The organism is Microlunatus flavus (assembly GCF_900110855.1).
Classification (GTDB): Bacteria; Actinomycetota; Actinomycetes; order Propionibacteriales; family Propionibacteriaceae; genus Microlunatus; species Microlunatus flavus.
The window spans coordinates 399233-455379 of sequence record NZ_FOFA01000003.1 but is presented as its reverse complement, the minus strand read 5'-3'; the positions used below and the strand labels follow the sequence as shown (position 1 = coordinate 455379).

Here is a 56147-nt window from a genome sequence, read left to right as displayed (position 1 = left end):
GTCGAGCCGGCCGCGGCGATGGCGCCGGTCGGGGCGTACGTCAGCCCCTTGAGCGTCAGCGCGGACCGCTGCAGGTAGCCGCGCCAGGGGTGGTCGGGGAACCGTCCCCGCGCCAGCCAGTGCTGCCAGTGGTGGGCCGTCCAGACGACCTTCTGGTAGGCCTCCTCGTACGTCGTCGGCGGCACCGCGCCGCCCCAGGAGAGGCACACGAAGCGGGTGTCGCCCTGCTTGAGCAGCGTCCGGGCGCTCGCCTGCCCGCCCTCGAAGCCGATCTTGAGGTCGCTGGTGAGGGTGACCGGCGGCGCGTCGGCGCCGTCGGTCGCGGTGCCCGAGTAGTAGCTGTCGCCGTTGTACTCCCAGCGCGCGTGGTCGCGGCCGTAGCCGAAGACCGGTTCGCAGTCCATGACCGTCTGCACCTCGCCCGAGACGCAGCGGATGGTGCGCACGAGCATGTGCTCGGCCTCGTAGTCGTTGGGGGTGCGCCGGTAGGTGCGCGACCGGTCGCCCTCGTGGTGCCAGGGCCCGATGACGAGGGCGTCGCGGACGATGATCCAGCCCGTCGGGGTTCCCCAGCTCGTCTCGATGATCATCGTGCCGGGCAGGTAGCGCATCTCGGCCGGGACGAGCACGTCGTCGGGGGCGACCCGGAACGCTCCGGCCCCCCGCCCGAGGATCCGCCCGAACACGCTCGGCGCGTCGAAGCGCGGCACGCACATCCACTCGATCGCCCCGTTGGGCGAGAGCAGGGCCGAGACCTCGCCGTCGCTCAGGAACCCGTAGTCGCCGATCGGCGTGGACCGGACGACCGCTCCCGGGCTGCCGAGCTGCTCGTGGTCACCTCGCGGCCGCGGGCGGCCCCCGCTCGTGTTCGCCATGGGGGAAGCATCCCGGTTCCATGATCACGTGACAAGGGCACCCCCGACGAGGGTCAGCCGGGGTCGGGCAGCTCGAGCGTCACCGGCCCGCGGCGCACGTTGTCCTCCGAGGTCCAGCTGACGATGACGCGCTGACCCCGGTCGTAGCGGCTGAGCCAGACGCTCATGGACTGGCCCGGCGCCAGCGTCGGGAGCACCTCGGACACGACGCTCTCGACCTGCCCCGGCAGCGCTCGGGGCGGCCAGGTCTCGATGCCCTCGGTGAAGGGCACCACGCTCACCAGCCCGCCGTTGCCACGGCCCACGTTCACCAGGGACCAGGTCTGGTCCTCGACGTGCTCCAGGGCGAACGCCGCGTCCGGGACACGCGCCTCGGCGTGTCGCCGTCGGCGGTCGGTGACGACCGCCAGCTGTCCACCCGCGAAACCCAAGCCGCTCGCCAGCACGGCGACGAGCAGGACGAGCCCCCACTCCACGCGCCCCCCTTGTGGCTCCAGCCGGGGAGGAAGCCTGCCCGGCAAGAGATGTAGTGGAGGAACAGTAGGAGCGCGAGACCCCGGTGACGAGGGTCGTCCCGGGGTCTCGGTGAATCTTCAACAACTGCTCAGACGACCCTTACCTGGCGGGTCGTCCGGCAGCCTCCTGCGGACGCCTGCTCAGGCGGACAGCCGGCGGCTGATGCCGATGACCCGGGTGACCAGGTGGTCGAGCGCGGTGTTGGTGACCTCGCCGACGGGGATGTCGTTGCCGCCGCCGGTGACGTGGCTGACGCCGTACGGGTTGCCGTCGACGAACTTGCTGCCGTCGGTGTAGCCCGGGGTCACGAGGATGCCGCCGAAGTGGATGATCGTCTGGTACAGCGCCATGAGGGTCGTCTCCTGGCCGCCGTGCAGCGTCTGGCTGGAGGTGAAGCCGGCGTAGACCTTGTCGGCGAGCTGGCCCTGGGCCCACTGGGCGCCGAGGCTGTCGATGAAGACCTTGAGGCGGCCGGCGATGTTGCCGTAGCGCGTCGGCGAGCCGAAGAGGACCACGTCGGCCCACACGATGTCGTCGGCGGTCGGGCGCTGGGGCTCGCCGGCGACGGCCTCGTCGTTGTCGCGGCCCACGGAGCGCAGCCGCACCTCGGCGCCCTGCGCCTCGGCGGACTGGGCGAGCCGGGCGGCCATCGTCGCGACGGTGCCGGTCTGGGAGTAGTAGATGATCGTGACCTTGGTGGTCATGGCGCCTCCTCGGGAGTAGTTGACGGCTCAACCATATCGGACACGGCGCTATTCCGCAGCCGCGACCGGCCCTGCCACGCGTGTCGCCAAAGTCGCCGACCCCGACGCCAGGCCGCGCGGCGGCGTGCGGGCCAGCCGGTCCTCCTCGCCCGGCCCCGCTGGTTCGTGTGCACCCGTCCCCGAGGCCTGCGCGGTCCTAGGTTTGGGGCCGTGCAGGTGCACCAGGCCCTCGTCGTCGGCGCGACCAGCGAGATCGGCGCGGCCGTGGCGACCGAGCTGTCGGCCAGGACCGACCGGATCACCCTCTGGGGCCGCGACGCCGAGCGGCTCCGCGCGGCGGCCGCCGGCTGCCGCTCGGCCCACGTGAGGACCCGCGAGGTCGACGTGAGCGACGACGCGGCGATGGCCACCGGCCTGGCCGCGCTCCGGGAGGACGGCCCGCTCGGCGTCGCGGTGTGGACGCCAGGCCTGTTCGACTGGGCCGACGGCCAGGACTCCGACCCGGCACGCTGGCGCGCCCTGGCCGAGGTCAACCTCACCGCGCCCGCCGTCTTCACGAGCCTGGTGCTGCCCGACCTCGTGGCCGCGGCCCCGTCCGCGCTGGTCTACCTCGGCTCGGGCGCCGGGCACGTCGCGTACCCCCACAACGCCGCGTACGTCGCCACCAAGCACGGGCTGACCGGCCTGGCGCGGGCGACCTACCTCGACGTGCGGGCCCACGGGGTCAAGGTGAGCCTGGTGTCGCCCGGCATGGTCGCCGCGGGCGGCTCGCTGCTGGCCCCGATGACCGACGAGCAGCGCGCGGCGCTGCTGCGGCCCGAGGACGTGGCGGCCGCCGTGGCCTTCGTCGTCGACTTCCCCGACCGCGGCTGCCCGACCGAGATCCACCTGCAGCCGCACCGGCTGCCCTGAGGGCCGCGGACGGGGCGAGCGGGGTAGGACAGAGGCGTGAGCATCAGCCTCGACCTGTCCGGCCGCACCGCCCTCGTCACGGGCTCGACGGGAGGCATCGGCCTCGCCATCGCGCACGGGCTCGGCCGCGCGGGCGCGCAGGTGCTGGTGAACGGGCGCGGCGCGGCACGGGTGGAGGAGGCCGTCGACCGGCTGGCGAAGGAGGTGCCGGAGGGCCGGTTCACCGGTGTGGCGGCCGACGTGACCGACGCGGACGCGGTCGAGCGGCTGGTCGCCGCCCACCCCGAGGTCGACGTCCTCGTGAACAACCTCGGCGTGTTCGGGGCGACCCCGGCGCTCGAGATCGACGACGACGAGTGGCGGCGCTACTTCGACGTGAACGTGCTGAGCGCCGTCCGCCTGACCCGCGCCTACCTGCCGCGCATGCAGGAGGCCGGCTGGGGCCGCGTCCTCAACATCGCCAGCGACTCGGCGGTCGTGATCCCGGCCGAGATGATCCACTACGGGACGAGCAAGGCGGCGCTGCTCGCCGCGTCGCGAGGGTTCGCGAAGGCCGCGGCGGGCACCGGCGTGACGGTCAACGCGGTCATCGCGGGACCCACCCACACCGGCGGGGTCGAGGACTTCGTCCACTCCCTCGTCGACCCCGGCCTCGGCTGGGAGGAGGCGCAGCGCGAGTTCATGCGAACCCACCGCCCGCAGTCGCTGCTGCAGCGCCTGATCGAGCCCGAGGAGATCGCCAACCTCGTCGTCTACCTCGCCTCCGACCTCGCCTCCGCCACCACGGGCGGCGCGCTCCGGGTCGACGGCGGCTACGTCGACTCGATCCTGCCGTGACCGTGGCGACGGGCCGCACGGCAGGATGCGGGCCATGAGCGAGCCGCAGCCGGAGGAGCACGCGCAGGCGCAGGGGCAGCCGGGTTGGCCGGCGCTCCCGGTCGTGGACTGGCAGGACACCCGCGACACGCTGCACCTGTGGACGCAGGTCGTCGGCAAGACCGCCCTCGCCCTCGCACCCCCGCTGAACCACTGGTGGGGCGTGACCCTCCGTCTCACCGCCTCCGGCCTGGCGACCCCGCTGCTGCCTCTCGACGGGCGCGGCCTCGAGGTCGCGATCGACCTGGTCGACCACGAGCTGCGCCTGGCCACCACGGACGGCCGGCGGCGCACGATGCGGCTGGAGCCGCGCAGCGTCGCGGACTTCTACGCCGAGTACCGCACCCACCTCGCCGACCTCGACGTCGACGTGCGCCTGGACCCGGTGCCCGTGGAGATCGCCGAGGTGACGCCGTTCGCGCAGGACACCGGGCACGCCTCGTACGACGCCGCCGCGGTGCGGTCGTTCTTCACCTCGCTCGTCTCGGCGGCCTCGGTGCTGGGGACGTTCCGCGCGGAGTTCCGCGGCAAGGCGAGCCCGGTGCACTTCTTCTGGGGCGCTTTCGACCTCGCCGTGACCCGCTTCTCGGGCCGGCCCGCTCCCGAGCACCCGGGCGGCGTCCCGAACTGCCCGGACCGGGTGATGCGCGAGGCGTACGACGCCGAGCTCGCGAGCTGCGGCTACTGGCCCGGCGGCCGCGACGAGGGCGCGTTCTACGCGTACGCCTACCCCGAGCCCGCCGGCTACGCCGACACCGTCCTCGCGACGCCGGACGCCGCGTACGACGGCGGCCTCGGCGAGTTCGTGCTCCCCTACGCGAGCGTGCGGGCCGCCGCCGACCCCGCGGCGACGCTGCTCGGGTTCCTGCGCGAGACCCACGCCGCCGCGGCCGGACTCGCGGGCTGGCCTCCCACCGCGTGAGCGCGGCCGCGTCTCACCGGCGCCCGGCCCGTCCGAGGAGCCTCCATACGATCGGTCCATGGCGCGGCTAACTTCTCCGGGCGCGGCCGTCGCCTCCCGCCGTGCTGCTGCCCCGAGGGGTGCGCTCCCCCGCCGCGACGACCTCGCGCTCGTCCTGCAGGGCCTGTGGTTCCGGCGCTGGGTGTCGCTGGCCGTGCTCGTGGTCGCCTCGCTGGTCGTCGGCGCTGCGGTGACCGGGCCGCTGTTCCTGCGCGCCGCCGGTGAGTCGGTGCTGCGCGACACCCTCGCCCAGGCCCTGCCGTCGGGTCGCGGCGTGGCCGACCACTACAGCGGCCCGGTCTCCGACGACCCCGTCCAGCGCGTCCTCGACCGGGACCAGGACAAGCTGGGCGAACGCCCCACCCTCGCCCGCCTGCTCACCGACCCGGTGGCCTCGCTGGAGACCCCTGTGCTGGTGGGAGCGGCCGGCGCGACGCCGGAGCCGGTCTCGCTGGTCTGGCGCGACGGCGTGTGCGCCCACGTCCGCATGGTCGGCGGAACCTGCGCGCAGTCGCCGGGCAGCGTCATGGCGACCGCGTCCACCGCCGGGCTCGAGGGCTGGACGGCGGGCGAGCGGCTGCGGGTCGGGACGCAGGACCTGGTGCTCGCCGGCACCTACGTGCCCCTCGACGTGGCCGGCGACTACTGGGCCGGGCACCCCTACTTCGTCGCGTACGCCGGGCCGGGCGGCCCCGCGTACCTCGGCCCGGACGCCTCGGGGCTGGACGCGCTGATCGGCCCGCGCAGCTCCGTCGAGGACCAGGGCCCCGACGCCTCGACCGAGGCCACCGTCGACCGGCACCTCGACCTCGACGCGATCCGGGTCACCGACCTGCCCGCGCTCACGGCCGAGGTGCTGACCTGGACGAGCCTGGACGGGAGCGGCGTCACCGGCGACACGGCCGCCACCGTGGTGCTGCAGCAGGCGGCCGCCGTCGTGGCCGCGCTGCGGCTGCCGGTCCTGGTCGTCGAGGCCCAGCTGCTGGTCCTGTGCTGGCTGGTGCTGTTCCTCGTCGTCGCGAACGCCGCCGAGGCGCGCGGCCCGGAGGTGGCGCTCGCCAAGCTGCGCGGGGTCCCCACCTCGACGACGGTCGCGATCGGCCTGCTGGACACGGTGCTGCTCGTGGTGGTCGCGGTGCCGCTGGGCTTCGGCCTGGCGTGGGGCTGGACGACCGCGCTCGCCCGGGCCCAGCTCGCCCCGGGCGTGCCCGTCGTCCTCACCGCGGCGACGGGCTGGGCGGCGGCCGGCGCGGGTGCGGGAGCCGCGGTCGCCGCCGTGCTCGCCACGTCCCGCACGCTGCGCCGCCCGGTCGTGGAGCAGTGGCGCCGCGCGACCCGCCGCGTCGCCGCCCGCTCGTGGGTCGTCGACGTCGTGGTGGTCGCGGTGGCCGTCGCCGGCCTCGTGGGCCTGCTCCGCCCGTCCGCCGCGTCCGGCCTCGGCGGAGCCGGAGGACCAGGTGCCCTCGCCCTCGTCGCCCCCAGCCTGGTCATCCTGGCCGCGGCCCTCGTCGGCTCGCGGGTGCTGCCCGGGCTGTGCCGGGCGGCGTACGGACCGACGCGGCGCCGCGGCCGGGTCGCGGCGCTCCTCGCCGTGCGCCAGCTGGGCCGACGCCCCGGCACGCTGCGGCTCGCGCTGCTGCTGACCGTCGCCTTCGGGCTCGTCGTGTTCGGCGTCGACGCCTGGTCGGTGGCCCGCGCGAACGCGCACGACCGGGCCTGGACGGAGGTCGGTGCCGCCGAGGTCCTGAGCGTCGGCGTCCCTCCGGGCACCGACCTGGCCGACGTGGTCGACCGCGTCGACCCCGGCGGGACGCAGCTGACCGCCGTCAGCACCGCCACCGACTTCACCCGCCTGCCGCCGGCCCTGCTGACCGCGGTGGAGCCGGACCGGTTCGCCCGGATCGCCTACTGGCGCTCCGACCTCGGACCGGCCCCGCTCGCCGAGCTCGCCGCCGGCCTCCGCGTCCCCGCCGCGCCGCCGGTGCTGCTCGAGGGCGACCGCCTGCGCGTCTCGGTGGACGTCACCGCGATGAACGCGCCGCAGCCGCTGCTGCTCGTGGCCGACGTCGTGCAGCCCAGCGCCCTCGGCGGAACCACCCCGGTCGTCCTGGGACCCATCGGCCCCGGTCGTCGCACGCTCGAGGCCGACCTGCCCTGCGCCGCGAAGACCTGCCGGCTGGCGGGCCTCGAGCTGCGGCGCGACCAGGGCTTGTTCGCCTTCCGCGGCAGCCTCACCCTCACGGGCCTGGAGGTGCGTGGCAGCGACGGCTGGCAGGACCTGCCGGCCGCGCTCGGCACCGACGGCGGGTGGCGGCCCGCCACCATCGGCGCCGGCGCCGCGACGTCCGGACCGGGCGGTACGACGCTCGCCGTCGAGGCCGGCCTGGCCGACGGGCCGTCCTGGCAGGTCGCGGACCATCCCGCGTCGCTGCCCGCCCTGGTCGGCGCCGGCCTGCCGACGGACAGCCGCAGCCGCAGCGCGGGCTTCGGCGCCAACGCGCTGCCGCTCGCTCCCGTGACGGTGGTCCCCTCGCTGCCCGGCGGCGGCGACCGGGGCGTCCTCGTCGACCGGACGAGCGCGTTGCGCGCGTCGGAGGGCTCGGTCTACCGCGACATCGAGACCGTGTGGGTGGCCCGGGGTGCGACGTCCAGCGCGTCGGCGCGGCTGACCGACGCCGGCGTCACCGTGCTCGCGACCACGTCGGCCTCGGAGCTGGCGCAGGTCTACGGGCGCCAGGGACCGGCGCTGGCCCTCCTGCTGTTCCTCGCCGGGTCCGGCCTGGCCGCCGTCCTCGCGGGCGGCGGTGCGGCGCTCACCCTGCACCTCAACGGGCGCCGGCGGACGTACGAGCTCGCGGCGATGGCCGCCCTCGGGCTGCGGCGCCGCACCCTGCTGGCGTCCCTCTTCCTCGAGCAGGGCGTCCTCGTGCTGTTCGGCCTGGTGGTCGGGACGGCGGCCGGGATCGCCGCCGCGACGCTCGCTCTGCCGGTCGTGCCGGAGTTCTCGGACGCACCGACCGCCCCGCCGCTGCGCTACGACCTCCAGGTCGGGCCGGTGCTGCTGAGCCTGGCCGTGGGTGTCGTCGTGCTCGCGCTGGCCGTCGTGGCCAGCTCCACCAGCCTCGTGCGGGCCGCCCACGTCGACCAGCTCCGCGAGGCACCCGCGTGAGCGCGGGACCGGTCGTGCGCTGCGAGGGCGTCACGCACGTCTACCCCGACACCGACGGCACCGAGGTCGTCGCCCTCGACGCGGTGGACCTCGAGGTCGCCCCGGGCCAGGCGGTCGCGCTCGTCGGCCCGTCCGGGTCCGGCAAGTCGACCCTCCTCACCGTCCTGGCCGGGCTCGTCCGCCCGACCGCCGGCCGCGTGAGCGTCGCCGGCACCGACCTGGGCGGCCTCACCGAACGGGCGCTGCTCGGCGTGCGGGCGCGCTCCCTCGGCATCGTGCTGCAGACCCCGGGGCGCAACCTGCTCCCGTACGCGTCCGCCCGGCGCAACGTGACCTTCGCGCAGCGGTCCGCGGGCGGGACCCGCGCCGAGCGGGGCCGGGAGGTCGACGGGCTGCTCGAGGCGGTGGGGCTGCTGCCGTGGGCGGGCACCGCGGCCCGGCACCTGTCCGGCGGCCAGCAGCAGCGCCTCGCCCTGGCCGTCGCCCTGGCCGGGGACCCGCCGCTGCTGCTCGCCGACGAACCGACCAGCCAGCTGGACCGCGCCACGGGCGAGGTGGTGCTGGAGCTGATGGTGCGGGCCCGCGAGGAGCGCGGGACCGCCCTCGTCGTCGTCACCCACGACCGCGAGGTCAGCCGGCGCCTGGACGTCGAGCACACCATCCACGACGGCCGGCTGACGAGCGGACCGGACCGTGGCTGACGGGCGGAGGGCGGTCGAGCTGTCCGCCCGCGACCTGCACGTGAGCCGCGGTGGGGTCGAGGTGCTGCGCGGCGTCGACCTGACCCTCCGCGGCGGCGAGCGGGTGGCGCTGACCGGGCCGTCCGGCTCCGGCAAGACGGTCCTGCTCACGGTGCTCGCGGGGTTCGCGGTGCCGGAGCGCGGCGCGGTCCTGCTCGACGGCCGCCCGCTCGTCGACCACGGACGCGGACTGCGGCCGCGGCTCGGAGTGGTGTTCCAGGGCTACGGGCTCGTCGCGCTGCTCACGGCGGCGGAGAACGTCGAGCTGCCCCTGCTCGCCGCCGGGTTGCCGACGGCGCAGGCCCGTGGGCGGGCCCGGGAGGCCCTGGACGCGGTCGGCCTCGGCGAACGTTCCGAGCACCTCGTCGAGGAGCTCTCCGGCGGCCAGCAGCAGCGCGCGGCCGTCGCCCGCGCGCTGGCGCTGCGTCCCGACGTGCTGCTCGCGGACGAACCGACCGCCGAGCAGGACGTCGCCCACCGGGCGGGCACGCTCGACGCGATCCTCGCCACGGCACGCACGGGCACGGCCGTCGTCCTCGCCACCCACGACCCCGACGTCGCCGCCCGCTGCGACAGCCGCGTCCACCTCGAGGCGGGTCTGCTTCGCCCCGCCTGACGTCCCTGCCGCTCCGCGGCCGCGGTTCGACCGCGAGAGAGGGCTACGCGCCAGGGTCGCCGGAGGGCAGCGGGACGGGGTCGGCGGACGGGGTGCCGAGCTGGGGCGTGCCGTCCGCCGCGAAGGTGATCGGCTGCGCGTAGACCTCGCGGTCGGCCCCGCAGCTGCCCTCGGGGTTGGTCACCGCGTGGTAGAGGATCCAGGTCTGCCGGCCGTCGGGCGAGGTGAAGAAGTTGTTGTGCCCGGTGCCGTAGAGCCCGCTCTCCTCGACCGGGGCGAAGACCGGCGCGGGCGACTTCGTCCAGGAACCGGCGTCGAGCAGGTCGGCCCCGGCGTCGGCGGTGAGCATCCCCAGCGCGTACTGCGGGGTCCAGCAGCCCGAGCCGGAGTAGGTGACGAACACCTTGCCGTCCCGCACCAGCACCGCCGGGCCCTCGTTGACGAGCACCCCGACCGAACCGGCGTGGGTCTCCCAGTCGAGCTCCGGCCGGGACAGCCGCAGGACCTTCCCCTGCACCGCCGTCGGGCTCGAGAGGCGGGCGAGGTAGAGGTCCTGCTCGCCGTTGGTGGCGCCCGGCCAGCCCGACCAGACGACGTACGAGGCGTCGCCGACCGCGAAGACGGTGGCGTCGATGGCCCACCGGTCCCCCGGCAGCCGCAGCCTGCCCTCGAACGTGTACGGCCCGGTGACGCTGTCGGCGGAGTAGACGTACGTCCGATGATTGACGTTGTCGCCGTCGTCGGCGGCCACGTAGACGTACCAGCGCCCGTCGATCTCGTGCACCTCAGGCGCCCACCACTCGCAGCAGGGCGAGCCGTCGCTGCCGCCGGCGATGATCTGCTGCTCCGGGGCCGTCGAGAGCGTGGCGAGCGAGCTCGCGCTGCGCATCGCCACCCCGTGGCCGTCGGTGGTCGAGAACACCTGGTGGTACTGGCCCTCGACCACGGTCACGAACGGGTCGGCACCTTGGCCGAGCACGGGGTTGTCCAGCATGGCGGCTCCTGCCGTCGTCGAGGAGGTGGAGGGGGACGCGCCGGGACCGCCCGACGCGCAGGCGGCGCCGAGCAGCAGCACGCCGAGCAGGACCGTCACCAGCCCCGGGAACCGCCCCGCCCGGCGCGCCGACGTCATCCCTTGAGCCCGCTGCGCGCGACGCCCTCGACGATGTTGCGCTGAGCGAGGATGAACAGCACGATCGCGGGGACGCTCGCGATCACGGCCCCCGCCATGACCACGGGGTAGTTGATCGTGAAGGCGCCCTGCAGGATCGACAGCCCGGCGGGCAGCGTCAGGTTCGACGGGCTGAACAGCACGAACACCGGCCAGAGGAAGTCGTTGTAGTTCGTGAGGAACGACAGGACCAGCAGCGTCGACAGGCCGGGCTTGGACAGCGGCAGGACGACGCGCACGAACGTCTGCCAGCGGTTCGCGCCGTCGATCTCGGCCGCCTCCTCGAGCTCCATGGGCAGGCTCGAGAAGAACTGCCGCAGGAAGAAGACCCCGAAGGCGCCGCCCGCGCTGGGCACGATGACCGCCCAGAGCGTGTCGAGCCAGCCCAGCGAGTTGACGATCAGGTAGTTCGGGATGAGGAAGACGAAGCCCGGGACGAAGAGCGTCGCGATGATCATGGCGAAGACGATCTTCTTGCCCGGGAAGTCGAGCCGGGCCAGCGCGTACGCGGCCAGGGCGGCGGTCGCCGTGACGATCACCGAGTTGGCCACGCCCGCGAGCAGGCTGTTGACGAACCACCGGATCACCGGCGTCTGGCTGCCCGTGTCGACCAGCGGCCGGTAGCCGTCGGCCGTCGCCGGGTGCGGGAACAGCTGCGGCGGGATCGAGGTGGCGCCGTCGGGCGTCTTGAACGACGTCAGGAACATCCACAGCAGCGGGCCGACGAAGACCGCCGTGAGGACGACCAGCAGCACCACGAACGTCACCCGGCTGAGCGGCGAGCTGCGCGGGCCGTGCCCGTGCCGCTGCGGCTCGAGGTTGTCGTCCGACCCCTGGGCGGTGGTCGAGGACGCGGGGAGGGCGGCGGTGCTCACGATTCGTCCTGTCGGTCACGGAAGACGCGGAAGATGATCAGGCTCAAGATCAGCAGCGCGACCGCCAGGACGTAGCTCATGGCCGCCGCCGCGCCCATCCGGAAGCTGCCGAGGCCCTCGGTGGCGATGTAGCCGATGACGGTGCGCGTCGAAGTGCCCGGCGCGCCGTGGGTCAGCAGCAGCTGCTGGCCGAACATGTTCGCCGAGGCCAGGATCGTCGTGGTGACCACGAACACGAGCACGGGCCGCAGGCCCGGCAGGGTGACGTTCCAGAACTGCTGGCCCCGGTTGGCGCCGTCCATCTCGGCCGCCTCGTAGAGCTCGCGGGGGATGTCGGTGAGGCCGGCGAGGTAGATCGTCGCGTTGAAGCCCAGCGTCCACCAGACCGTCATCCCGACGAGGCTGACCCACACCCACGGCAGGTCCGTGGTCCACGGGATGCTGCTGCCGAGGAGGTAGTTCACGACCCCGACATTCGGGTCGAGGAGGTAGCGGAAGAGCAGCCCGATGACCGCCACGCCCAGCACGTACGGCAGGAAGAAGACGGCGCGGAAGAACGTCCGCCCGGGGAACTTCCGGTTGAGCAGCACCGCGATGCCGAGCGGCAGGACGACCAGGCACGGGACGCTCAGCCCGGTGAAGATCCCCGTGGCGCCCATGCTCTGCCAGAAGTCGGCGAAGTCGCGCGAGCCCGGCGTGAAGAGGTCGACGTAGTTGGCGAGGCCGACCCAGGGCTTGAACGGCAGCACGAAGTCGTAGTCGTGCAGGCTGATCCAGATCCCGAAGACGGCCGGGGCGACGATGAAGCCGAGGAACAGGATCAGGTACGGCGCGAGGAACAGGTAGGCGGTCAGCGGGCGGGAGCGCCGCCCCGTCCGCGGCGCGGAGGCACGACGCGAACGCCGGGCGGCGGCGACCGGCGCCGCCGCCCCGCCGACCCGCGTCTCAGCGGTGACGGCCACGCGAGGTCCCCCCGTCGGCGGCGCGCGTCACGCGCCGTACTTCTTGAGGTTGTCCTGCAGGATCTGCGTCGCCCGCTTGGCGCTGTCGCTCAGCGCCTGCTGCGGCGAGGCCTTGCCGAGGACGGCGGAGTTGACCGCGTTGTAGAGCTCGGTCAGGGCGTCGCCGATGCCGGCGACGGCCGGCGGGAAGTGCACGTACGCCGCCTCGGGGGCGAGCGAGTACTCCTCCTTGAGCGCCTTGAACTCGGGGCTCTCGGCGACGCTCTTCTTGGCGGGGATCTTGCCGCTCGTGGCCCACTCGGCCGACTTCTGGCTCACCCAGTTGATGAAGTAGCGCGTCGCGTCGACCTTGTTCTGGTCGGGCTTGGTCTGGCGCAGCTGCACGAACTGGTGGCTGTTGCCCCAGACGCCCTGCTGGCTGCCGATCTGCGGGACCGGCCCCACACCCCAGTTGATCTTGTTCTGGGCCTTGAGGTCGTTGATCTGCCAGATGCCGTTCCAGTTGAACGCGTTCTTGCTGTTCTTGAAGGCGATGTAGTCCGCGTCCTGGCCGACGTTCTTGGGGCTGTAGCCCTGGTCGACCATGCCGACCATCCACTGCAGCGCCTCGACGGCCTGCGGGGAGTCGAAGGTCGCCTTGGTGACGCCGGCGTCGAAGGCGTCGCCGCCGAACTGCCACAGCAGCGACATGTAGGTGAAGGCGCCGGTGAACTGGAACGGCGAGACCCAGAAGCCCTGGGTGTCCTTGCCCTTGAGCTCGGCGAGCACGGACTCGTAGTCGGAGCGGTTCGTCGGCGGCTTCTCGGCGTCGATCCCGGCCTTGTCGAGGACGTCCTTGTTCCAGTACATCGCCAGCGGGTGGATGTCGAGGGGGATCCCGAAGCGCTGGCCCTTGTACGTGCCGCCCTGCCACACGGCGGGCGAGAAGTCGGACTCCTGCAGGCCCAGCGCGCTGGCCACCTGGTCGATCGGGACGATGACGTTGCGGGCGGCGTTCGTCGGGATGTCGTCGATGTGCATGCACGCGACGTCGGGGCCCTTGCCGGTGCTCACGGCCGCGGGGAGCTTCGTGAAGAAGTCCGCCCACTGGTAGATGTTCATCTCGACCTTGACGTTCGGCTTGGCCGCGTTGAACTCGTTGACGATCTTCTTGATCACGTCGCCGTCGCCGCCGGTGAAGCCGTTCCAGAACGACAGCGTCACGGCCGGCCCCGTGTAGTCCGCACCGCCCGAGCCGGTGTCGGGGGCGCCCGGCTGGCCGGCGGGGCTGTTCCCTCCTCCGCAGGCGGCGAGGGCGAGCCCGGCACCGCCGAGCACGAGGAAGCGCCGTCGGCTGAACCCGGCGGCGATGGCCGACAGCTGCGGGTCGACCCGCGCGGTCGACGTGAGGGGGGTGGTCGTCGTCATCGAGAACCTGCTTTCTGGGCGCCGTCCAGCGCGCTCCGGTTTACAGCGCTGGAAACAGTGGGGCAGACCATACGCCACAACCGGGGAGAACGTCGGGGAGGTCGGCCCGGACCGCTGCTAGCGTGCAGACGTGACGACGTCTCGGCCCGCTGCCCGGCTGGAGGACGTGGCCAAGCTGGCGGGGGTGTCGGCCAAGACGGTGTCGAACGTCGTCAACGAGTACGTGCACGTGCGACCGGCGACCCGCGAGCGCGTGCAGAACGCGATCGACATGCTCGGCTACCGCCCCAACGTCGTCGCCCGCAACCTCAAGAGCGGCCGTTCCGGGGTCATCGCGCTGGCCCTGCCCGAGCTGGACTCCCCCTACTTCGCCGAGCTGGCCCACCACGTCGTGCAGGCCGCGATGGAGCGGGGCTGGACCGTCCTGGTCGACGAGACCGGCCAGATCCAGGACTCGGGGCTGCGGGCGCGCGAGCGCAGCGCGGCCGGGGGCATCCGCCAGCACCTCATCGACGGGGTGATCCTCAACCCGCTGGCGCTCGACGAGGGCGACCTGACCCGGTACGGCTCGGTGCCGCTGGTGCTGCTCGGTGAGCGGCTCGGCTCCCACGTGGCCGACCACGTGGCCATCGACAACGCCGCGGCCGCCGCAGAGGCCACCCGGCACCTGCTCGAGACCGGGCGGCGCCGGATCGCCGTGGTCGGCTCGCAACCGCCGCCCTTCGGCCACACGGCGCGACTGCGGCTGCGCGGCTACCGCGACGCGTTGGCCGAGGCGGGGATCCGTTACGACGCGTCTCTCGTCGTGCCCGCCGAGGACTGGCGGCTGCCCGCCGGTCGCGCGGGCGTCGCACCCCTGCTCGCCCTGCCCGAGCCTCCCGACGCCGTCTTCGCCCTCAACGACGTGCTGGCCCTCGGCGTCCTGCGCGGCCTCGCCGACGCCGGCGTCCGGGTGCCCGAGGACGTGGCGGTGGTCGGCTTCGACGACGTCGAGCAGGCGCGCTACTCGGTGCCCGCGCTGACCACGGTGGCCCCGGACAAGGAGTCGGTGGCCCGCAGCGCGGTCGAGCAGCTGGCCCGCCGCCTGGACGCCGGGGACGCCTGGACCCCGCAGGAGATCACCATCGGCCACACCCTGGTGGTCCGCGAGTCCAGCGGCGGCTGAGCCCGCGCGGACCCGGCCCTCCTCCCGCCTCCCCGAGGTCAGCGGTGCCGGCGCTTGGCCCGTCCCGCAGTCCTTCCTCGACGCCGCGACCTCTCGACGAGGCCGCCCGGCGTCGCGGACGTCCACCTCGAGGGTGCGCGTCGGCTCAGGTGGCTGGGCCTCCGTCACGTCCGCGGGGGTCGTGGGTGACCCGCGCATTTACAGCGATGAAGAACCGGATATAACTGGCGTCGACCACCCGGTACCCCGTCCGGGTCGTCTGAACGGAGACCCGCGATGAAGCGTCTGCCCCGTACCGCCGCCGTCCTGGCGGCGGCCGCCGCCCTGGTCGGCACCACCGCCCTGCCCGCGCTTGCGGCGCCCCCGGTCGTGCAACGGCCGACCTACCGCAACCCGGTCTCCGCCGGCTTCGCCGACACGTTCGCCGACCCGTCGGTGATCCGGGGCAAGGACGGCTGGTGGTACGCGTACGGCACCTCCGACCCGTTGCGCGAGGGCAGCACGACCCCCGCGCAGATCCCGGTGGCGCGCTCGCGCGACATGGCCACGTGGACGTCGGTCGGCGAGGCGTTCAGCGCCGCGAACCGACCCTCGTGGGCCGCTCCCGGTGCGGCGCTCTGGGCCCCCGACATCCGTTACGTCGACGGGCAGTACCGGCTCTACTACGTCGTCACCGACACCACGCTCTACGACGCGAAGAACCAGACCGGCGACAGCGCGGTCGGCATGGCCACCGCGCCCACGCCGGCCGGCCCCTGGACCGACTCCGGCGCCCCGGTGGTCGCACCGCGCCCGGGCGCGGCCGGTGCGGCGGCCAACGACTTCCTGTGGACGTTCGACCCGAGCGCCGTCACCGACGGCGGCCGGCAGTACCTCTTCTACGGCTCCTACTACGGCGGCATCTACGTCTCCGAGCTCGCCGCGGACGGCCGGACCACGACCGGCAAGGCCACCCAGGTGGCGCTCGACAACAAGTTCGAGGGCGCGTACGTCGTGCGCCACGGCAGCTACTGGTACCTGTTCGCCTCCACGGCCAACTGCTGCGCCGGCCCGACCACGGGCTACTCGGTGCAGGTAGGGCGCTCGAAGAAGATCACCGGTCCGTACGTGGACGCGCAGGGCGTGTCCCTGACCGCCTCCCGGACGGGCGGCACCCCGGTGCTCAACCAGAACGGCAACCGCTGGGTCGGGGCCGGGCACAACGCCGTCGCGACCGACCTGGCCGGGCGCGACTGGATCGTCTACCACGCGATCGACCGCGGCGACCCGTACCTGAACGGCACCTCGGGCATCAACCAGCGGCCGATGCTCATCGACCGCCTCGACTGGGTCGACGGGTGGCCGGCCGTGCGCGGCGGCCGCGGTCCCAGCACGGGCGAGCAGCAGGGACCTGCGGCCGGCGGCCGCTGGTCGACCGACCTCACCTCCGGCCTCCCGGCGCGGTGGCGCACGACGGGCGGTTGGGCCCAGCGCACCGAGCAGCAGTCGGGCGGCTACGTCCGCTCGACCGGGGCGGCATCCGTCGTCAGCGCCCGCGTCGGCGCCTCGGCCCGGGTCGAGGCCGACCTGCGCTCGGCCGGGGCCGACCAGGGCCTCACGCTGCGCAGCGGGTCGACCACCGTGCGCGCGGTCGTCGACCTCGAGGCCGGCCGGCTCCGCCTCCAGGAGCGGCGCGGCGGGAAGACGGTCGACGCCAGCAGCACGCGGCTGCCGCAGGGGTACGCCGCCGACGAGTGGCACTCGGTCGCGCTCCAGGTCCGCGAGGGACGGGCCAGCGCCACCGTGACGCAGGCCCGGCTGGGCGACCCGGTCGCCAGCACGGACCTGCGCGTGCGGAAGGGCTCCACGGTCGACCGGGCCGGCGCCTTCGCCGACGGGGCGGGTGTCGACGTCGACAACCTGAGCGCGCTGCCCGTCGCCAAGCCGGTCACGCGGCTCGCGCCCACGCCCGTCCCCGACCGCCTCGACCGTGCGGCGAGCGACTCGTTCACCGGCAAGGCCCTTGCGCCCGGGTGGAGCTGGGTGCGCAAGGACCCGGCCGCCACGGTGACCGACGGCGAGCTGCGCTGGCCGACCGAGGCCGCTGACCTGACCGGCACCGGCAACGACGCGGGCGTGCTGCTGCGCGACCCCGGCGCGGGCGCCTGGACGGTCGAGACGAAGCTGACGATCGACCTGGGCACCGACGACGTGCGCAACTACCAGCAGGCCGGGCTCGTGGCCTACGTCGACGACGACCAGTTCGTCCGGCTGAGCCACGTCGCGATCTTCAACACCCGCCAGACCGAGCTCGGCCACGAGACGCCGTACGCGGGCGGGCTCTCCTACGGCGGCACGATCGTGGGCCCGCCGGCGCGCACCACCTGGCTGCGGCTGACGCACACGGTCGACCAGCGCAACGGCGAGCACGAGCTGCGCGGCTGGACGAGCCGGGACGGCCGGACGTGGGTGAAGGGCGGGGTCTGGACGTTGCCCGCCGGCTCCGACGTCAAGGTCGGGCTGGTCTCCCACGGCGGCGCAGGCGCGACGGCCCGCTTCGGCTGGTTCCGGGTCTACCGGTGACGGCACTGCGAACGCACCGGCGCACCTACCGCAACCCGGTCCACGCGGGCTACTTCGCCGACCCGTTCGTGCTCCGCGACGGCGACCGCTACCTCGCGTACGGCACGGGTGCCATCCTCGGCGGACTGGTCTTCGAGGTGCTCGAGTCGCCCGACCTCGCCACCTGGACGAGCCTCGGGGGTGCGTTGCGGCCCTCGGACCCAGCGCTCGGCAGCGACTACTGGGCGCCCGAGGTGGCCCACGCCGACGGCCGCTGGTGGATGTACTACTCGGTCGGGCACGGCGACGTGGGCCACCACCTCCGGGTGGCGGTGGCCGACCGGCCGGAGGGACCGTTCACCGACCTCGGGGTCGACCTCACGCCGCACGAGCGGTTCGCGATCGACCCGCACCCGTTCCGCGACGCCGACGGCACCTGGTACCTCTACTTCGCCCGTGACGTCCTCGACGCCGAGCGGGTCGGCACCCAGCTGGCCGTGGCCGAGCTGACCGGCATGGACGCGCTGTCCGACGCGGTGACGACGGTCCTGGCGCCGAGCGCCGACTGGCAGGTCTTCGAGCGCGACCGGGAGATCTACGGCGGTCGGTACGACTGGCACACGCTGGAGGGGCCGACGGTGCGCGAGCACGCCGGCACCTACTACTGCTTCTACTCCGGCGGGTCGTGGCAGGGGGCCGGGTACGCGGTCGCGTGGGCCAGCGCCCCCGGCCCGCGCGGTCCGTGGACCGAGCCGGCCGACGGTTCCGGGAGGCTGCTCGCCTCCGTCCCGGGCCACGTCCGCGGACCCGGGCACAACAGCGTCGTCACCACCGTCGGCGGCACGGACATGATCGTGTACCACGCCTGGGACGAGGGCCTGACCGCCCGGCAGCTCTGCATCGACCCGCTGCGCTGGACGCCGGCCGGCCCGGCGACCCCCGGCCCGACCTGGGAGGACCAGGCCCTCCCCGACTGAACTCGGCTCGGCCGCCCGGCCGGCGCCACGCCTCACCAGCCCAGGACGCCGCCCGCCTCCTGGAACGTCCCGGTGGGGCCGTCGGCGCCGATGGACGCCCAGCGGGCGATGACCTCGGCCCCGACCTCGACGGGCTGGCCGGTGCTGTGGTCGACGTCGCCGAGCTGGGTGGCGGTGTAGCCGGGCTCGACGGCGTTGATCTTCACCTCCGGGACCGCACGGGCGTACTGCACGGTCAGCATCGACACCGCCGCCTTGCTGGCGCCGTAGACGACGGCGGCGAACTGCGAGGCGGGGCGAGCCGGGTCGTGGTTGGCGGTGAACGAGCCGAGGGCGCTGGAGACGTTGACGACGACCGGGTTGGCCGAGCGCCGCAGCAGCGGGAGCGCGGCCTGGGTCGTGCGGATGATGCCGACCGCGTTCGTGTCGAAGACGGCCAGCGCGTCGGGCCCGTTCAGGGCGTAGCGGGCGATGCCGGCGTTGTTCACGAGGACGTCGAGCCCACCGTCGGCCTCGACCGTGGCGAAGGCGCGGGCGACGGACGCGTCGTCGGTGACGTCGAGCTGCACCCAGCGGGCGCCGAGCTCCTCGGCGACGGTGCAGGCGCCGGCCGCGTCACGCCCGGCGACGTAGACGATGTGCCCGGCGGCGACGAGCTGCCGGGCGGTCTCGCGGCCGAGGCCACGCGTGGCCCCGGTGATCAGTGTGGTGGTCATGGCTCCAGGCTGCGAGCACCGCAGGCCCTCGACCAGTCGTCTGCTTGTCGTAGGACCCGCAGGGCCAGGACCGCCGCGGACGGCGGGTGCACGCTGGGGTCGTGAGCAGCTCCGAGCTCGGCCGCGTCGTCCGCCGCTGGCGCGAGCGCGTCGCCCCCGGAACCGTCGGCCTGCCGGTCGGGCGACGACGGCGGGCGCCCGGGCTGCGGCGCGAGGAGCTGGCCGGCCTGGCCGCCATCTCGGCCGACTACCTGACCCGGCTCGAGCAGGGCCGGGCGACGTCGCCGTCCGTGCAGGTCGTCGAGTCGCTATCCCGCGCGCTCCGCCTCGACGACGCGGAGCGCGACGTGCTCTTCCGGCTGGCCGGGCACGTGGCGCCGGGGCCCGGCGTGGTCTGCTCGCGGGTCACCCCCAGCGTGCAGCGCCTGCTCGACCGGCTCGCCGACACCCCGGTCGTGGTCTACGACGCGACGTGGACGCTCGTCGAGGCCAACGCCCCGTACGACGCCCTGATGGGCGACACCTCCGGCTGGCAGGGCCTGGAGCGCAACGCGCTGTGGCGCCACCTCGTCGGGCCGGGCAGCCGGGCGGTCGCCACGCCCGAGGAGCACGCCGAGCTCAAGGCCGGTCTCGTGGCCGACCTCCGCGGCACCGCGACCCGCTACCCGGGTGACCCGGCCGTCGGACGGCTCGTGGCCGAGCTGGCGCGGCTGAGCCCGGAGTTCACGGAGCTCTGGGACTCGGCGGACCCCGTCGTGCGTCGCGACGGCACCCGCCGCAAGACCGTCGCGCACCCCACGGTCGGCCCGATCGCGCTCGACTGCGACACGCTCGTCGTGACCGCGGACGACCTGCGGCTGATGGTCTACACCGCCGAGCCGGGCACCGAGGACGCCGAGCGGCTGGCCCTCGCGGTCGTCCTGGGGACCCAGGCCTTCGTCGGCTGACAGCCCTCCGAGCGGTACCCGGTCCCGGTCGTGGGTCAACGCCGACCGGGACGAGGTACCGCTCGCGAGCGGCTGAGGTCAGCTGGCCTGGCCGCCGCCGGCGACCGTGAGGATCTCGCCGGTGACGTAGCTCGACTCCTGCGAGGCGAAGAAGACGTACGCCGGCGCGACCTCGGCGGGCTGGCCGGCCCGGCCGAGCGGGACCGACTCGCCGTGGCTCTCCGACTTCTCCGTCGGCATGGTCGCCGGGATCAGCGGCGTCCAGATCGGGCCGGGCGCCACGGTGTTGACGCGGATGCCCTTCTCCGCGAGCTCCTGGGCGAGGCCCTTGGTGAAGTTGATGATGCCGGCCTTGGTGGTGGCGTAATCGAGCAGCTCGGGCGAGGGCGAGGTGCCCTGGACCGACGAGGTGTTGATGATCACCGACCCGGGCTTCAGGTGCGGGATCGCGAGCTTGCAGAGCCAGAACATCGCGTAGAGGTTCGTCTTGAGCACCCGGTCGAACTGCTCGGTGGTGATGTCGGCGATGCCGCCCATCTGCGCCATCTGGTAGGCGGCGTTGTTGACGAGGACGTCGATGCCGCCGAGCTCGGACACGGCGGTGTCGATGACCTGGGCGCACACCTCCTCCTCGCGGATGTCGCCCGGGCAGCGCACGGCCTTCCGCCCGGCCGCCTCGACGAGCCGGACGGTCTCGGCCGCGTCGTCCTCCTCCTCGGGGAGATAGCTGATGAGCACGTCGGCGCCCTCGCGGGCGAAGGCCAGCGCGACGGCACGGCCGATGCCGGAGTCGCCGCCGGTGATCACGGCCCGCTTGCCGGCCAGGCGGTCGCTGCCGCGGTAGGAGTCCTCGCCGTGGTCGGGCTGGTCGCCCATGTCCTTCGTGAGCCCGGGGTGCGGGATCTCCTCGCCCAGGCTGGCGGGCTGGTCGTGCTGCTCGGTCGGGTCGGTCTGCTTGGTCTGGTCAGCCATGCACCTCTGGTACCCAGCCGAACCGTCCGTCACCCCGGACAGGCAGCCGCTCTCGTGATCCTGGGCGTCCAGCGTCCCGACGAGCGGCGGGGGCGCCGGGCGAGTTCCGGGTCACGACGCACCGGAGGTCGGTCGCGGTCCCCCACCGCGGCGTCCAGGTCCGGCACGTCGTGACCCCTGTGCCTTCTCGGAGCCGCCGGTCGCGCCGGTGATACCGCCCGTAGCCGAGCGTCATGCGCGCCGGCGTTCGTCCGAGAGGGCGTTCGTCCGCGGGGCGGGCCGCGAGCACGTCGCGACCCGCCCCGGTCGAGCGCCGTACGCCCCGTGCGGGATCAGCAGGAGCTGACGAGGTCCCAGCTGTCGGTGCCGGACTCGCGCAGCGAGACCACGTTGTACGAGCTGGTCAGGCCGAGCGCGTCGCGCGAGCCGCGGGCGTACGCGCGTCCGTAGAGGCTGACGGCCCGGTCGGCCGCGACGTGGGACAGCGTCGACGCGGTCACGCACGTGGTCGGGGTCGGGGTCGGCGTCCCGCCGCTGCCGCCCGTGCGGACGAGACCGGCGGCGAAGCCGACCGCCTGCGTCACCGAACCGTTGGTCTGGTAGCTGAGGTGGCCGCCGCTCCCCTCGCCCGCCGGGTTGGAGCCCTGCCGACCGCAGATCGAGTCGCTGACGTTGCAGTAGTCGCGCGACTTCGGGCCGTACACGGTGCTGGCCGTCGCGATGGTCCGCCCGCTGGCGCCGAGCGGGTTCCCGAACACGACCACCGCCGCGACGCGCCCCGACAGGGCGGACGGGATCGGGGTGCCGGTGGTGACGCCCGTGCGGATCCCGATGGCGATGTCGGTGACGGTGCCGCCCTGGGAGTAGCCGCCGATGACGAAGCGCGTGCCCGGGCACGAGGCCGCCACCGAGCTGATGTGGCTGGACATGTCCGTCGCGCCCGGCCCGGCGCTCGTCTGGGACGAGTTCGCGGCGTAGTCCACGGCGTACGAGCTGACCGAGTAGCCGCTGAGCTGCGACTGGAGGCCGCTGACCAGGGGGCGGCCGAGGACACCGAGCCCCGGAGTCTCTCCCGTGCCCCGGGCGAACACGACGTCGACGTCGCTGCAGGCGGCCTGCGCGGGGGTCGCCCCGACGGCGACCAGGCTGGTGAGGGCGAGGGCCGGGATGGCCAGCGCCCGGGTCAGCAGGGGGACGAGGCGGGAGCGGGACGGACGCACGGGGACTCCTGGGTCGGTGCCGGCGCGACCGTACGGGTGGCCGCGTGCGGGAACGTTCCCGCAGGCCCGAGTCTCGGGCCGTCCACCACCGCCTGACAAGCACCCCGACGGAGGTTCCGTGACCTGCGCAACGCCGCCTCAGTCGATCTGGAACCGGACGTCCAGCTCGTGCGGCGGCGTCCAGAAGATCACGCCGCCCTCGAAGTCGTTCATCCGTCCGCCCGGCGTCGAGGAGTCGCGCTCGTCGCTGGTCGGGTAGCCGAGCCGGCTGCGTTCCCAGCCCATCGCGGCCCACCGCTGGCGGATGTCGCCGTAGACCACGTGCGCCCCCGTCTGCGGGGTCCAGTAGATCGACCCGCGCTCGAAGTGGTTGTAGCGCCCTCGCCCGTCCGGCGTCGAGGTCTCGTCGGTGGTCGGGAAGCCGAGCACCCCGCCCACGGCGCGCCAGCGCACCCAGGCCAGCCGGATGTCGCCGTGCACCTCGAAGGCGCCGACGCCGGATTTGACGTAGATCGAGCTGCCCTGGAAGTCGCGGCAGCGCCCGCCCGGCGGGTTGGTGTCCATCTCCTCGCTGCCGGCCCCCTCGTCCTGGGGCCACCCGAGGAACCCGCCCGGACCGCCCAGGGCCGCCCACTTGTCGTCGATCGCGCTCATCGTCGCCTCCACCCGTCGTCGCTGGGTCAGCAGAGGATCGGGGCTCATGTCCGATACATCGGCAGCAGCCGAACCTCGACCCTTGACGACCTCGCCCGTCGCGGCGTTACGGTCGCCCCGTACGAGCGCAGGAGGCAGCGTGCCGCAGCTGGGGGTCCTGGGGACCGGGCAGGTCGGGCAGGCGATCGCGCGCCGGGCCGCCGAGGTCGGCTACGACGTCACGGTGGGGGCACGCAGCGCCGGGTCCTCGAGCCTCGCCGTCTTCGCCGGTGACCGTGGTGTGGCGACCGGTTCCTTCGCCGACGCCGTGGCCGCCGCGCCCCTCGTGGTCAACGCCACCAACGGCGCGGTGTCGCTGGAAGCCCTCGCGCAGGTGGGGCCCGAGGCGCTCGCGGGAACGACCCTCGTCGATGTGTCCAACGAGCTGCGCCCGGTCGACGGCGGCTTCCCTCTTCCGGTCGCGACGGCGGAGGACTCGCTGGGCGCCCGGATCCAGCACGCCTACCCCGCCAGCCGGGTCGTCAAGACCCTCAACACGATGAACAACGCCGTGATGGTCCGCCCGGCGAGCATCCCGGGCGACCACCTGGTCTTCCTCTCCAGCGACTCGGTCGACGCCAAGGACGAGGTCCGTACGCTGCTGCACGCCTTCGGCTGGCGCGACCCCCAGATGCTCGACCTCGGCGGCATCGCGACCGCTGCCGCGACCGAGATGATGATGGCGGTCTGGATGGCCGTGACGATCGCCCGCGGGCCCGGGGCCCCACGGTTCAACTGGGCGGTCCTGGAGGCCCAGACCCCCTGAGCCGCGCCTCGCTCGCGGACGGTTCGAGGGTCGGGGCCCGGGAGTAGTACAGTCATCCACCGCGGCTCCGAGGGTTCGGAGCCCAGCGGGCTGTGGCGCAGCTTGGTAGCGCACTTGACTGGGGGTCAAGGGGTCGCAGGTTCAAATCCTGTCAGCCCGACCGGCATATCGCCTGGTCAGAGCAGGTTTCGTCGCTCTGACCAGGCCCGGTCGAGAGCTCGGCAGACGGTTTGACTACGTGGCTGACCGCGCGCTCTCGCCGCTGGTGCGAGCGCCGACCTCGACCTCAGACCTTCTGGGTACGACACCAGGAGGAACCATGCCCACCCGTCGCACCAAGCGGGCGGACGGCCGCTACACCGTCAACCTCACCGTCGAGCACAGCGACGGCACCAGGAGCCTGACCCGGTTTCCCGGACACCTGTTCTGAGGCGAGGATCACCTCGGAGAGGAGTCCGCAGATGCCTGCTGCGAAGTCGCCGGATTTCCCGCGTCGAGCCTTGGACCTGGTCGCCGGGGGTGAGCCGGTCGCTCAGGTGGCGAAGAACCTGGGAATCAGTGAGTCGTGCCTGCGGCGCTGGAAGAGCCAGGTTGACATCGACACCGACCGGGTCGGGGGTCTGACCAGCGAGGAGAAGCGCGAGCTCGTCGAGCTGCGTCGCAAGAACCGGGTTCTCGAGACCGAGGTCGAGATCCTCAAGCGGGCCAGCGCCTACTTCGCCGGGAGACCGTGCTCCGAAAATAGGGTTCCGGCTGGTCTTCGAGCTGGCCGCTGACGGGGTTCCTGTCGCGATGGCCTGCCGGGTGCTGAAGGTCTCCAGAGCCGGTTACTACGAGTGGCGCGGCCGGCCGGCGTCGTCCCGTCAGATCGCCGACGAGCAACTGGTCACCACGATCCGACAGGTGCACCGCGACTCGCGCGGCAACTACGGCTCGCCGCGGGTGCACGCCGAGCTCCGCCTCGGCCTCGGCCTGGTCTGCGGCCGCAAGCGGGTCACCCGGCTGATGCGCGCCGCGGGCCTGCGCGGGGTGTGCCACCAGCGCAAGCACCACCACTTCAAGCCTGACCTCGCGACCCACGCCGACCTGGTCAAGCGCCAGTTCCGAGCCGACGCCCCTGATCGGGTCTGGTTCACCGACATCACCCAGCACCGCGCCGCCGACGGCTGGGTCCGCTGCTGCGCGGTGATCGACGCGTTCTCCCGCCGGTTCGTGGGCTGGTCGATCGCGGACCACATCCGCACCGAGCTCGTCGTCGACGCCTTGCAGTCGGCGCGCTGGCAGCGTCGGCCGCAGGCCGGCACGATCGTTCACGCGGATCGGGGCACGCAGTACACGTCGTGGCTGTTCGGCCACCGGCTCAGGGCGGCGGGGCTGCTCGGATCTATGGGCCGGGTCGCCTCCAGCGTCGAGTACGCGCTCGTGGAGTCGTTCTGGTCGAGCATGCAGCGAGAGCTCCTCGACCGCCAGACCTGGGCCTCGCGCACCGAGCTGGCCTCGGCGATGTTCGAGTGGATAAGAGGGCTGGTACAACCCCGCCGCCGCCACTCAGCGCTCGGCTATCGCAGCCCTGTCGAGTACGAAGCCCCTCACACCACCGTCGTCACCGCGGCATGATCACCACACCCGACGTATCCGGAGAAGCGGGTCAGGCTCCCTCCGCTCGACGGTCGACTTGCGAGCTCCGCTCGACGGTCGACTTACGGCAATCCGGCCGCCCGCCCGACGGACGTCTTGTGGCACGGGCTGGGCCCCGTCTGCTGCCCGGCGGGCGGGGACGGGTGAGACTCCTCCTGGCCACCAAGGAGGAGGTGCGTTCGTGCCGGACTTGTCGTCGATTGAGTTCTGGCCAGCGACTGGGCATCAGCGCAAGCCTTGGGTTGCCGAGACCGAAGTCGATGCTTGGGTGAAGTCGTCGCGCCGGGTGTGTGAGCTGTATGGCGAAGCGCTAAAGCACGTGAGCCTGCCCAGCCGGGTAAAGGGACTGCGTCTGATGCCTGGCCGTGGTCCCGGCCCGGACGTGGTGGTCCACGCGTTCGCCACGGCTGACTTCGAGGGGGCTCGCATCGAGGTGCCCGCGTCAGTCAGAAACCTCACCCCGCTTGTCCGGGCACGACTGGTGCTCGACGCCACCGACCTGGTCCTGCGCGAGCTCGCGGCCGCGAAGGGCTGGCCGTCTGAGGCGGTCGCGGAGACGAAGCGGCGGGTGTTAGCGTCGGGCCTCCACTTCAAGTGGGAAGGACGCACGGTCGCGGCGCGTGATCGGCGCCGTGCAGCGCGGACACGCTTCTGGCTGTGTGACGACGGGTTCGGACGCGTTCAGGTTGAGTTGCTCGATCGAGTAAGCGGGCAGGTGATCCGGTCGAGCGCGGCCCTAGATGCGTACAGCACGGTCGAGAGCTTTGCGCGGACCTCGAAGAGCCTGCGCTGGCTCGACGCCGAGACGTTGACTTTGATCAACGTCAGCGACGGGTTCGGCTTGTTCGAGGAGAGCACCGTCCTGAAGGTGACGCGCGACTTTCAGTCGCATCCTCGGCTGTCTGCTCAGCTGCGCCCGCGGCGGGTAGCGGCCTCGGCCCGGGTCCCTGTCGTCGTGACGGCATAGCCCCTCATCGTGGGCGGCACCGAAACCCGTGGAACGACCTCTGAGCGGAACGGTCGTCGTTCGAGATCCGTTCGGCACCCGAGCCAGTTATCCGTTCAACATTTGTCATACGCGCACTACAGTGGGGACATGCCAACGAGCATCGGCCTTCGTCTCACGCCCGACGACGAGCGGATCCTCAAGGAGTCTGCGCTTCCTGGCGAGACCACGACGGAGACGCTCCGTCGTGCACTGAGACTCCTCGACCACGACCGGTGGCTGCACCAGTTCCGCGCCGATGCCGAAGCACTGAGGGGCGAGGACCTCAACGCAGAGCCCGACGCCTGGTGATCCGCGGCGCGGTCTACCGGATCGACCTAGGCCGACCTCGAGGTCACGAGCAAGCCGGCCGGCGCCTCGGGCTCGTCGTCTCGCCGTCGGACTCACCGCTCTCCGTTGTCACGGTCATCCCGACCTCGACCTCGGCAGGCCCCTCGATTCATCGTCCCGAGTTGGAGATCGAGGGCCGGCCGACGCGGCTCCTCGTCGACCAGATCCGTTCCATCGACACCGACTACGTCGTCGGGGATCCCGTCGACTACCTGAACCGTGCCGAGCTCGCCGAGGTCGAGCTCGCCCTCGCGCACTACCTCGGAGTCCAGGACGCCAGCCCCACGCGCCCCTGAGGCCACAAGACGCCGAGGCGGGTTTCGGGCTGCGGTCAGACAGACGGTGACGTCACCCTGACTCGGATGAAGCGCCCTGGCGCTGGGGCACCGCACTCCCCCACGCACCCCTCCCCGCCTTGCGTATGCCAGAGCCGGACCCGTAACGCTGGTCGACGGATTTTGACAACGCGTCTGACAACATGTCGTCAGCGAAAACGCTCGAAGCCGCCTGTTGCCGGTCGTTGCCCGACGTCGCCGAAGTGGTCTCTGACAAGGGACGACGGTACTCTAGAGCAATAGACGCTAACACCTGGAAACACCGCCCAGGCGGTCTGGGGGTCAAGGGGTCGCAGGTTCAAATCCTGTCAGCCCGACCGGTATGTCGCCTGGTCAGAGCAGGTTCCACTGCTCTGACCAGGCCCGGTCGACAGCTCGGCAGGGCGTGCGACAACGCAGCTGACTACGCGACAGCGCCAGCGAGCGAGCGCCGACCAAGACCTGCAGACCTTCGGTGGTGGGAACCGGAGGACCGTCCGCACGTCGCACCATGCGCGCCGACGGCCGCTATGCGGTCACCCTGACCGTCGAGGGCTCAGACGGCCCTTGCACGACGGGTGTTCATCTACGCACGCAGGCCGAGGCCAAGCGCAGGGCCGATGCCGCTCGCGAAAGGCTCGAGCAGGGCGCACCGATCCGGGACGCCACCTGTACGTCAGCGACTGGCTCGCCGAGTGGAGGGGAACGTTCCTCCAGGCCAGCGACCGCGCTGCTGGGTGTCGTCGCTTAGCCCCCCTTCACCGGGCCTTCTTGCGGACGGGTCTTACGAGAATCCACGCGCAAAGAGTGCGAGAGCCGCTGCGGATGAGAGCCGTCTCTCCAAGAGAAGGACGGCTCGCGACAGGGCGAGCTGTTGTGGGGTGAGACGGACGGCGGCCGCCAGCGCCTTCGACGTCAGGGAGAGGCCGAGAATGGTCTGACGCTGTCGTCGACGTGAGGGGCGAAGGATCGTGGTACGTGTACGGGTGCCGATCGTCGACGCCGTCGAGTGGGAGCCGTGGCTGGAGAGCCAGTTCTCGAGGGCAGCGCACGCAGCGGGCCTCGGCTACGACGGGGGTGAGGAAGAAGACGATTTCGAGGTGCACGACTTCTTCGACGGCGACAACGCCGCCGAGGTGGGCGTGGTCCAACGCTTGGTCCTTGACGTCCTGACGCGCCGCAAGAAGCCACGGACGGTGACGGCCACAGGCTCTGGTGAGGTCACCGTCGCGGAGGCCCCTGACAGCCCATGGCTACGCGCATTGATACCCAGCGACCACTCCTACCTCCGAGCCGTGCACCGACGCGCGAAAGCTGCCTGCAGCGACCCCCAGCTCCGCGACTGGTGGAGCGAATCGGGCTACAAGGGCCTGTGGTTCCAGCTACGACCCCTCGAGCAGCCGAAGCGTCCCTGGCCGTTCTCGCGCGAACCGGGTCAGATCCTGTTCACGCTTGCCGCGGTCGCTGAGCTAGCGATCCTCGACGAGGAACGGCCAGCTCGCGCTGCTGTCCGCGCCGCCGCCGAGCAGACGATCGACGCGGTGCTCAGGCAGACGGCCGCCCACCTGGGCAGACCACTCCCCGTCTAGGTCGCAGCACCCTGAGTTGCAGACCCCAGGGGCAGCCGTGCCGCGTCGATGTCTCAGCAGAGGGACGGCTTACGGCGGCTTATCGGCGACTGTTGTCCAACCGCAGCCGAGTTCCTACTCCTACGCTCCGCCACTGTGATGAGTCCGCAACCTCAGACGGCGGCAACCACCTCGGTTTTCGTCATACGATATGGCGGTGAGCACGCGCGAGACGATCAACGGAGTCCCCGTCACCGAGGAACAGATCGACGCCTGGGCTGCAGAGGCCGACGCCGGCTACGACGTCCAGGAGCTGAAGAGGCGCGGCCGCGGCAGACCAGGACGAGGAGCCGAACCGTCGCAGGTCGTAGCTCTGCGGCTCACGGCTGCAGAGCTCGCAGAGCTCGACGCCCGAGCGGCACGCGAAGGCAAGTCTCGATCCGAGGTCATCCGCGAAGCCTTGGCTGCCTCGGCTGCGTGAGAGTTCACAAAGCCGCGCTCAAGCACGGAGTGCGAGAGCACGACGCCATCCAGGCTGCGACCTGGTCCCTCTGGGTCGAGGACCTTGACGACGACAGCCCTTCTCGACAACTTCGGCTCGGGTTCGACACCGTCGGCCGTCTCCTGGAGACGGTTGTCCTCGTCTTCGACAGCGGGAACGAACTCGTCATCCACGCCATGAAGGCTCGCCCGCAGATGTACGACCTATTGCCGTAGCAGCGTCCGTCTGACCATCACGCTCGCTCCGCTCAACGGTCGGCTTTTGCGAACGCCGCTCGACGGTCGGGTACCGGTGAAAGAACAGGCACAACCGCCTGACTTGTCGCAGACTGCTGCGATGCGCTTCGGCTGGCGACGCTCGACACGGCAGGCGCCCGTGGAGACCGTGTCGGCCTGGGGCGCCTTCCCCCCTCTTCCTGACGGAGCCAGCGAGACAGAGGTCTCGAACTACCTCGATCGATGCTCGGTAGCCCGAGTCCTCGTCGACGCCGAGAGCCAAGTGACGGTTGAGCTACTCGACGTCGAGCAGCAGACGTGGACGTTCCACTTCGGACAGGCCGGCTTGTCCGTCTCGCGGTGGCCCGATCCAAGCCCCCACGCGAGGAGGAGCTCACTTAGCGGTAGCGACTGGGAGGCCGGAATCTTCTACCTGAGCACCTCAAGTGGCATGGCAGACCATGGTCGTCTTCTCTACGAGGTGGAGAGCAAGGTCAGCATCCTCATCGAGGCAGACTCCGTAGTCGTCACTCCGCCGGTGGACACCCCGGAGCACGGTCTTATGAAGCGCTAAGCGTGCCTCGCAAGAGGGCGGTTGAACGCGAGGTGTGAAACGCCTTACGCGCTCGCACGGCTGCCCGTTAGCCGGTCGATGCTTGCGAGCTCCGCATGGGGGTCGGCTCGGCTCTCGGAAGCCGAACCAGCCTGGAGGCAGGCTCCTGTTCCGGACGCGAGCCCAAGGGCAGCCACCGCGCCGCGAACCTCGTCCGACTCAGGGGCATGATGGCGCGATGCAAGTTCTAGCAAGGCCACAGCTGGAGGGCACGACGGGGAGGCGACCGTGCTGCCGATCACCTCGACCCTGCCGGGCGTCACCGCCAAATCGGGTGTGATGTGGGCTGTGCTGCTCTTTCCGGAGGGCGAGGCCAGGTATTTCCTTCGGTCAACAGTCGAGGTGACGGAGTGGGAGGATGCGTAGTTTCGACGCCGCGAACGCAGCGGAGCCAGGTGTGACCTCCCCAACCGCGTCGCCCGCAAGCAGGCTCGACCTTCGCGACGTCGACCGCATGCGCGCGCACCTCGCCCGCAGGCTCGAGGTGCTGGAGCAGACAGACCAGCATCACCGCGGCGGGCAGCTCGACTTCACCGAGCGGAGGATGGACGAGCAGAAGCCGAGTGGCACGCGCTCGTACATCCTCGCCCACCAGCTCATCGGCACCGCAGTCGAGAACTACAACGCCGTCTTCTCCTTGATCGAAGGCGCCGGGGGGGGTCACGCCGGACGCACCCCTCAATCTCGTCAGGCCGGCCTTCGAGTGCGCGTTTCAGGCTCTCTGGATACTCGACGCGCATGACCCTCGCGAGCGCCGTCTTCGCGCCCTCAGGATCGCCTACGAGGACAGCAGACAGCGCGACGCCTGGACCAGAACGGCCATGGCTCTGCCCTTCCTTACTTCGGAGATGAGGGCCGAACTCAAGCGGAAGTTCGGGAAGGCCCAACTGGCCTACCAGAGGGACGCTGCAGCACTCGGCGTCGGCTGGTCGGAGGTCAAGACCAAGCTCGTCACCGCAGACGAAATCCTGAAGCTGACCTTCGTCCGCGTCGACTGTGACAAGGTGCTCGGACCACTCATGGTGCTGTCCTGGCGTCAGCTCTCCGGCTACCAGCACGGTCACATCTCAGCGATCATCGGCGGTTCAATGAAGACGGCCCAGGCGGACATCCCTGGGGGTGCACAAGCACAGCTCACTATCGATGACAGCAGCTTCGGCAGTGCCCTGCAGAGCGCGGCCCTGATGCAGGTTTGGGCGGTCGAGACCTTCATCCGAAGGTGCCGGCAGCCGAGCAGCGCCATCTAGTTAATCCAAGGCGGCCTCGGCAATGAGTTCGAGGTCGGAGTCTTCGCCGTGCGGCGTAGACCGCGGTGAGGCCCGGCTCGAGAGACCCTGCGCCCGCGAACCACCAGCAGCTGGGTGTCCGCTCACAACGCCTTGGTAAACGATCTCCGTAGGACGGTCGGCGTACGGGCTCCCTGCGACGTATCTTCGGCCACCCTCTGGTCGACCGAGGTCTTGTGGGTCGGCAACCACCCGTCCCGAGGCGAGCGAGTGACGCCCTCTTTGAGAAAGAGCTCGGGAAACCCGCCTCAGCGCCGGTAGGCGTCGCGCCGATGGTCGACGTCAAGGACGTGCACGACCTGCTCGTCGTCGTCGATCCGGTAGCGGACGCGGTACTCCCCCCGCCGGGCCCGCCACTGCCCGGCGATCGGCGGCCGTAAAGGCGCGCCGACTCGTCGAGGATTGCTGGCCAGCGGACCGAACAGGAACTCGACGCACGCCGCCGCCACCGCCTCGGGAAGCGTCTCTGCGAGTTGCCGTGCTGCGGTGCGCGTGACGAGGACGCGATGCGACACTCAGCGACCGTCACGGCGTAGCAGCGCACGCACCGCCGCTTCGTCGAGCACGTCGCCCGCCTCGATCTCCGCCTCCGAGCGCCGGACACGACGCATGGCCTCGGGATCGCTCAGCAGCTCCAGGGTCGCCTCCATCGCCTCGAGGTCCTCAGCCGCCAGCAGCACCACGTAGTCGCGGCCGTTGCGGGTGACCTGCACCCGCTCGTGCGTGGTCGCGACCTCCTCGGCGATCTCCGACAACCGTGCCTTCACCTCGGACAGCGGCAACGTACTCATAGACCAGGATTCTAGTCCGCTCGTAGCCCTAGGCGGAACTCCGCCTCGGTTGAAAGCCCGGGCCCGCGCACGCAGGGAGCGCGTCACCCTCGCCGCTCCCCCACCCGCCTCGACGGGGTCGAGCGAATGCAGCTGGCGCCGCGGTCGCAGCAGCCCTCGCGGCCGGCGCGTTCGATTTGAGGGTCTGGTTCTGACCGCCCGTCTGACCGCGTGCGGTCAGCGAAAACGCTCGGAGCCACCCGTTGCCCGTCGTTGCCGGATGTCTCTGAACTGGCGTCTGACCAGGCCAAACGCTAATCTGGAGCGGCAGACGTCGACACCCGGGAACACCGCCCAGGCGGTCTGGGGGTCAAGGGGTCGCAGGTTCACATCCTGTCAGCCCGACCGACAGATCGCCTGGTCAGAGCGGGTTCGGCGGGTTCGGAGAAGGTTCCGGACCCGCCGCACGGCCGCTTCGACAGCCGGTCTGACAGCCGGCCGTCACGGCCGGGGTGGGCGCTGCACCCCGCCCTCAGGCCGTTGGTGGCAAGAGCGGAGCGACGCGCGACCCGGGGCCTGCGTACACACTGGCCGGTTACGGGTCACGGGCACCGGGTAGCAGTGGCTGCGGCAGCAGCGGCCAGGCCCGCGAGACTTGAGCTCCGACTCCGTGAGGGGGCAGCGCCATCTGCGGCACCGGCTGTTCGACACCCCTCACCCCGTCGAACCCACCCATGAGGAGAACCAGATGAGCGACCAGTACACCTTCGCCGACCCGACGAAGCTCTACAGCGGGATCGAGACCAAGGAGGAGTACCAGGAGGGCTCGGGGCTCGACGCCGAGCTCGAGAACCGCGCGGACCTCGGCGAGAAGACCTATCGCGGCACCGGGCGGCTCGAGGGGCGCAAGGCTCTGGTGACCGGCGGCGACTCCGGCATCGGCGCGGCCACGGCGATCGCCTTCGCCCGCGAGGGCGCCGACGTCGCCCTGTCCTACCTGCCGGAAGAAGAGGAGGACGCACGGCGCATCGTCGACCTCATCACCGGGGCCGGGCGGAAGGCGGTCGCCCTGCCCGGCGACCTCACCGACCCGGCCTACTGCAGAGACCTGGTGGCGCAGGCGGTGGAGCAGCTCGGCGGGCTCGACATCCTGGTGAACAACGCCGGCAAGCAGCAGAACCAGGACTCGCTGACCGACATCTCCGACGAGCAGTTCGACGAGACCTACCGGACCAACGTCTACGCGATGTTCCACGTCACGAAGGCCGCCCTGCCGCACCTCGCGCCCGGGTCCTCGATCATCAACACGTCCTCGATCCAGGCCTACCAGCCCTCCGAGAACCTCGTCGACTACGCCTCGACCAAGGCCGCCATCAACAACTTCTCCAAGGGGCTGGCCCAACAGCTCGCCCCCAAGGGGATCCGCGTGAACGTCGTCGCGCCGGGCCCGATCTGGACCCCGCTGCAGACCGCCGGCGGGCAGCCCACGGAGGACCTGCCCGAGTTCGGCCAGAGCACCCCGCTCGGCCGTCCCGGTCAGCCCGCCGAGCTCGCCCCGGCCTACGTGTTTCTGGCGTCCTCGGAGTCGAGCTATGTGAGCGGCTCCACCCTGCACGTCAACGGCGGGATGCCGACCCCCTGACCCCACCGGCTCCCGGAGTTCTGCGGACACGCGTGCGGCGGGCGTCGTGCGCCCGCCGCCCGTCGTGCACGGGTCAGCCCTCTCCGCCGCAGCTCACGCGGTCACGTCGAGCGTGGGCATCGTGGCCCAGAACGCGCACTTGTGCTCGGCCACGTAGGTGGCGTCGCTGATCAGGGTGCTCTGGCCGCCGGCCCGCAGCGACATGACCCTGCCGTGGTGGTGGCCCTTGGCGCGGTAGCGGACCCAGGTCGGCTGGTCGGGAACGCTCGGCTTGCCGTCCCGGGTGAACGAGCCCCAGGAGAGCGTCATCTCGCGCGAGAGACGCTGCTCGGAGGCGTCGAACAGCGGCGCGATCGGCGTGCCGTTGTTGAAGCTCGGCCAGATGTAGGCGAGCTCGGCCGCGTGACCGGCACCCCATACGTAGCCGGGGACGGGGGTCAGGCCCGGGCCCCGCTGGTGGTCGAACTCGTACGCGTACGTCTTCGTGTACTTGGCGAAGGTGCGGGTCAGCGTCCGGTTGGTGCAGCCGCCGATGCCCGCGATGAGCCCGGAGTCGGTCTCGATGCCGCCGACCAGGTACGCGGCCGTGAACGTGTTGGAGGTGGACGGCCACCGGTAGTGGCGCAGGACGTCGTCGGCCCGGCTGCCGAACGTCGAGCGGACGAAGTCCTCGTAGTCCGAGCGGCTCGCGCCGATGAAGTCCTGGGCGAAGGTGCGACCCTCGTCCCGGTTGGCCCCGACGAGGATCGGCACGTGCCGGAAGTCGCCCTTGGCGACGGCCTTGGCGGGAGCCACCGGGAACGCCGGCGTCCCCGACACGAAGCGCGGGGAGAAGTCGGTGCTGGCGTCCAGGACCGTCGCGACCGACGCCGAGCGCAGGCACGCGACCGCCGCGGCCGGGTCGGGCTTCGCGCAGCCGGCCGTGGTGACGTACGCGGCGCCGCGCTCCCCCGCGCGAGCCGGAGTCTGGCTCGGGCAGGATCCGCTCTGGATCATCGCGCGCCGGAACAGCCCCTTCGACCCCCGCGAGACCAGGTGGCCGCAGACCGACCAGCCGCCCGCGGACTCGCCGTCGATGGTCACCTCGGACGCGCGGCCGCCGAAGGCCGCGATGTTGCGCTGCACCCAACGCAGGGCGGCTTCCTGGTCGAGGAAGCCGTAGTTGCCGGCGTTCGCGTCCTCCGCGGCCAGACCGGGGGTGCGCAGGAACCCGAACACCCCGAGGCGGTAGTTGAGGCTGACGCCGATGACGCCGGTCCGACCGACCAGCGGGGACTCGTCGTTCTGGGCGCCGCTGCCGTTGACCAGGCCGCCGCCGTGGATGAACACGTGCACCGGGAGCCGGTCCTTCGACGTGGTGCCGACCGGGCGCCAGACGTTGACGACCAGGCAGTCCTCGGTCTCGCTGCGCGGGCCGTTCGTGCTCGGCAGCACCGGGCAGGCGTTGCCGAAGGTGCTGGCCTCGCGCACCCCGTCCCAGGAGGCCGGGGCCTCGGGCGCCTTCCAGCGACGAGCACCGGTGGGAGCGGCGGCGTACGGGATCCCGAGGAAGCGCTCGACGCCGTCCGTCGCAGCGCCCCGGACCGCGCCGTGGTCGGTGGTGACGATCGGGGCGGTGCTCGCGGCGGCCGGCGCGGTCGGCAGGGCCGTCGCCGCCAGCACCAGCGGGAGCGCTGCCGCGGCGAGCCACGTTCGTGGGTTCGGGGGTCGGCGAGTCATGGTCAGTCCTCCACGGTGAGGTACGACGACGTCGCGCGCTGTTCGCGTGAAGCCCAAGAGGAACGTAAGACGGATCGTGCCGCCAGGACAAGGGCTGCTGCGGAGCAAGCTCCGAGGCGAACGACTCGTTGCTACCCCCGCACCCGACGCCGGCGCTGCAGCGTGGCCGGCACCTGCCTCGACCTGCCGCATGCCGAGCGGGGGCGCGGCCTAGCGTGCGCGGGGTGGGTGACGAGGCTTCCGACGGGATGCGTGTCGGCCTGTGCGGCTGGACCGTCTCCCAGACGGCGTACGTGCAGCGCTACCGGGTCGTGGAGGTGCAGCAGACCTTCGACGAGCTGCCCCCCGACGCGCTGCTGGCCCGCTGGCGGCGACAGGGTGCCGGCCGGGTTCGAGTTCACGCTCAAGGCCTGGCAGGTCGTGACGCACAGCTCCTCGAGTCCGACCTACCGCCGGATGACGGTGCCGCTCGCGCAGGAGGACCGCGGCGAGGTCGGCGCCTTCCGGTCCACGCCGCCGGTGCTGCGCGGCTGGACACGCACGCTGGAGTGCGCGCAGGTCCTGCGGGCGACCGCCGTGCTGCTGCAGTGCCCGGCGAGCTTCCGGCCGACCGGCGAGAACGTCGAGCGGATGACCGCGTTCCTGTCCGCCGCCCCACGACAGGGGCTGCGCGTGCTGTGGGAGCCCCGCGGCTCACGGCCGGTCTCGCTGCTCGTGGAGCTGTGCCGCGACCTCGACCTCGTCCACGTCGTCGACCCGATGCAGACCGAGACGGTCACGCCCGAGCAGACGTACTACCGGCTGCACGGCACGAGCGGGATGCGCCACGTCCACACCGACGCCGAGCTCGAACGGCTGCGCGACCAGGTACGCGGCAGGCCCGACCCGTACGTGATGTTCAACAACCTGCTCCGGGCCCGCGACGCCGAGCGGTTCCTGGAGCTGGTGCGCGGCAGGGCCTGAGGCATCTTCTGCGTGGTCATGACGATCGTCTTCGACGGGTACGCGGTCCCGATCGATCCCGCTGACCCGGATCAGGTCGGGGGCCACCCCCTCGCCGCGGTGGTCGGGCACGTTGCGAAGAGCTCTGCTGCCCGCAGCGCGTGACTGGTTCCACCGCTCCGCCACGTCTTCTCCCGTCAGACCGGGTCGCCGCCGAGCACACACTCCGGGTCGAAGCGTGCCCGGAGGTCGCGGAGCCGGCGGCCCGTGCCACCCGGGAACGCGCGGTCGTGCGCCCGTGGGCCGGGCTCGCTCTCGAAGTTCGTGTAGGCGCCGTCGGCGAGGTCGGCCGCCTCTGACCACGCTGCGTCGAGGTGCCGGCGTCCCGACGGCGGGAACGTGGTCACGGTCGCCAGGACCTCCTGGTGACGGTGGGCGTAGGCCGTCGCGTCGGGGGCGACGTCGTTCACGGCGCCTCCGAGCGACCGCAGCTGCAGCAGCGGCTGGGCGGGGTGCGCGACCACGTCCATCAGCGACCGGCTCGCCCGCGCGTCCAGCCGACCGAACAGCCCGTTGGTGGTGTGCGACGGCTGCTGCCCGAGGTTCACGTGGAGGTGCGCGGCGGGCACGAGCGCCGGGTAGGGCACCATCGACAGCTGCTGCGCGAGGACTTGCCCCACGTCCTGGAACGCCTGGCCGAGCCCCAGCAGCTCCGCCTCGTCCGCGTCGGCCACCACGGCCGTCACCTGCGCCGCGAAGGACCGGCCGTGCGGCGCCAGGAACATCGCGGTCGACCACGACCTCGGCGCTGCAGCCATGACCTCGGACCAGCGGCTCAGCATCGCGCCGCCCCGGTCCGCCTCGACGACGACCTGGGCGACGCCCACGTGCCCCAGCTCCACCGCCTCGATCTCGAACGCCAGCGCGACGGCCATGCCCTGGCCGCCCCCGCGCATCGCCCAGTAGAGGTCCGGCTCGTGATCGGCGTCCGCGCGGACGAGCGAGCCGTCGGCGAGGACGACGTCGACCGCGCGCACGTGGTCGACGGTGAGGCCGTAGCTGCGGACCAGCCACCCGACCCCGCCGCCGGTGGCCAACCCGCCGACGCCCACGTTCCCGTGGTCGCCCGCGCTGATCGCCAGTCCGACGGGTGCCAGTGCGCCGGCGACCTCGGCCCAGCGGGCTCCAGCGCCCACCCGGACCAGGCGGGAGGCCCGGTCGAGGACCGTCACCTCGTTCAGCCGGGAGAGGTCGATGACCACCCCGCCGTCGTTCGACGACCGGCCCGAGAGCCCGTGACCTCCGCTGCGCACGGAGATCGCCAGACCCGTCGACCGCGCGTGCTCCAGCGCCGTCGCCACCTCACGCGCGTCGTGCGGAAGCAGGACCAGGGCCGGTGAGTGGCGGGTGGTGTAGGTCGACCGCAGGGCGGCGTACCGCGGGTCGCCGGGCAGGACCAGCCGGTCCCGAGCCAGGTCCGGAAGGACGAGGTCAGTCATGGAGGCCCCGTTCCCGCGCGACGGCCTGCTTGACGGCGGGCACCACCTCGGCGGCGAACTGCGCGACCTGGCGGGCGTGGTCGAGCACCGGCCAGAAGACGAAGGTGTCGAACCCGAGCTCGAGCGCCCAGGAGGTGAGCGTGTCGATCCACCTGTCGGTTCCTCCGACGACCCCGGGCGCACCCGGGACCGCGCCGAGGGCACCGATCACGTTGTAGGTCCGACTGATCTCGGCGGGCTCGCGACCCTCCGTGCGCGCCGCCTCGTCGATGGCCTCCTGGCGCCACGCCACCTCAAGGGGAGGCACGTAGACGTTGAGCGGCGAGACCCAGCCGTCGGCGGAGCGACCGGTGACCGCGAGCATCTTCGGCTGCTGGCTGCCGAGCAGCACCGGGACCGGGGTCGGCGTCGCCGGTCCCGCCTGGTAGCCGTCGACGTGGTGGTGCTCGGACTCCACCCGTACGCGTCCTCCACGCAGGGCCGCCCGGAGGATCTGGACGCTCTCGTCGGCGTACCCGACCATCTGCCGGCCACGCCGCGGCGTGCCGCCCATGTGGGCGATCGCGTCGGGGAACGCGCCGCCGCCGACGCCGAGCCGGACCCGGCCGCCGGTGGCGACGGCGAGCGAAGCGGCGGCCTTCGCCAGCATCGTCGGAGGCCGCAGCTGGAGGTCGGCCACGTCGGACATGACCGAGACGCGCCGCGTCCGGGCGGCGAGGAGCGTCATCAACGTCCACAGGTCGAGGTGCGTCGACTGGTAGGGGTGGTCCTGGACGGCGACGAGGTCCAGGCCTGCGGTGTCGGCGAGGTCGGCGAGCTGAAAGGCCGTCTCGAGCGCGTCGGCGCTCGGCTCCACGCTGACGCCGAAGCTCAACGGATGGCGGTAGTCCATACGTCCATCGTCCGGACGACGGCCGGCCTGGCTAAACGGACGTTAGCCGCTTATTATTTGTAAGTGACCGTTCGAGCCGATGCTCCAAGCACCACTCCGCCGACCCCGATCGACGACGAGGCCTGCCGGGCGTTCCAGGACGTCGTCGAGCTGATCGGTCGCCGGTGGAACGGCGCGATCCTGCTCGCGCTCGCTCGAGGGCACTCCCGCTTCGGCGACATCAGGGCTCAGGTCGACGGCCTGTCGGACAGGTTGCTGTCGCAACGGCTGAAGCAGCTCGACGACGCCGGGCTCGTCCGACGGACGGTGGTCCCGACGACGCCGGTGCAGGTCCTGTACGAGCTGACCGACCGTGGGCTCCGGCTCATCACCGCGCTCCAACCGCTGGTCCGTTACGGGGTCACCGAGCGAGCCGCCACGAGGGGCTGACCCGCTCCGCGCTGATCGGCGCGGGGTGCTGACCCACGACACGTCGGTGGTCCGGGTGCTCGCGCGCGCTACGTCCCGCTCCGAGCGGGCGACCTGCCCCTGCCTGCGCACCCGCTCCGGGTGGGAGGACGTCTCGTGACCCTCGGGGCGGTGACCGGTGGGAGGCCACCCGGCCCACCGTCGGCAGGACCGTCATCTGACGTACGCGGGCAGGCGCCTCCGCTTCCTAGGTTCGCTCCATCGGCGCAGCGGGCGGCCTACCGGTCGTCCTGGTCGCCGCGGATCGGGAGGAACCACGATGACCATCGACACGTCGGGAACGAAGACCCACGCGAGCTCGGGCCCGCCGGGAGGCGGCCGCTACGACTACGTCGTCGTCGGTGCGGGATCGGCCGGTTGCGTGGTCGCCGCCCGCCTGTCCGAGGACCCGTCGGTCCGGGTGCTGCTGCTCGAGTCGGGCCCGGCCGACACCAAGCCCGAGATCGCCGTGCCGCCCGCCTGGCCGGCGCTGTGGGGCACGGAGGTCGACTACGACTACGCCACGGTCCCCCAGGCCGGCACCGGCGGCCTCTCCCACCGCTGGCCCCGGGGTCGCACCCTCGGTGGGAGCAGCAGCATCAACGCGATGGTGTACCTGCGCGGGCACCGCAACGACTTCGACGGCTGGGCCAAGGCCGGGTGCGTGGGCTGGGACCACGAGTCGGTGCTGCCCTACTTCCGGCGCATGGAGACGGTCGCGGGGCGCGACCCGCACTACCGCGGCACGGACGGGCCGATGCTGCCCGCACCGTCGACGGACCCCAACCCGCTCTCCCAGGTCTTCCTCGACGGCGCGGCGGCAGCCGGCTTCCCGGCCACCGACGACTTCAACGGGGCGCAGGCCGAGGGGGCCGGCTGGCACGACCTGTCGATCACGGGTGGGGCACGCCAGAGCACGGCGGCCGCCTACCTCCACCCGGTGCTCGGCTCCCGGCCCAACCTGACCGTCGCCACCGGCGCGCGGGTCCGCCGGCTCCTCCTGGAGGGGAACCGCTGCATCGGCGTCGAGCTCCAGAGCGCCAGCGGGCTGACCGCCGCGTACGCGGACGCCGAGGTGGTGGTCAGCGCGGGCGCGGTGGACTCACCGCGGCTGCTGCTCCTGTCCGGCATCGGCCCGGCCGCCGAGCTCGAGGCGGTCGGCGTCGAGGTCGTGCACGACCTGCCCGGGGTGGGTCGCAACCTGCACGACCACCCGCTGTGCGGGGTCGTCTACGAGGCGTCCCAGCCGATCCCGCCGGGGCGCACCAACCACGCCGAGACGTCGATGGTGTGGCGCAGCGAGGAGTCGCTCCCCGGCCCGGACATGCAGCTGATGTTCATCCACGTGCCGTTCCACCCGCCGCACCTGGCCGCGCCGGCGAACAGCTTCACCCTGGCGGTCGCGACGGTGCCCGACGCGCGCGGCTCCATCCGCCTCGCGGGGCCGGACCCCGCGACCCCGCCGCTGATCGACCCGAACTACCTCGGCGCGGAGTCGGACGTGCGCCGGCTCGTGCACGGGGTGCACGTGGGCCGCGAGATCGCGGCCACCGCACCGTTCGCGCCCTGGCGCGCCCGCGAGGTGCTGCCCGGACCCGACGTGACCGACGAGGCGGGTCTCCGCGCGTTCGTCGCCCGCGGCACCGGCACGTACTACCACCCGGTGGGCACCTGCGCGATGGGCGTCGGCCCGGACGCGGTCGTCGACCCGGACCTGCGGGTGCACGGGCTGGCCGGTCTGCGCGTGGCCGACGCGTCGATCATGCCGCGGCTCGTGCCCGTCAACACGAACGCCGCGACGATCATGATCGGCGAGAAGGCCGCCGACCTGATCCGCGGGCGGGTGGCGGGATGACGACGAAGACAGCGGGGGCCGCCGCGCCGGACGTCGCGGAGGCGACGGGCGTGCGGCTCGGGGAGCTGGCCGCGGATCTCACGGGGAGCGACGACGGCAGGTCCCCGGTCGTCCTCCTGCACGGGCTGACCTTCGACCGCGGCATGTGGGCCCCGATGGTCGACGCGCTGGCGGGCCGTCGGGCGGTGGCGTTCGACCTGCCGGGGCACGGCGACTCGCCCCCGCGCGACGCGTACGACCCGGCCGGCGTCGCCGACGTCCTGCACGACGCGGTCGCGGCGGCCGGGCTGGAGGCGCCGGTGCTGGTGGGTCACTCGATCGGCGCCGTCCTGGCCACCGCGTACGCCGCGCGCCACCCCGCGCGGGCGGTGCTGAACATCGACCAGCCGCTGCTCGCCGGTCCCTTCGCCGACCTGCTGCGCTCGGTGGAACCCCAGCTGCGCGGTCCGGGCTACCTGGGCGTCTGGACGCAGCTCCGCGACGGGATGGGGATCGAGGAGCTCGACCCGCCGCTGCGGGAGCTGCTGCGCTCGACGCCTCGGCAGGACCTGCTGCTCGGGTACTGGCGTGAGGTCCTGGAGACGTCGCCGGAGGAGCTCCGCCGACGGCGCACGGACGAGCTCGGCGTGCTGCGGGAGCACGGGACCGGCTACCACCACGTCAGCCGCGCGCCCTTGCCACCGCCCTACCTCGAGTGGTTCCGGACGGCGCTGCCGTCGGCCACCACGTCGGTCCTGCCGGGGAGCGGGCACTTCCCGCACCTGGGACGACCGGCGACGCTGGTGGACGTCCTCACCGGCTGGGGGTGATCCTTCCCGTCGGCCTCGTCGCGGTCGCGCGCTCGCGCCTCGACCGACCCACGGACGCCCCTCTAGTCTTACCGGCATCGAGGGCGATCGCGATCCGCGCGGCGGCCGGACGGTGGCCCGTGGAGAGGCGCGCGGATGACGACAGCCGGCGTGGTGGGCCGCGACGCCGAGCTCGCCGTGCTCGACCGGCTGGTCGGCGACGTCCGAGACCGTGGGGCCGCCGTCCTCGTCCGGGGCGAACCCGGGATCGGCAAGTCCGCCCTCCTGCGCCTCGCCCGCGAGGCCGCGGCCGAGCGCGGGCTGCGGGTGCTGGGCGCGACCGGCGTCGAGTCCGAGACGACGCTCCCGTTCGCCGGCCTCCACCAGCTGCTCCGGCCTCTGCTGGGCCGCCTCCCGGCCCTGCCGTCCCCGCAGCGGCGCGCACTCGCCGCCGCGTTCGGCATGAGTGACGACGCCGCCCCGGAGCTCTTCCTCATCGGCCTCGCGGCGCTGAACCTCCTCAGCGACAGCGCCGCCGACCAACCACTCGTGCTGGTGGTCGACGACGCGCACTGGCTCGACCGGCCCAGCGCCGACGTCCTCGGCTTCGTGGCCCGGCGGCTGGAGTCGGAGCCGGTGGTCCTGCTGGCGGCCCAGCGCGACGGCTTCCCGCCCGTCCTGGCCGGTCCGGAGCTGGAGGAGCTGCACCTGGAACGCCTGGACGACGGGTCGGCGGAGGAGCTGCTCGAGCGGCGGGCGCCGCAGCTCGACCCGGGCGCCCGGGGACGCCTGCTGGAGCTGGCTGCGGGCAACCCCCTCGCGCTGACCGAGCTGCCCCTGCGGTGCGTGCGGGACGACGACGCACCCTCGACACTGACCGCGCGCCTGGAGGACGCCTTCGCAGCACGGCTCCCCGGGCTCCCCGCCGTGACCCGCGACCTGCTGCTCGTCGCCGCGCTGGAGGACGAGGGCGCTCTGGGTGAGTCCCTGGCCGCCGTCAGCGCCCTCGGCGGCGATCCCGTCACGGCGGAGGCCCTGGTCCCGGCCGTCGAGGTCGGGCTGGTCGCCACCGACGGTGAACGGCTGGACTTCCGCCACCCGCTCGTCCGCCACGCCGTCACCCAGCGGTCCACCCTGCCTGAACGGCGGCGCGCCCACCTCGCGCTCGCGCGGACGTTGCCCGAGCTCGACCGGCAGGTCTGGCACCGGGCCTCCGCTGCCGATGCGCCGGACGAGGCGCTGGCCGCGGAGCTGGAGGAGGCCGGGACACGGGCACGGCGTCGCGGAGGCGTGGCCGCGGCCCAGGGGGCGTTCGAGCGGGCCGCCCGGCTGAGCGGGGACCCGGCGCAGCGGATCCGGCGCTACCTCCGGGCAGCCGAGCTCGCCTTCGAGTGGGGGCGACCCGACGTCGTCGACCGCCTCCTGCAGGAGACCGCCGCCCTCGACGTCCCTGCTCGGGACCGGATCCGCCTGACGGTGATCCGGGAGAGGTCCGAGGAGGGCATCCAGGGGGCGGGCACCCGGCGGCTCACGGAGGTCGCCGCCGCGGCGGCCGCCGACGGCCGGACCGACCAGGCGCTGCTCTTCCTCCATGCTGCGTCGCTGCGGTGCATGTGGGCCGACGCCAGTGCGGCGACGCGCGCTCGCGTCCTCGAGGTCGTCGAGCAGGCCCTCGACCCGCACGACGTGCTCGCGCTCGAGGTGATGAGCAACGTGGCGCCCCTCGACCGCGGCGCGGAGCTGCTGGAGCGGCTGCGCGCTCTCTCCTCCAGTCCGCTCGACCCGTCGCAGGCGCGCGCCGCCGGCTTCGCGACGAGCAACGTGGGCGACCTGCCGCTGTCCGTGGAGCTGTTGGCACCGCTGGTCCCGAGGCTGCGCGCCGACGGTCGGCTCGGGCTGCTGGGCCGTGTCCTGACGGTGCAGGCGTGGAACGCCCTCAACGTCGGGCGGTTCGACCTGGCCGTCTCGGCTGCCGACGAGGCCGCCCGGCTCGCCGCCGACTCCGCGCAGCCGTTGGTGCGGGCCGTCGCCCTGGGGGTCCAGTCAGCGGTGGCGGCGCTCCGCGGCGGGGAGGGCGTCGAGGAGGGCCTCGCCGAAGCGGCCTCGCTCGGGCTGCAGGTCGGGTCGAACGGCGTCCTGGCGGTGGTGCAGCTCGCGCGGGGCATCGTCGCGCTCGACCAGGGCCGGCACGAGGAGGCCTGGGACGAGCTGGTCCGGCTCTTCGACCCCACCGACCCCGCGCACCATCCTGTCGTGCGCAGCTTCAGCATCGGCGATCTCGCCGAGGCCGCCACCCGCAGCGGGCACGGGGCGGAGGTCGAGCCCCTCGTGGCCGGCCTCGAGGCGATCGCCCTGCGGACCCCGTCACCGGCGCTGCACGTCGGGCTGCGACACGCCCGGGCCCTGCTGGCGCCCGAGGACGAGGCCGAGGAGCTGTTCGCGGCTGCCCTGGCGGCCGACCTGGGCCCCTGGCCCTTCGCCCGTGCCCGGCTGCAGCTCGCCCACGGAGCCTGGCTTCGCCGTCAGCGCCGGGCAGCGGAGTCCCGCGCGCCGCTGCGGTCCGCGCGCGACACGTTCGACGCCCTCGGAGCCGTGGGCTGGGGCGACCGCGCGCGGCAGGAGCTGCGCGCGTCCGGGGAGCAGAGCAGACCGCGTACGCCCGAGGCGCGGGAGCAGCTGAGCCCGCAGGAGCTGCTCATCGCTCAGCTGGCCGCCGAGGGCCTGACCAACCGCGAGATCGGGGCGCGGCTCTACCTCTCGCACCGGACGGTCGGCACGCACCTGCACCGGATCTTCCCCAAGCTGGGGATCACGTCCCGCGTCGCCCTGCGGGCCGCGATCGGCGCGTGAACGTCCGGCCGACCGTCGACGTGACCGTCATCTGACGTACGCGAGCAGGGAGCCCCTGTTCCTAGGTTCGATCCATCAGCGCGGAGCACGGTCGGACCCGGTCGTCGCGGTCGCTGCGGGTCGAGAGGAACGACCATGACCATCGACAACCCCACGTCGGCGACGCCCCAGGAGAAGCCGACCGTGGTGCTCGTGCACGGCGCCTTCGCCGAGTCCGCGAGCTGGAACGGGGTGATCGAGCGGCTCAGGGACGAGGGGTACCCGGTGATCGCCACGGCCAACCCGCTCCGGGGCCTGAGCGACGACGCCCTCCAGCTGCGCAGCGTGCTGGACCACGTCGACGGTCCTACGGTCGTGGTCGGCCACTCGTACGGGGGTTCGGTCGCGAGCGTGGCGGCCGACGGGCACCCGGGCGTGCGGGCGCTCGTCTACGTCGGCAGCTTCCTGCTGGAGGAGGGCGAGAGCACGGGTGAGCTGGCGGGAAGGTTCCCCGGCAACGAGCTGGGCGCCGCACTGGAACCGGTGACCCTCCCCGACGGGCGTGGCGGCACCGTGACCGACCTGTACATCCAGCGCGACAAGTTCCGAGCCGTGTTCGCCGCGGACGTCGCCCCCGACGTCGCCGAGCTGATGGTCGCGACCCAGCGGCCGATCACGAGCGACGCGCTCGAGGAGAAGGCGACCGCAGCGGCCTGGCGGACGATCCCGTCCTGGACGCTGGTCACCCGGCAGGACCTCGCGGTCCCTGCCGAGGCGCAGGTCTTCATGGCCCGGCGCGCAGGGTCGGCGGTCGTCGAGGTCGACGCCTCGCACGCGGTCGCCGTGTCGCGACCCGGCGTGGTCGCCGACCTGATCGTCGAGGCCGCGCGCGCGACGGCCGGCTGACCTGCGGCTCGTCCTTTCCGGCCCGCTCCGTCCGGCGGACGGAGCGGGCCCGGGGCTGTCGGTGGACCGCTCCCGATCGGCCGCCAAGGTCGTCCGAGACGATCGGCGTGCCGCGAGCTCGCGACGGCGAGGCCCGTGCAGCACCGTCCTGGTGCGCGATCGCGTTCGGGTGTCACGCTGCGACGGTGCTCATCGAACGGGTGGTGCTGCCGACACCTCGGCCGGACACGGTGGAAGCCTTCTACCGCAACGTCCTCACCGTCCCGACGGACGGCGGGCTCCGGCTGGGCACCACCGTGCTGGAGCTGCGGCCGACGAGGCCGTTCGCCGGGTCGCACCACCTGGCGTTGAGCCTGCCCAGCGACCGGCTTCCGGCCGCCAAACGCTGGCTGGCCGCGCGGACCGACCTGCTGCGCACCCCGGGCGGCGATGACGAAGTCCACTTCGACCCTCCCTTCGACGCCGACTCGGTCTACTTCCTCGACCCCGACGGCACCGTCCTCGAGCTCATCGCCCGTCGCGCCGACCCACCCGGCGACGACCCGGACGCTCCCTTCTCCATGGCCGAGGTCCTGCGGATCAGCGAGGTCGCCGTGGCGGTCGACTCCGTCCCCGACGCCGTGGAGCGCCTCGGCCAGGGGCTCGGGGTGACGCCCCTGCTCGAGGGCGAGGACTTCGCCGCCGTCGGCGACCATCGCGGTCTGCTGATCCTCGTCGACCCGGGACGAGCCTGGGTGCCGACGCTCGACCGGTATCCGACCACCGAGCCCCTCGAGGTCGTCGTGTCGGACGTCGCAGCGTCAGCCTCGCCGATCGCGTTCGACCAGGGCAGTCGGGTGCAGCCGCGGCACTGACCAGGCCTTACCGGGCCCTGCTCACGCAGTCTGAGCGCCCCGTCGACGCCTGGCCGGTCGCTGCGGGTCCCGTGCGCTGGAGCAGGATGACGGCATGAGTGCACCGAGCCGTCCGACGCGTCCCTTCCGAGTCGGCGTCCAGCTGCAGCCGCAGCACGCGACGTACGCCGAGATCCGTCGCGCGGTCGAGGCCGCCGAGGACGCCGGGGTCGACATCGTCTTCAACTGGGACCACTTCTACCCGCTCTCCGGCCCGGCGGACGGACCGAACTTCGAGTGCTGGTCGATGCTGGCGGCCTGGGCCGAGCAGACGAACCGGGTCGAGATCAGCGCCCTGGTCACCTGCAACAGCTACCGCAACCCCGACCTCCTCGCCGACATGGCCCGCACGGTCGACCACATCAGCGACGGCCGCCTCATCCTCGCGATCGGGGCCGGCTGGTTCGAGAAGGACTACGACGAGTACGGCTACCCGTTCGGCACCGCGGGCCGCCGGATCGACGCCCTCGGCGAGGCCCTCCCCCGCATCGTGTCCCGCTGGGAGCAGCTGGTGCCGGCGCCGACCCGGAAGATCCCGATCATGATCGGCGGCGGCGGGGAGAAGAAGACCCTGCCGCTGGTGGCGAGGTACGCCGACATCTGGCACGGCTTCGGCGAACCGGACGAGCTGGCCCGCAAGATCGACATCCTGCACGGCTACTGCGCCGAGCACGGGCGCGATCCCGGGGAGATCGAGCTGTCGACCGCGGTGCAGAAGTCTCCGGACGAGCTCGGCGAGAGCTTGACCGGGCTCGGCTACACCCTGGTCACCACCGACTGCGACGGGCGCAGCGGCTACGACCTCGGTCTGACCCGGGAGTGGGTCGCCTACCGGGACGAGATCAACGCCGGGTGAGACGACCGCGGCCGCTCGCTCCGCACGCAGTCGACTCATCGCGACGCGTTGGCCAGGCGGATGCCGCTGCGACCGCGCGCTGGCCCGGGTTGGGCCGGCGACGACCGCCGCCCCCGGACCGGTGTCCGGCTTCGCCACCTGCGCCCTCGTTCGGCTGACGGCGGCAGCGGCGCCGGTACGTCGGATGCCTCCCGACCACCCCGCTCGCCCGAGCGCGTGACCTCCGGCGCGGTGGCGGAGTGCCGGCGACGACCCTCCCCCCGGCGCCTAGCACGACCGTCGTCGACTCCTGGTGAACGTGCCGGTCCGTGCACGACGATGAGCGGATGGACCTGCCGGCCTCAGGCTCGATGCGGGCGACACGTTCGCGTCGCGCTCTCGCGGCTGCGGTGTCGGCGGTCGTCCTCGCCGGGTTGCTCGGCGTCGCCTACGACCTCGGCATCCGCGTGAACGTGCAGACCCGCTCGGTTCCCGTACCGACCGCAGCGCTCTCGCCGGAGGACGTCGTGCGCGCGTACGTCGAGGCCTACGACCACCGCGACTTCACCACCACGTCGGCGATCTACCCGAACGGGCAGGCTGCGTTCTCGCGCTTCCGGGCCATGGGCACGATCCGGCACCTCACAATCGTCGAGAGCCGGGTGGCGACCTCCGCCGACCTGGCGGGGACGTTCCCGGAGGCGGGCCACAGCTACTACCGCGTCCAGGTCAGCTTCGACTACACCGGCCTCACCGGGTCCGACCTCGCCGTCGACGACGGGCCGAGCGGGTCGACCTACTGGCTGGAGCGCAGCAGTGCCGACCGACCATGGACGATCGCCGACGAGGGCTTCAAGGTCGGACTGCTGCGATCATCGGTTCGACGAAGGGAGTCCGACATGCCACGTCAGCCCATCAGCACACCGCTCGCTCCGAGCTCGCCGATGTTCAGCCAGGGCGTCAGGTCCGGGCCGCACCTCTTCGTCTCCGGGACGACCGGCATCGATCCGAGGACCGGCGAGCCGGCCGGCACGACCATCCAGGCCCAGCTGCGGCAGGCGCTCGTCAACTGCCGCGCCGTCCTCGACGCCGGCGGGGCGAGCCTCGACGACGTCGTCGAGGTGGGCATCCTCCTGGCCGACCCGGAGGACTTCGCCGGCCTGAACGAGGAGTACGCCCACTGGTTCCCCACCGATCCGCCGACGCGCTACGTCGCCCGGCTCGGCCCGGTCGTCCCTGGCCTGCTGGTCTCGGTCAGGATGACCGCGATCACCACGTGACCCAGGGCCGTCGACCGTGGACCGGGTGCCCGGTCGTCGGCGTCGACCGGTGCGGGTCCTCGGCGCAGGCGACGCCCTAGTCCTCGCCGAGCTCGCTCGCGCGCTGCTCGAAGCTCTCGCCCGGGTCTGCGGAACCAGCCGAACCCCCGAGATGCTTCGAGCTCGTCGCCCGCTTCGACGCCGAGCTGTGCTGGGAGGTGCAGCCGGCGGGCTGCTTCTTCTTCGCGCCGACGCATCCGACGGACTCCAGCGTGAGCTGGTGGGAGTACGCGACCATCACGTCCGACGCGGCGAACGCGGCCGTGACGTCGGCACCCACCCGGGACACGAGGAGGATGTTCGCGCTCTTGAACGAGCCCTTCGTCTGGTTCGTCGCCCCGCTCGCCGCCCAGCGGACGTCACCGTTCTGCGCGATCGTCGCCTTGCGGTGGTTGTACGCGGTCGGCTTCCAGCTGGCGTCGAAGGTGGGGACGCCCGCGGCGACGAGGCGGCGGATCTGCTTCATCTGCGACGCGGACTTCAGCACGCCCTGGCTGAACAGCTTCCAGTCGACGACGGCGCGGGTCTGGCAACCCGCCTTGTGCAGGCGGACGACCTGGTCGGTCGGGGCGTCGATGGTCACCTGGTTCATGTCGTGCTCGACGCGGCAGCCGGGCGCCGGTTCCTTGATCGCCTTGAGCAGGTCGAGGGCTGCGTTCTTCTTCGTCGGAGCGACGTGGAAGGTGCGCTGTCCGTCGCAGGTCGAGAACGGCTTGGGGGTGGTCCGGGCCTTGTCCTTGCGGCCCAGGTCGATCCAGGCGGACAGGGCCGTGTACGCGCACGGGTCGGACAGCACGGTGAGCGAGCCGAAGTGGACGAGGTCGCCGTTGGTCGTGGCGTTGTTCTCCGAGTGGATGATCACGTCCTGCTGGTCACCGGTGGAGCTGAACAGCCACTCCTTCATGTGCATCGTGCCCTTGGCGCGGCGGTCGTAGCACGAGTAGCGACAGCTCTTGTACCAGCCGTTGCCGTACTTCTTCACCGCCGACCGGACGCGACGCAGCTGCTCGCTGTCCTTGATCACCTCGCCGTCCTCGTCGAGCCCGTGCCAGGTCAGGATGTGGAGGTCTGTCCCGCACTTCTCACGGGCGACGAGGGCGTCGGCGTACGCGTCGATCGACATGGAGTAGAACGTCGCGGTGATCCGCCCGGTGCACGGGGTGGCGTTGATCGCCCGCACGATGAGGGCGGCCTGCTCGCAGCCGTCGAGCGTCTTCACGTGGCAGGCGGTGCCCGCCTCGTCGGGGGTGAGGGGGAGGTAGCCGAGCGGAAGAGGACCCGGGTCGGTGATGATCGAGTCGACCGGCGAGACCGGCGTGGCCTGCGCAGGAACCGTTCCGGAGAGCAGGCCGGAGAGCACGGCGACCAGCAGGGCGAGGAGCACCAGGCGTGCCCGGGCCGATCCAGGCCCCGCCGGACCCGCCGCTCGACTCCGCCCGGCCGGCGCACCGGGTGAAGCCCCGTCGGTCGTGGAGCTGTCCAGCCGCGTCGTCGCCACGGGTGCATCCTCCGCCATCCGGGGGGCTCGGGCGACCACCAGCGCCACGAGGTCGCCACGCGCGCCGTTCGCCCGCGGCAGGGCGGCTACGACCGCGGGGTCAGGGGCCGCTGCCAGCGCAGCTCGTAGCGCCAGAACGGCAGACGGCGTACGCGCACGTCGGGCAGCACGCGACCGGCCTGCTCGCGGACCTGCCGGGTGGTGAGCACGGGGTCCTGCATCGGCATCTGCCGCACGGTCGCCTCGTGGGCGTACCGCCTCCGGCCGGTCAGCACCTGCTCGAGACGGAACGCCGTACCCAGCAGCCGGTCACCCGCGACGCTGACCGCCTCGACGGGGAGGTCTCGCGGCAGGTCGGTCCTCGGCAGGGCTACCGCGACGAGCAGGCCGCCCGGTCGCAGGGCTTCGGCCAGGCGTGGCAGCACCTGCGTGAGCTCGACGTGGTGGAAGGCGCTGATGCTGGTGATGGCGTCGTAGTGAGCAGAGGGCAGCCGGACGGTGGTCATGTCCTCGACCCGTGCGTCGACGTTCGCCGGGACCCGCTCGCGAGCGGCGGCGATCATGTGCGGCGCCCGGTCGATCGCGTCGACGTGCTGGGCACGAGCCGCGAGGCGGACCGCGAAGGACCCGGCGCCGCACCCGACGTCCAGCACGGTGCCCAGGTCAGCAGGCAGCGCCCGCAGGATCCGCGCCTGGTACCAGGCGTTGTGGTCCCAGTACAGGTCGATCGGCACCGGCCCAGCCTGCCAGTCGCGATCAGCCCAGCCCGCTTGGCCGACCAGACTCCCGGCTGGCGAGGGTCGCTCCTCAGCGTCGGTAGGCGTCGCGTCGATGGTCGACGTCGAGGACGTGCACGACCTGCTCGGCGTCGTCGATGCGGTAGCGGACGCGGTACTCCCCCCGCCGGGCCCGCCACTGACCCGCGAACGGCGGTCGCAAGGGTGCGCCCACCCGTCGAGGATGGTCCGCGAGCGGGCCGAACAGGAACTCGACGCACGCCGCCGCCACCGCCTCCGGGAGCGTCTCGGCGAGCTGGCGTGCTGCGGTGCGCGTGACGAGGACGCGGTGGCTCACTCAGCGCCCGTCGCGACGCACCAGCGCCCGCACCGCCGCCTCGTCCAGTACGTCGCCCGCCTCGACCTCCGCCTCCGAGCGGCTGACCCGCCGCATCGCCTCCGGGTCGCTCAACAGCTCGAGGGTCGCTTCCATGGCCTCGAGATCCTCAGCGGCCATTAGCACCACGTAGTCACGGCCGTTGCGCGTGACCTGCACCCGCTCGTGCGTCGTCGCGACCTCCTCGGCGATCTCCGACAACCGGGCCTTGACCTCCGACAACGGCAACGTGCTCATGGACCAGAATTGTAGTCCGCTCGGTCTTCGAAGGACGGCGCCAGCGGACGCGCTGCGACGCCGGGCCGGTGCGGCTGTACCTGTCGTCCTACCTGCGGGGCGCCCGTCGGGAGGCGCTCGTACGGGTCAGCGACGGGGATCTGCTGACGCCTGACGCCTGACGCCTGACGCCTGACGCCTGTCGCCTGACGCGCCCGTCGCCCACGGCCGTGGTCGACCGCGGTCTGAGGAGGGGCGCCCCCGACCGGGGCCCGCCCCTCGCGGGAGGGTCTGCTCGCGGCGACGGCTCGTCCGTGCGGGCGCACCGCTCAGGAGGGCGGAGTCGCTGAGCGACCGGATCGCTGCTCAGACGCGGCGTTCGTGCCGGACGGGCTTGAGCTCGGGCGGGGCGTCGGTGGCGGGCACGAAGTCGCAGGTGAACCAGCCCTCGTAGCCGAAGAGGAAGCCGAAGGTGGCGTTGGAGACCTCGAGGTGCACGCGGTAGACCTCGGCGTCGTCGTCCCACGACTCGCGCAGGACCGCGGTGCCGCTGAGGCGCAGGGGGAAGCGGAAGCCGACCGGGCCCTCGTAGAAGCGCTGGTCGTGCGTCGTCAGCAGCAGCGTCCCGTCGTCCTCGGCGCGCAGGCGCAGGTCGACGGCGAGGTGCTGGTGGGTGCCGAGGTAGTCGATCACCCGCCCGCCGTCGAGGATCATCGTCGCGTCGAAGCGGCTCGGCCGGCGGCCGACGCGGTACTCGCGGGCGAACGTGATCGTCTCGCGGCCGTACGGGTCGCGGTACGGGTAGTTGCGGATCGTGAACGGCACGTCGACGCCGACGTCCGGGATCAGGATGTTGCGGACCCGGCCGAGGTGGAGGAAGGGCAGGGTCCACCACGGTCCGCGCCGGATCGACGTCATGACGCCGGTGCCGACGCAGCCGTAGCCGGCGTCCAGCCCCATGCCGAAGCGGCGCTGGAGCATCGGGTGCAGGCGGTCGAAGTCGTCGCCCATCGCGGCGGCGAAGATCGAGGTCACGGGCTCGCCAGCCCGTCGAGCGTCGCCGGGGAGTCGTCCATGGCCCCTCCTCGGCGTGGCGTGCGCCGGCACCGCGAGGCGCGGGGCCGGTCCGGGCGCCAGACCTGCAGCGCCGTCCACCACGGCCAGTCCTCCGGCGGGGTCCCGGTCTCGGCCCAGATCCGGAGCCGGTCGAAGCTCCAGGCCGTCATCCGGCCCACCAGCCACCGCACGCCCAGACCGTCGAGCAACGCGCCCCAACCCGGCTCGTAGTCGTAACCGGTCAGGAACCGCACCCCGTCCGGCGTCGGCACGTAGCGCCAGTAGCCGCGCCCGTCGCCGAGCGGGGAGAGCCGGTCGCGAGTGGTGAAGCGCAGGGCCGAGGTCCGGGTCCCGTCCGGGCGGCGGCGCTCCCCCAGCGAGATCCCCGTGCCGCTGATGATGTGGAACGGCAGCCGGAGCTCGTAGCGGAAGCGCCATGCCCCGTCCGGTGTGGTCCCCGTCGGCGTGATCGCGCTGAAGCGAGCGTCCCAGCGCGGGTGCGACCGGGTGTCCTGGGTCAGCTCCCAGACCCGCTCGAGGTCCGCCTGGACCAGCGTCTCGACGTAGATCGGCCGACCACGTCGTACCCCACCTCCCGCCACCGCACCATCCTCACGTGCGCGCGCCTCCGACGTGCGCAGCGGCCCGCACTTGTCGGGCAGGACCGGACGAGCCGTTACCGTCGCCGAGCCGGGGCAGAATTTGGCATGATCGGAGGGGTGCCCGGTCCGGAGACGTTCGCCGAGCAGAGCCGCTACTCGGCGCCGGGACGGCACGCCGACCGGCTGGCCGCTCTGCCCTCCGACGTGGCGAGCCTGTGCGCCGCGTCCCGCAACGTCATCGCGCACTACCGCGCAGAGCTTCCTGATCTTGCTGAGGAACGTCGCCACGAGATCGACAGCCGGTGGCTCGAAGTGATCTTGACCGTTGATCAGCAGCGCCACCCGGCCGGTCTCGACATGCCCCGCCCGTCGGGTGACCGGGTGGCCGGTTGCTGCCGGGACCACTCCCTGTTCGTGGTCGGAGCCCTGCGGCAACGCGGCGTGCCGGCGCGGAACCGGGTCGGGTTCGCCCACTACTTCACCCCGGTCTGGGCGTCCGACCACGTCGTCGTCGAGCTCTGGCGCGAGGGCCGGTGGCAGCGGGCAGATCCGGAGCTGGGCCGGGACCCGCGGTTCGACGTCCACGACCTCCCCGTGGGTCGCGCTGCTCCGTTCGAGACCGCGGCCGAGGCGTGGCTCGCGTGGCGGGCCGGCGACCGTGACCTGTCCACCTACGGGGTGGAGGCGGACCGCGCCTTCTCGGGTCCGGGGTTCGTCTGGGTGTCCGTGGTCCACGAGGTCGCCCACCGCTACGGCGACGAGATGTTGCTCTGGGACGGCTGGGGGGTCACCGAGGAACCGCTCGACACCGGCCTCGTCGACGAGCTCGCGCAGCTGCTCGTCCGCGCCGACGCGGGCGACGACGGCGCCGAGGCGGAGCTGTGGGCGCGCTACCACGAGGACGACCGGCTCCACCCGGGAAGCCGGATCCTGACGCACTCCCCGTACGGTCTGCCGACCCGCACCACCGACCTCACGGCGGTGCCCGCGGCAGCGGAGGAGGACTGAGCCTCCTGCCGTGCTGAGCCTCCTTCGAGCGCAGACCGGCTGCTCGCCGTCGCTCGATCAGCTGAGCTGAGGGCGAAGCCCGTCGACCAGGACCGCGAGCAGGACGGGGCCCCGGGTGTCGAGCTCGTGGTCGTCGAGCCTGCTGAGCCAGCTGATCAGGATGATCACGTCGCGGGCCTCGACGTCAGGGCGGATGCTGCGGTCAGCCCGCCCGGCGGCGAGCACCAGTTCGATCGCGTCTCCGATCGGACCCAGGCTGTGGTCGGCCAGGTCGCGCCAGGTGCCGACCTCGAGCGCGGCGAAGACATCGCGCTTGAGCCGGGCGTACGCCGTCACCCGCTCGAACCAGGCCGACAGCGCCTCCAGCGGAGGCAGGCTCGCCAGGAGCTCCGGCGCAGCGGCGACGAGGTCGTCGACGTCACGTTCGTAGACCGCGGCCAGCAGCGCCTCGCGGGTCGGGAAGTGCCGGTAGAGCGTGCCCTGACCGACCCCGCTCGCCCTCGCCACCGCGTTCAGCCGCAGCTCGCCCGGCTCGCGCAGCAGGGCGCGGGCGGTCCTGAGGATCTTGTCGCGATTGCGCTGGGCGTCGAGCCGCAGCGGCCCGTCACCCTGACCGGACACGTGTCCGGTACGCTCGTCGGAAACGGACACGTGTCCAGACTAACCGAGGAGACCGATGAGCATCACGGGCAAGGTCGTCGCCATCACGGGCGCCAGCAGCGGGATCGGTGAGGCGACCGCTCGCGAGCTCGCCGCACGGGGAGCCGCTGTCGTCCTCGGCGCCCGCCGCACCGACCGGCTCGACCGGCTGGTCGACGAGATCGCCACCGCGGGCGGTCGGGCGCGGTCCCTGCGCGTCGACGTCACCGAACCGGGCGACCTCGAGGCCCTGGTCGCCGCCGCGGTCGACGGCTTCGGCCGGCTCGACGTGCTGGTCAACAACGCGGGGACCACCACGCTCGCGACGCTCGCCGAGGGCGAGCCGACCAGCTGGTCGGCGATGATCGACGTCAACGTCAAGGGCGTCCTCCACGGCATCGCCGCGGCCCTTCCCGTCTTCCGACGCCAGGGCAGCGGGCACGTCGTGACGGTCGTGTCCACGTCCGGCCTCAAGATCGTGCCGACGCAAGCGGTCTACGCCGGCACGAAGAACGCCGTGCGCACGATCATGGAAGCGCTCCGCCAGGAGAGCACGGACGGGTTGCTGCGAACCACCTCGATCTCCCCCGGGTACGTCCGGACCGAGCTCGTCGACAGCATCGCGGACCCGACCACCCGACGCGCGGCCCAGGAGGCGATGGCCGACCTGGGCATCGCGCCCGCCGCCGTCGCGCGAGCCATCGCCTTCGCGATCGACCAGCCCGACGACGTCGAGATCGGCGACCTCACCATCCGCCCGGCCCGGCAGGGCTGAGTCCGCGCAGGGACGGGGTCGAGCGCCAGGTGAGGACGCACCGCCGCTCGCACGCCGGCCGGCCTCTGCAGGACGCGTGGTGGAACACTCACGACCTGTGGGGCCTCCGTACGACACCGACGTCGAGGCCGTCTGCTGGGACTGGAACGGGACCCTGCTCGACGACGCCGCCGTCGCCCTGACGGCGATGAACGTGGTCCTCCACGAGCGAGCTCTGCCGGTCCTCCCCGACGTCGACGCGTACCGCCACGTCTTCGGCTTCCCGGTGCAGGCCTTCTACGCCCGGCTGGGCATCGGCGACGCCGACTTCCGCCCGGCCGCCCAGCGGTATCTCGAGCTGTTCGCCACCGAGGTCGCCCGTGCACCCCTGCACGACGGCGCCGGTGCCACGCTCTCGGCGGTCGGACGCCTCGGCGTCGCGCAGGTCCTCATCTCGGCGACCGTCCCGCCCGTGCTCGAACGGCAGATGGCTCCCCACGGGATCGCCCGCCACTTCGACCAGGTCCTGGGGATCACCGACGCGTACGCACCGTCGAAGACCGATGTCGTCGCCCGCTGGCTCCGGTCGTCCGGCCACACCCCGGAGCGCGTGCTGATGGTCGGCGACACCAACCACGACGAGGAGATCGCCGAGGAGCTCGGGGTCGAGTT

57 protein-coding genes and 1 tRNA gene (2 of these 58 running past the window's edge) are annotated in these 56147 nt (G+C 72.6%); 35 read left to right on the top strand and 23 right to left on the bottom strand.

All coding sequences use genetic code 11. The annotated features are described in order from the left end of the window. The 3 genes from BMY04_RS09850 to BMY04_RS09840 all read right to left on the bottom strand — a co-directional run. Positions 1-875: the 5' portion of a glycoside hydrolase family 15 protein gene (locus BMY04_RS09850; protein ID WP_091179289.1), read on the bottom strand. It extends 1174 nt beyond the left edge of the window; 875 of the gene's 2049 nt are visible here — the first part of the coding sequence; it begins with the start codon at positions 873-875; its stop codon lies beyond the left edge, outside the window. 53 nt (positions 876-928) lie between these two features. Next, on the bottom strand, positions 929-1351 hold the full coding sequence (locus BMY04_RS09845; RefSeq protein ID WP_091179288.1) for a hypothetical protein: 423 nt from the start codon (positions 1349-1351) through the stop codon (positions 929-931). A 180-nt stretch (positions 1352-1531) separates the two neighbouring features. Next, complete coding sequence (locus tag BMY04_RS09840; RefSeq protein ID WP_091179286.1) at positions 1532-2095, bottom strand: flavodoxin family protein; 564 nt, start codon at positions 2093-2095, stop codon at positions 1532-1534. 210 nt (positions 2096-2305) lie between these two features. Between BMY04_RS09840 and BMY04_RS09835 the strand changes: the two genes are divergently transcribed. The 6 genes from BMY04_RS09835 to BMY04_RS09810 are packed head-to-tail and all read left to right on the top strand — an operon-like array spanning position 2306 to position 9369. After that, positions 2306-3007 (top strand): SDR family NAD(P)-dependent oxidoreductase, encoded by a 702-nt coding sequence (locus BMY04_RS09835; protein ID WP_170854069.1) that lies wholly within the window; start codon positions 2306-2308, stop codon positions 3005-3007. A gap of 36 nt (positions 3008-3043) precedes the next feature. Beyond that, positions 3044-3844, top strand: a complete 801-nt coding sequence (locus tag BMY04_RS09830) for an SDR family NAD(P)-dependent oxidoreductase (protein WP_232506230.1) — start codon at positions 3044-3046, stop codon at positions 3842-3844. Positions 3845-3878: 34 nt separating this feature from the next. Then, positions 3879-4805, top strand: a complete 927-nt coding sequence (locus BMY04_RS09825) for a DUF5996 family protein (RefSeq protein WP_091179281.1) — start codon at positions 3879-3881, stop codon at positions 4803-4805. Between the two features lie 58 nt (positions 4806-4863). Beyond that, positions 4864-8013 carry an FtsX-like permease family protein gene (locus tag BMY04_RS09820; RefSeq protein ID WP_139209816.1) on the top strand — a complete coding sequence of 1050 codons (3150 nt, stop codon included), beginning with the start codon at positions 4864-4866 and terminating at the stop codon, positions 8011-8013. Beyond that, the gene (locus tag BMY04_RS09815) at positions 8010-8714 is read left to right on the top strand and encodes an ABC transporter ATP-binding protein (RefSeq protein WP_091179278.1); all 705 of its coding nucleotides are present in this window, start codon (positions 8010-8012) and stop codon (positions 8712-8714) included. The genes BMY04_RS09820 and BMY04_RS09815 overlap by 4 nt, the downstream gene beginning before the upstream one ends. Beyond that, entirely contained in the window at positions 8707-9369 is a 663-nt protein-coding gene (locus BMY04_RS09810; RefSeq protein WP_198410040.1) for an ABC transporter ATP-binding protein, read from the top strand. Before BMY04_RS09815 ends, BMY04_RS09810 begins: the two co-directional genes overlap by 8 nt. 43 nt (positions 9370-9412) lie before the next feature. Here the strand turns inward: BMY04_RS09810 and BMY04_RS09805 are convergent, their stop codons facing one another. From BMY04_RS09805 to BMY04_RS09790, 4 genes are read right to left on the bottom strand one after another with little or no spacing between them, the layout of a single operon-like run. Beyond that, positions 9413-10501: a glycoside hydrolase family 43 protein gene (locus BMY04_RS09805; RefSeq protein ID WP_091179276.1), complete on the bottom strand. Its 1089-nt coding sequence runs from the start codon at positions 10499-10501 to the stop codon at positions 9413-9415. Beyond that, positions 10498-11415 carry a carbohydrate ABC transporter permease gene (locus BMY04_RS09800; RefSeq protein WP_232506228.1) on the bottom strand — a complete coding sequence of 306 codons (918 nt, stop codon included), beginning with the start codon at positions 11413-11415 and terminating at the stop codon, positions 10498-10500. Before BMY04_RS09800 ends, BMY04_RS09805 begins: the two co-directional genes overlap by 4 nt. Beyond that, a complete protein-coding gene (locus BMY04_RS09795) occupies positions 11412-12377 on the bottom strand; it encodes a carbohydrate ABC transporter permease (protein WP_091179274.1) in 966 nt (321 codons plus the stop codon). Before BMY04_RS09795 ends, BMY04_RS09800 begins: the two co-directional genes overlap by 4 nt. A 27-nt stretch (positions 12378-12404) precedes the next feature. Continuing rightward, positions 12405-13784 carry an ABC transporter substrate-binding protein gene (locus BMY04_RS09790; protein WP_091179273.1) on the bottom strand — a complete coding sequence of 460 codons (1380 nt, stop codon included), beginning with the start codon at positions 13782-13784 and terminating at the stop codon, positions 12405-12407. 130 nt (positions 13785-13914) lie between these two features. On the opposite strand from BMY04_RS09790, the gene BMY04_RS09785 reads away from it, so the two are divergent. The 3 genes from BMY04_RS09785 (at position 13915) to BMY04_RS09775 (ending at position 18467) form a co-directional block, all read left to right on the top strand. Next, a complete protein-coding gene (locus tag BMY04_RS09785) occupies positions 13915-14949 on the top strand; it encodes a LacI family DNA-binding transcriptional regulator (protein ID WP_091179271.1) in 1035 nt (344 codons plus the stop codon). A gap of 276 nt (positions 14950-15225) precedes the next feature. After that, positions 15226-17511, top strand: a complete 2286-nt coding sequence (locus BMY04_RS09780; RefSeq protein WP_091179270.1) for a glycoside hydrolase family 43 protein — start codon at positions 15226-15228, stop codon at positions 17509-17511. Further along, complete coding sequence (locus tag BMY04_RS09775) at positions 17508-18467, top strand: glycoside hydrolase family 43 protein (RefSeq protein ID WP_091179269.1); 960 nt, start codon at positions 17508-17510, stop codon at positions 18465-18467. Before BMY04_RS09780 ends, BMY04_RS09775 begins: the two co-directional genes overlap by 4 nt. A gap of 32 nt (positions 18468-18499) precedes the next feature. Here the strand turns inward: BMY04_RS09775 and BMY04_RS09770 are convergent, their stop codons facing one another. Next, positions 18500-19183, bottom strand: a complete 684-nt coding sequence (locus BMY04_RS09770) for an SDR family NAD(P)-dependent oxidoreductase (RefSeq protein WP_170854068.1) — start codon at positions 19181-19183, stop codon at positions 18500-18502. Between the two features lie 101 nt (positions 19184-19284). Between BMY04_RS09770 and BMY04_RS09765 the strand changes: the two genes are divergently transcribed. Beyond that, positions 19285-20130, top strand: a complete 846-nt coding sequence (locus tag BMY04_RS09765) for a helix-turn-helix transcriptional regulator (protein ID WP_091179268.1) — start codon at positions 19285-19287, stop codon at positions 20128-20130. Positions 20131-20208: 78 nt separating this feature from the next. Here the strand turns inward: BMY04_RS09765 and BMY04_RS09760 are convergent, their stop codons facing one another. The 3 genes from BMY04_RS09760 to BMY04_RS09750 all read right to left on the bottom strand — a co-directional run bounded on the left by BMY04_RS09760 (position 20209) and on the right by BMY04_RS09750 (position 23024). Then, on the bottom strand, positions 20209-21102 hold the full coding sequence (locus tag BMY04_RS09760) for an SDR family oxidoreductase (protein WP_091179267.1): 894 nt from the start codon (positions 21100-21102) through the stop codon (positions 20209-20211). A 332-nt stretch (positions 21103-21434) separates the two neighbouring features. Beyond that, the gene (locus tag BMY04_RS09755) at positions 21435-22322 is read right to left on the bottom strand and encodes a cutinase family protein (protein WP_091179266.1); all 888 of its coding nucleotides are present in this window, start codon (positions 22320-22322) and stop codon (positions 21435-21437) included. 138 nt (positions 22323-22460) lie between these two features. Next, positions 22461-23024, bottom strand: coding sequence for an LGFP repeat-containing protein (locus BMY04_RS09750; protein ID WP_091179265.1), 564 nt, complete (start codon positions 23022-23024; stop codon positions 22461-22463). Between the two features lie 91 nt (positions 23025-23115). On the opposite strand from BMY04_RS09750, the gene BMY04_RS09745 reads away from it, so the two are divergent. The 12 genes from BMY04_RS09745 to BMY04_RS09685 all read left to right on the top strand — a co-directional run bounded on the left by BMY04_RS09745 (position 23116) and on the right by BMY04_RS09685 (position 31214). After that, positions 23116-23781, top strand: a complete 666-nt coding sequence (locus BMY04_RS09745) for an NADPH-dependent F420 reductase (protein WP_198410039.1) — start codon at positions 23116-23118, stop codon at positions 23779-23781. Between the two features lie 86 nt (positions 23782-23867). Next, positions 23868-23941, top strand: a tRNA-Pro gene (locus tag BMY04_RS09740). 301 nt (positions 23942-24242) lie between these two features. Next, complete coding sequence (locus tag BMY04_RS09735; protein ID WP_091179263.1) at positions 24243-24557, top strand: transposase; 315 nt, start codon at positions 24243-24245, stop codon at positions 24555-24557. 16 nt (positions 24558-24573) lie between these two features. After that, on the top strand, positions 24574-25398 hold the full coding sequence (locus BMY04_RS09730; protein WP_091179261.1) for an IS3 family transposase: 825 nt from the start codon (positions 24574-24576) through the stop codon (positions 25396-25398). A gap of 202 nt (positions 25399-25600) precedes the next feature. Continuing rightward, on the top strand, positions 25601-26386 hold the full coding sequence (locus tag BMY04_RS09725; RefSeq protein WP_139209815.1) for a hypothetical protein: 786 nt from the start codon (positions 25601-25603) through the stop codon (positions 26384-26386). 129 nt (positions 26387-26515) lie between these two features. Further along, complete coding sequence (locus tag BMY04_RS09720; RefSeq protein ID WP_091179683.1) at positions 26516-26716, top strand: hypothetical protein; 201 nt, start codon at positions 26516-26518, stop codon at positions 26714-26716. Continuing rightward, the gene (locus tag BMY04_RS09715; protein ID WP_332452319.1) at positions 26641-27051 is read left to right on the top strand and encodes a type II toxin-antitoxin system PemK/MazF family toxin; all 411 of its coding nucleotides are present in this window, start codon (positions 26641-26643) and stop codon (positions 27049-27051) included. The genes BMY04_RS09720 and BMY04_RS09715 overlap by 76 nt, the downstream gene beginning before the upstream one ends. Before the next feature lie 1004 nt (positions 27052-28055). Then, positions 28056-28658, top strand: a complete 603-nt coding sequence (locus tag BMY04_RS09710) for a hypothetical protein (protein WP_091179254.1) — start codon at positions 28056-28058, stop codon at positions 28656-28658. Positions 28659-28854: 196 nt separating this feature from the next. Further along, positions 28855-29118 (top strand): ribbon-helix-helix protein, CopG family, encoded by a 264-nt coding sequence (locus BMY04_RS09705; RefSeq protein WP_091179252.1) that lies wholly within the window; start codon positions 28855-28857, stop codon positions 29116-29118. A gap of 396 nt (positions 29119-29514) precedes the next feature. Beyond that, the gene (locus tag BMY04_RS09695; RefSeq protein ID WP_091179247.1) at positions 29515-29928 is read left to right on the top strand and encodes a hypothetical protein; all 414 of its coding nucleotides are present in this window, start codon (positions 29515-29517) and stop codon (positions 29926-29928) included. Positions 29929-30325: 397 nt separating this feature from the next. Continuing rightward, entirely contained in the window at positions 30326-30709 is a 384-nt protein-coding gene (locus tag BMY04_RS09690; protein WP_139209814.1) for a hypothetical protein, read from the top strand. 79 nt (positions 30710-30788) lie between these two features. Further along, positions 30789-31214 carry a hypothetical protein gene (locus tag BMY04_RS09685; RefSeq protein WP_091179241.1) on the top strand — a complete coding sequence of 142 codons (426 nt, stop codon included), beginning with the start codon at positions 30789-30791 and terminating at the stop codon, positions 31212-31214. A 287-nt stretch (positions 31215-31501) separates the two neighbouring features. Here BMY04_RS09685 and BMY04_RS09680 read toward each other — a convergent pair whose 3' ends face one another. Both BMY04_RS09680 and BMY04_RS09675 read right to left on the bottom strand, forming a co-directional pair. After that, positions 31502-31768, bottom strand: a complete 267-nt coding sequence (locus BMY04_RS09680; protein WP_091179237.1) for a type II toxin-antitoxin system RelE family toxin — start codon at positions 31766-31768, stop codon at positions 31502-31504. Continuing rightward, positions 31769-32044, bottom strand: coding sequence for a type II toxin-antitoxin system Phd/YefM family antitoxin (locus BMY04_RS09675; protein ID WP_091179234.1), 276 nt, complete (start codon positions 32042-32044; stop codon positions 31769-31771). It abuts the gene before it with no gap. A gap of 727 nt (positions 32045-32771) precedes the next feature. Here BMY04_RS09675 and BMY04_RS09670 point away from each other — a divergent pair. Continuing rightward, on the top strand, positions 32772-33665 hold the full coding sequence (locus tag BMY04_RS09670; protein ID WP_091179233.1) for a glucose 1-dehydrogenase: 894 nt from the start codon (positions 32772-32774) through the stop codon (positions 33663-33665). A 93-nt stretch (positions 33666-33758) separates the two neighbouring features. On the opposite strand, the gene BMY04_RS09665 is transcribed toward BMY04_RS09670, so the two are convergent. Then, positions 33759-35384: a carboxylesterase/lipase family protein gene (locus BMY04_RS09665; protein WP_091179231.1), complete on the bottom strand. Its 1626-nt coding sequence runs from the start codon at positions 35382-35384 to the stop codon at positions 33759-33761. Between the two features lie 378 nt (positions 35385-35762). On the opposite strand from BMY04_RS09665, the gene BMY04_RS09660 reads away from it, so the two are divergent. Beyond that, positions 35763-36347, top strand: a complete 585-nt coding sequence (locus tag BMY04_RS09660) for a DUF72 domain-containing protein (protein ID WP_198410037.1) — start codon at positions 35763-35765, stop codon at positions 36345-36347. A 176-nt stretch (positions 36348-36523) separates the two neighbouring features. Here the strand turns inward: BMY04_RS09660 and BMY04_RS09655 are convergent, their stop codons facing one another. Together BMY04_RS09655 and BMY04_RS09650 are read right to left on the bottom strand one after the other, a co-directional pair. After that, on the bottom strand, positions 36524-37825 hold the full coding sequence (locus BMY04_RS09655; RefSeq protein ID WP_091179229.1) for an FAD-binding oxidoreductase: 1302 nt from the start codon (positions 37823-37825) through the stop codon (positions 36524-36526). Then, positions 37818-38717: an LLM class flavin-dependent oxidoreductase gene (locus BMY04_RS09650; protein WP_091179227.1), complete on the bottom strand. Its 900-nt coding sequence runs from the start codon at positions 38715-38717 to the stop codon at positions 37818-37820. Before BMY04_RS09650 ends, BMY04_RS09655 begins: the two co-directional genes overlap by 8 nt. 63 nt (positions 38718-38780) lie before the next feature. On the opposite strand from BMY04_RS09650, the gene BMY04_RS09645 reads away from it, so the two are divergent. The 8 genes from BMY04_RS09645 (at position 38781) to BMY04_RS23300 (ending at position 48550) form a co-directional block, all read left to right on the top strand. Next, the gene (locus tag BMY04_RS09645) at positions 38781-39146 is read left to right on the top strand and encodes a winged helix-turn-helix transcriptional regulator (RefSeq protein ID WP_091179225.1); all 366 of its coding nucleotides are present in this window, start codon (positions 38781-38783) and stop codon (positions 39144-39146) included. 298 nt (positions 39147-39444) lie between these two features. Further along, entirely contained in the window at positions 39445-41019 is a 1575-nt protein-coding gene (locus BMY04_RS09640; RefSeq protein WP_091179222.1) for a GMC family oxidoreductase, read from the top strand. Continuing rightward, complete coding sequence (locus tag BMY04_RS09635; protein ID WP_091179220.1) at positions 41016-41828, top strand: alpha/beta fold hydrolase; 813 nt, start codon at positions 41016-41018, stop codon at positions 41826-41828. The genes BMY04_RS09640 and BMY04_RS09635 overlap by 4 nt, the downstream gene beginning before the upstream one ends. A gap of 135 nt (positions 41829-41963) precedes the next feature. Next, the gene (locus BMY04_RS09630; protein WP_091179218.1) at positions 41964-44657 is read left to right on the top strand and encodes an ATP-binding protein; all 2694 of its coding nucleotides are present in this window, start codon (positions 41964-41966) and stop codon (positions 44655-44657) included. A gap of 135 nt (positions 44658-44792) precedes the next feature. Continuing rightward, positions 44793-45542, top strand: coding sequence for an alpha/beta fold hydrolase (locus tag BMY04_RS09625; protein ID WP_091179215.1), 750 nt, complete (start codon positions 44793-44795; stop codon positions 45540-45542). A 185-nt stretch (positions 45543-45727) separates the two neighbouring features. Beyond that, positions 45728-46396, top strand: a complete 669-nt coding sequence (locus tag BMY04_RS09620; RefSeq protein ID WP_091179214.1) for a VOC family protein — start codon at positions 45728-45730, stop codon at positions 46394-46396. A 94-nt stretch (positions 46397-46490) separates the two neighbouring features. Beyond that, the gene (locus BMY04_RS09615) at positions 46491-47291 is read left to right on the top strand and encodes an LLM class F420-dependent oxidoreductase (protein ID WP_091179212.1); all 801 of its coding nucleotides are present in this window, start codon (positions 46491-46493) and stop codon (positions 47289-47291) included. Positions 47292-47617: 326 nt separating this feature from the next. Then, on the top strand, positions 47618-48550 hold the full coding sequence (locus BMY04_RS23300) for a RidA family protein (protein ID WP_232506226.1): 933 nt from the start codon (positions 47618-47620) through the stop codon (positions 48548-48550). A 76-nt stretch (positions 48551-48626) separates the two neighbouring features. On the opposite strand, the gene BMY04_RS09605 is transcribed toward BMY04_RS23300, so the two are convergent. The 6 genes from BMY04_RS09605 to BMY04_RS09580 form a co-directional block, all read right to left on the bottom strand. After that, a complete protein-coding gene (locus BMY04_RS09605) occupies positions 48627-50087 on the bottom strand; it encodes a phospholipase D-like domain-containing protein (protein ID WP_139209813.1) in 1461 nt (486 codons plus the stop codon). 86 nt (positions 50088-50173) lie between these two features. Next, the gene (locus tag BMY04_RS09600; RefSeq protein WP_198410036.1) at positions 50174-50821 is read right to left on the bottom strand and encodes a class I SAM-dependent methyltransferase; all 648 of its coding nucleotides are present in this window, start codon (positions 50819-50821) and stop codon (positions 50174-50176) included. Positions 50822-50894: 73 nt separating this feature from the next. Further along, positions 50895-51161 carry a type II toxin-antitoxin system RelE family toxin gene (locus BMY04_RS09595; RefSeq protein ID WP_091179208.1) on the bottom strand — a complete coding sequence of 89 codons (267 nt, stop codon included), beginning with the start codon at positions 51159-51161 and terminating at the stop codon, positions 50895-50897. Next, positions 51162-51437, bottom strand: coding sequence for a type II toxin-antitoxin system Phd/YefM family antitoxin (locus BMY04_RS09590; protein WP_091179207.1), 276 nt, complete (start codon positions 51435-51437; stop codon positions 51162-51164). 345 nt (positions 51438-51782) lie between these two features. Further along, complete coding sequence (locus BMY04_RS09585) at positions 51783-52451, bottom strand: DUF4166 domain-containing protein (protein ID WP_091179205.1); 669 nt, start codon at positions 52449-52451, stop codon at positions 51783-51785. Beyond that, positions 52448-53074, bottom strand: a complete 627-nt coding sequence (locus tag BMY04_RS09580) for an SRPBCC family protein (RefSeq protein ID WP_232506225.1) — start codon at positions 53072-53074, stop codon at positions 52448-52450. Before BMY04_RS09580 ends, BMY04_RS09585 begins: the two co-directional genes overlap by 4 nt. 105 nt (positions 53075-53179) lie before the next feature. Here BMY04_RS09580 and BMY04_RS09575 point away from each other — a divergent pair, with 105 nt between their 5' ends. Further along, entirely contained in the window at positions 53180-54082 is a 903-nt protein-coding gene (locus tag BMY04_RS09575) for a transglutaminase-like domain-containing protein (RefSeq protein ID WP_091179203.1), read from the top strand. A 57-nt stretch (positions 54083-54139) separates the two neighbouring features. On the opposite strand, the gene BMY04_RS09570 is transcribed toward BMY04_RS09575, so the two are convergent. Then, positions 54140-54703 carry a TetR/AcrR family transcriptional regulator gene (locus BMY04_RS09570; protein WP_170854067.1) on the bottom strand — a complete coding sequence of 188 codons (564 nt, stop codon included), beginning with the start codon at positions 54701-54703 and terminating at the stop codon, positions 54140-54142. Between the two features lie 55 nt (positions 54704-54758). On the opposite strand from BMY04_RS09570, the gene BMY04_RS09565 reads away from it, so the two are divergent. Further along, positions 54759-55496 (top strand): SDR family oxidoreductase, encoded by a 738-nt coding sequence (locus BMY04_RS09565; protein WP_091179199.1) that lies wholly within the window; start codon positions 54759-54761, stop codon positions 55494-55496. Positions 55497-55593: 97 nt separating this feature from the next. Further along, positions 55594-56147, top strand: the 5' portion of a protein-coding gene (locus BMY04_RS09560) for an HAD family hydrolase (RefSeq protein ID WP_170854066.1). 133 nt of this gene lie beyond the right edge of the window; only the first 554 of its 687 coding nucleotides appear in the window; it begins with the start codon at positions 55594-55596; the stop codon falls past the right edge of the window.

What these genes read in the sequence shown, in the direction of transcription:
- BMY04_RS09840 (WP_091179286.1), bottom strand. Translation starts at nt 2,095, where the DNA reads ATGACCACCAAGGTCACGATCATCTACTACTCCCAGACCGGCACCGTC.
- BMY04_RS09825 (WP_091179281.1), top strand. Translation starts at nt 3,879, where the DNA reads ATGAGCGAGCCGCAGCCGGAGGAGCACGCGCAGGCGCAGGGGCAGCCG.
- BMY04_RS09820 (WP_139209816.1), top strand. Translation starts at nt 4,864, where the DNA reads ATGGCGCGGCTAACTTCTCCGGGCGCGGCCGTCGCCTCCCGCCGTGCT.
- BMY04_RS09805 (WP_091179276.1), bottom strand. Translation starts at nt 10,501, where the DNA reads ATGACGTCGGCGCGCCGGGCGGGGCGGTTCCCGGGGCTGGTGACGGTC.
- BMY04_RS09790 (WP_091179273.1), bottom strand. Translation starts at nt 13,784, where the DNA reads ATGACGACGACCACCCCCCTCACGTCGACCGCGCGGGTCGACCCGCAG.
- BMY04_RS09780 (WP_091179270.1), top strand. Translation starts at nt 15,226, where the DNA reads ATGAAGCGTCTGCCCCGTACCGCCGCCGTCCTGGCGGCGGCCGCCGCC.
- BMY04_RS09770 (WP_170854068.1), bottom strand. Translation starts at nt 19,183, where the DNA reads ATGACCACCACACTGATCACCGGGGCCACGCGTGGCCTCGGCCGCGAG.
- BMY04_RS09760 (WP_091179267.1), bottom strand. Translation starts at nt 21,102, where the DNA reads ATGGCTGACCAGACCAAGCAGACCGACCCGACCGAGCAGCACGACCAG.
- BMY04_RS09750 (WP_091179265.1), bottom strand. Translation starts at nt 23,024, where the DNA reads ATGAGCCCCGATCCTCTGCTGACCCAGCGACGACGGGTGGAGGCGACG.
- BMY04_RS09735 (WP_091179263.1), top strand. Translation starts at nt 24,243, where the DNA reads ATGCCTGCTGCGAAGTCGCCGGATTTCCCGCGTCGAGCCTTGGACCTG.
- BMY04_RS09730 (WP_091179261.1), top strand. Translation starts at nt 24,574, where the DNA reads ATGGCCTGCCGGGTGCTGAAGGTCTCCAGAGCCGGTTACTACGAGTGG.
- BMY04_RS09720 (WP_091179683.1), top strand. Translation starts at nt 26,516, where the DNA reads ATGCCAACGAGCATCGGCCTTCGTCTCACGCCCGACGACGAGCGGATC.
- BMY04_RS09690 (WP_139209814.1), top strand. Translation starts at nt 30,326, where the DNA reads ATGCGTAGTTTCGACGCCGCGAACGCAGCGGAGCCAGGTGTGACCTCC.
- BMY04_RS09685 (WP_091179241.1), top strand. Translation starts at nt 30,789, where the DNA reads ATGGCTCTGCCCTTCCTTACTTCGGAGATGAGGGCCGAACTCAAGCGG.
- BMY04_RS09675 (WP_091179234.1), bottom strand. Translation starts at nt 32,044, where the DNA reads ATGAGTACGTTGCCGCTGTCCGAGGTGAAGGCACGGTTGTCGGAGATC.
- BMY04_RS09670 (WP_091179233.1), top strand. Translation starts at nt 32,772, where the DNA reads ATGAGCGACCAGTACACCTTCGCCGACCCGACGAAGCTCTACAGCGGG.
- BMY04_RS09665 (WP_091179231.1), bottom strand. Translation starts at nt 35,384, where the DNA reads ATGACTCGCCGACCCCCGAACCCACGAACGTGGCTCGCCGCGGCAGCG.
- BMY04_RS09655 (WP_091179229.1), bottom strand. Translation starts at nt 37,825, where the DNA reads ATGACTGACCTCGTCCTTCCGGACCTGGCTCGGGACCGGCTGGTCCTG.
- BMY04_RS09650 (WP_091179227.1), bottom strand. Translation starts at nt 38,717, where the DNA reads ATGGACTACCGCCATCCGTTGAGCTTCGGCGTCAGCGTGGAGCCGAGC.
- BMY04_RS09640 (WP_091179222.1), top strand. Translation starts at nt 39,445, where the DNA reads ATGACCATCGACACGTCGGGAACGAAGACCCACGCGAGCTCGGGCCCG.
- BMY04_RS09635 (WP_091179220.1), top strand. Translation starts at nt 41,016, where the DNA reads ATGACGACGAAGACAGCGGGGGCCGCCGCGCCGGACGTCGCGGAGGCG.
- BMY04_RS09630 (WP_091179218.1), top strand. Translation starts at nt 41,964, where the DNA reads ATGACGACAGCCGGCGTGGTGGGCCGCGACGCCGAGCTCGCCGTGCTC.
- BMY04_RS09625 (WP_091179215.1), top strand. Translation starts at nt 44,793, where the DNA reads ATGACCATCGACAACCCCACGTCGGCGACGCCCCAGGAGAAGCCGACC.
- BMY04_RS09615 (WP_091179212.1), top strand. Translation starts at nt 46,491, where the DNA reads ATGAGTGCACCGAGCCGTCCGACGCGTCCCTTCCGAGTCGGCGTCCAG.
- BMY04_RS23300 (WP_232506226.1), top strand. Translation starts at nt 47,618, where the DNA reads ATGGACCTGCCGGCCTCAGGCTCGATGCGGGCGACACGTTCGCGTCGC.
- BMY04_RS09590 (WP_091179207.1), bottom strand. Translation starts at nt 51,437, where the DNA reads ATGAGCACGTTGCCGTTGTCGGAGGTCAAGGCCCGGTTGTCGGAGATC.
- BMY04_RS09575 (WP_091179203.1), top strand. Translation starts at nt 53,180, where the DNA reads ATGATCGGAGGGGTGCCCGGTCCGGAGACGTTCGCCGAGCAGAGCCGC.
- BMY04_RS09565 (WP_091179199.1), top strand. Translation starts at nt 54,759, where the DNA reads ATGAGCATCACGGGCAAGGTCGTCGCCATCACGGGCGCCAGCAGCGGG.